This window comes from Legionella hackeliae, from assembly GCF_000953655.1.
GTDB classification, from domain to species: Bacteria; Pseudomonadota; Gammaproteobacteria; order Legionellales; family Legionellaceae; genus Tatlockia; species Tatlockia hackeliae.
In genome coordinates this window covers 372672-430342 of sequence record NZ_LN681225.1, presented here as the reverse complement: position 1 = coordinate 430342, position 57671 = coordinate 372672, and the positions used below count along the sequence as shown (strand labels likewise).

Sequence of the window (57671 nt, the reverse complement as noted above, 5' to 3'; positions counted from 1 at the left end):
AATTTTTATTGACTATGAGTAAACACATCATTGAAATTGATGGCATTGTTGTCGAAATTTTAAGAAAACCTATCAAAAATCTACATTTGCGAGTCTATCCGCCCGATGGACAAGTTAAAGTGAGTGCCCCGATAAGATTTCGCCTTGATGAAATCCATCATGAATTAAAAACAAAAATGAATTGGATTCGTCAGCAACGACAACGTTTCCAAGCACGTCCCCATCAACCACAACCCACTTATCAAACAGGTGAGCAATTATCTTTCTTGGGAGAAATTTACACCTTAGTCAATATTGCACACAACGCTCGCCCCAAGATTCTTGTGGAAAATAATTTCATCCACTGTTATATCGAAGCAAATGCAACATTTGAAGACAAAGAAAAACTCATCCAGACCTGGCACAGGCAACAAATGAAAGTCTTACTCCCCAATTTAATTCGTAAATGGGAACCTGTTCTTGGTGTTACGGTAAATGATTGGGGTATAAAAACAATGAAAACCCGTTGGGGTTCGTGTAATATTCGCGCAAAGCGTATCTGGTTAAATTTACGTTTGATGATAAAACCTTTGGCGTGTCTTGAGTACGTGCTTGTTCATGAATTGGTTCATCTGTTAGAAACGAATCACAGCAAACGCTTTTACGCGTTAATGGATAAATTTTTACCGGATTGGCGACAACGACAAACATTATTGGAACAACATTAGTGAGTTATAAGTTTTTATGTCAATGAGCAATAGCCCTGTAAAATGCATTAATACAATCGAAGATAATATCTATCAATTTGGATTTCATATTATTGATGATTTCTTAGAGCCTTCTCATTTTCAGAGATTACGAGCCATGGCAGAGTCTTTTTATGAGGCAGGCCAATTCAGAAATGCAAAAGTAGGCCGTTTGCAAAGTGCTGTACGAAATGATTCCATAAGAACAGATGAAATCTGTTGGCTCGAGGAGAATCAAACAAATCCAGCAGTCGCCGCATACCTTGCGAAAATTAATGAGATTAAACTTACACTTAATCGCATGCTCTTTTTAGGTCTTGCGGATTTTGAGACGCATTTTGCCATTTATCAACCAGGCACATTTTACAAAAAGCATGTTGATCAGTTTAGCACCACTCAAGATAGACGTATCTCTTGTGTGTATTATTTGAATGATCATTGGGAATCAGCATTTTCCGGAGAGTTAATGCTTTATGATAAGCATGATAACCGTCTTGCAAATATTCTACCTTTTGGCAATCGTTTCGTCTGTTTTAGCAGCGACTTACCTCATGAAGTTTGTGAAACAAAAAAAATACGCTACAGTCTCACTGGCTGGATAAAAACTAGAGGCACACGTTAAAGCCTTAGGATATTAAGGAAGATCAATATCCTTACTACTTGTCCCAAAATGTGTTTCCATAAACTCATCTAACTTTGATGCAACCTTGCTTGAAGTAATCTGAAAGGATTTGCCAAACAACGAATGCTTCTTCCCTAGAGTAGTTCCTTCCTGATATTTATTGGAGGTTCGTATTACTTCTTCTATCGCTAGTTTTAATGAAGCCATGCCATCCTCAATATCCATCTTTCCCGCAATTAATTGATCTTGAATTCTTACGATTTCATTTCTTAAATCGCTTATAGCCCCAGTTTTCTCTACGTGCGCAAAACCTTTAAATTTTTTTAGTTTTTTATGGGGGGCACCCTCTTGAGACAGCTCACCAGTAAGAAATGATGTCCACTTTGAAGGGAAAGCTTTATATAGAGCCTCAACAATTTGGGTAAATTCTGCCACATTGTCGGCAATCCTTGATGAATTAAGTCGACCTTCTTTAACGTTTGGTACCACCTGTGTCGGCATTTCTTTGCTTTTGTATTTAATATTAGGAGATGATGGTGTTCTTTCTAGCGTAGGTTTTTTGGCAACTCCGGGCCCAGATACCAGTTCACTCTCAAAAAAATTCAATCTTTTCCATGTTCTTACCGGTTTGACATCGGGTGTAAACTCGCTCTCTTGTTCCCGCTCTCTCTTGCGAAGAGGGTCAGCTTTTTGAGCTTGTTTGATTGTTACCTGGACCTTTCTAATCTCCTCAGCCTCTTGATACCAGTTTTTTCTTAGCTGAGTTTCTTGCTCTTGACTTAGATTATTTTGTTCTTTAACAGGTTTAGCTCCAACAACAGTACCAATAATACTGTATTCTGTTTCACCTAAAAAATTAGCAATAGGATGCACCAAATCATCTCTCCGAAAGACCCCTTTCATCACAGTACCTTTTTCTTCTGCAAATGCAGCTGCTACTTTATAAAATGGAGTCCAGGAGATATAAGAGCTATCAGTACCCCCGTCCACGTGTACCTCAACACCTTTTGTCGTGTCTAAGGGTTTCTTAGAGCCAATAACTGCATTTTTAGGATCTGTTTGTTCTGCATAAGGCCCACTATGTGGCTTAATGCCGCGATAAAGGACAATGACATCATTTTCATCCTCTGAATGATCTGCACGTATAATACGATTGCCCGTTTCTACGAAGTTGCCAAGGTTACTTTCACTTTTGGAGCGCTTATGTCTAGCCATATCTACACCCACTTACAAAAGTTTAACTCAAGTGAAAATCACTTGAGTCTTTATTTTAGTGTAGATTAGTTTTTAATATTTCCACTAAGACTAATTTTAATGCTAATGGATTATTAAATAGATCCTGTCAAATTGCCCAATTTATCGGTTAATTTCACATTCTCAGAATAATCAACAGGACAATCAATCAAAACGAGTTCATTGCTTGCTAGTGATGATTGCAGTGTCGGTAACAAATCTTCAGCTGAGGTTATGGTATGAGCCTTAATCCCAAAACTTTCTGCATATTTTACAAAGTCAGGATTGGTAAAGGTGACGTGTGCTGAATGTCCAAACTCCAGATCCTGCTTCCATTGAATAAGTCCATACGCATCATCGCGCCAAATTAAAATGACAAAAGGAATTTTTTCACGCTTGGCGGTTTCAATTTCTTGAGAGTTCATCAAAAACGAACCATCTCCCATCACAGCCACTACTTTTCTATCCGGATGGACCAGTTTTGCCGCCATAGCTCCAGGCAAGGTGAAGCCCATTGTGGCTAAACTGTTTGAGATAATACAGGTATTTGGTTGATAACAAGGATAAAGACGTGCCATCCACATTTTCAATGCTCCCGTATCACAAAGAGCAATATCAGACTCGCCCATCGCCTTGCGCAAATCGGCTATAATTCGCTGGGGTTTTAGTGGAAATGAGTTATCGTGTTCATGCTCAGTGATTTCCTGCTGCAACATAGCCCGTAGGGAATGTGTTTCCTTCGCACTGTAATCCTGCGGTTTAATTTCTTTTGCCAAAACATCCAAAGCAGCGGTGATGCTTCCCTCAATACCTACGGCCAATGAATAATGACTATCGACCTCTGCAACAATACCATGAATGTGGACAATTTTTTTATCCCCTGCAGGATTCCAGGATTTAGGTGAATATTCCACCAAATCATAGCCAACAGTGATGACCACATCAGCCTCATCGAAGCCGAAGTTACTGTAATCATGCCTCATAAATCCAATCGTACCAATTGCTAAAGGATTATCGGCAGGAACAACACCCTTGGCCATAAATGTTGTCGCCACGGGAATTTTGGTACGCTCGACAAAACGTGTTAATGCCTCTTCGGCGTGATGACGATAAACACCAGCACCAGCAAGAATAATGGCCTTTTTCGCCTCGTTGATAACAATAGCTGCTTTTTTAATTTGGTCCAAATTAGGCATGGTTTGCTTAGGCCATTGTGGCTTTAAGGGCAAACTGAATGTACTTTGTTTGGCAACATCTTCTGGAAGAATTAATGCCACAGCCCCACTTCGTTCTGACTGAGCTAACTTGAATGCTTTACGCACTAATTCAGGTGCCACCGAAGGCAAGGAAATCATTGCATTCCATTTTGTCACGGGTGCAAACAGCTTATTCAAATCTATAATCTGATGCGATTCCTTATTTAAACGATCCAAAGACGCTTGTGCCGCAATCGCGACTAGCGGAGAGCTATCTAAATTAGCATCGGCGGTGCCTAACAAAAGATTAATTGCTCCAGGACCTAGAGTGGCCAGGCAAACTCCTGGCTTTCCCGTTAATCGTCCATAAATATCCGCCATAAAAGAAGCTGCCTGTTCATGACGAGTTAAAATGAAACGAATTTTTTTTGAACTGGAAAGCGCTTCAACAAAATCGATATTCTCCTCACCCGGCAAGCCAAAAATATATTCAACGCCTTCCTCTTCTAAACATTTCACAATAAGTTCAGCGACCTTAGTCGTATTTTGCGTTTTCATATTGTCATTCCTTGTGATGGCATCACCTTGATGCTTTAATAGCCCTTTTTAAAATTTTAGATGCTGTGCCCACTTTTACAACTCAACAATTGTTTTTTCAACTATCTAATTGCCCAAACCCGACCAACTTAACCAAACATTTGATCGACTTGTTGAACTTTAATTCCAATTGCTGTTAAATGAACTAAGGAGTACTAATAGGAGCGCACGGATGGCGATCAGTGAGACATTCCTTAGGTTATTTAAAACACTCACGGAGCAATACCAAGTCAATTGAACGGGTAGCTATATGAAATGGGGAAAGGATACCCATTATGAAGTAGTCCGAGACACGCTTTCCGTGTTGTATCTAGTTATCCTCCATAATCAAGAAGCCTTTAACGATCGCAGTATTATTAATTACCTCGTTCCCACAGCATTAATTTTAATCGCGTCTGATTCAACATTTACTACCTGTATTTCCACATTGCTCATTAATTATGAAAAAAGCATACAACCTACTAGTAACCTACAGATTCCCAGTCTGCATATTCAAATTGAGCCTGAAAAAAATAAACCGCTTAGCCTGATGCGTGAATTACAAAACGTCTTGGAATTGTTGCAAACAACTCATGAAAAACAAACAAAGGTATTAACCACCGTTAATAAAGAATTGCATATAGAAATTGAGCGCTTGCAACAAGAAAACGTACAACTTAAAAAGCAACTTAACGATCAAACTGAGCTGCAAAAACAAGTTGAACAACTGAAAAAAGCACAATCCTTACTCTCTGAATTAACTGTATTAACCTCAACAATGAATACAATCACACCACGTCAAGAAGTGCCCGTTTCAAAATTGGAAATTGAAAAACCCACTATCACTCCACCACCTATTTCTGCCCCCCCCACCACGCCCATCGTCGATAAAACGCAAGAAAAAACTCAATTACCCCCTCCTCTCCCATCTGTACAATCCAGAGAAAAACCTAAATCAGATCAATTACTAAGCTCACCTAATTTCTTCTCCGAACTACAAGCAGAAATTGCAAAAAGAGCTAAGACAACCAAAAAAGAACAAGGCACATCTGAAAAAAAAAATTTAGCCATACCGAGTCGCCAGCAGTAAATTGGGTTTATGACCCTAAAGTATTAGCTCGTGTTAAATTAATTAGACAGAGTACTGCGCCAGATGAGGAAGAAAATGATAAGAATGAAGATTATTTATGGCAGTGATTTCTCGTGTATAATCTAGATTTTTCTGCAAATAAACCTTATGCACGCCCTGGAAATCAAGCAATTACGAAAAACTTATACCAATGGTGTCGAAGCCCTTAAGGGTATTGATTTGACTGTAGAAAATGGTGATTTCTTTGCTCTGCTAGGAGCAAATGGTGCAGGAAAATCAACCACTATAGGTTTAATTACTACTCTACTGACAAAAACATCGGGCAGTATTCGTATTCAAGGTTATGATCTTGATACACAACGAGAAGCAGCTAAATCTTGTTTAGGATTAGTACCACAAGAGTTTAACTTAAATATCTTTGAAACCTGCGAACAAATTCTCATAAACCAGGCGGGATTTTATGGGATTAGCCGACAACTGGCAATTCCTCGAACAGAGTCACTTTTACAGCAATTAGGTCTATGGGAAAAGCGCCATTCTATTGTGCGTCATTTATCTGGAGGCATGAAACGTCGTTTAATGATTGCGCGCGCGTTGATTCATCAACCTAAAGTTTTGATTCTCGATGAGCCCACAGCTGGAGTTGACATAGAAATTCGTCGTAGCATGTGGGATTTTTTAACTCGTACCAACGAAGAAGGTACAACCATTGTTTTAACAACGCATTACCTTGAGGAAGCCGAACAACTTTGCAAACATATTGCCATCATTGATCAAGGGCAAATTATTGAAAACACTTCAATGAAAACCTTGCTAAAATCCCTTAATCATCAGACTTTTATTTTTAATACCCTAAAACCCATTCAAGAGCTTCCACAGATGGAACCTTTTGTTGTCACCTTAATAGACAACAATACTTTTGAGTTGCGAGTTGATAATCGATGGTCACTCAATGATGTTTTTGCTGAACTCACCAAGCACGGTCTTGGTATTCAAAGTATGCGTAACAAAACGAACCGTTTGGAAGAACTTTTTCTGGATCTTATTAACCATGGCCATTAAAAAACAATCTATTGCCCTTTATACCCTCGTAAGACGCGAGTTGATAAGGATGTTTCGCATTGCCAGTCAGGTATTTTTGCCTCCTGTAATTACTACAGCCCTCTATTTTTTAATTTTTGGCAGTTTGATTGGTGAGCGCATAGGCCCCATACAAGGGGTTAGCTACCCCCAGTTTATTGCGCCTGGACTCATTATGATGTCTGTCATTACCAATGCTTATAGTAACGTTTCTACTTCATTGTTTAGCGTGCGTTTTCAAAAAAGTATTGAGGAAATGCTGGTTAGTCCCATGCATGATAGTCTCTTATTGCTGGGTTATGTCTTAGGTGGCGTCTTAAGAGGTTTGATTGTAGCTATTCTTGTTTTTATTGTGTCTTGTTTTTTCTTAACCATAGATTTCACTAACCTTCTGTTGAGTATCGTTGTTGTATTATTAGTGTCCGCTTTATTCTCTCTAGCAGGTTTTACTAACGCTATGGTTGCTCGTAATTTTGACGACGTAATGATTATTCCGACTTTCGTTCTTGCTCCCTTGACTTATTTGGGAGGCGTCTTTTACGCGACAGACATGCTATCACCCTTCTGGCGCGCTGTTTCACATCTTAATCCCATTCTTTATATGGTCAATGCACTTCGCTACGCAATGATTGGACAGCAAGAAGTAAATATCTTGACCGCTATGATCATTATTTGCATAATGGTTGTTCTGCTGACTGCATTAAATATGGTTTTATTAAAAAAAGGAGTCGGCTTACGTGATTAGTGGTTGAGGTTGTTATGATTTCTGAGTTGCTCGATATTTATAGTATTAAACTACAGCGTTATTTCCAGCAAGAAGAAGATGAAGCAACGAGGGTTTATATAAAAAATCTACTTAAAGAACTGAAAACAACTACCTCAATTTCTGCTCTTTCCGAGACTCTGGCTACTTTTTTGAAAAGTGACCATGTTACAAATTCACAACTTGCTAAAGATATTAAGGACTGGATAAATTATTTGGACGAGTTGCAAACTTTGGAAATATCGGTCTTAGAAAAATTACCCAAGTTGAATTTTGTAGGCAATACTCAACCATTAAAAAACATATTGCAGCAAATTGTTTCCCGGGAAGATTATCTATTTCACTGCCGAGCTAAAAGTTTATTGGTTTATCTAAGCAATAATGCGTTGCAAGCAACCCTGAATTATCTCGCTGATTTATCCCCTAATGACTCCGCTGCCACCTCCATTGCTGCTATGGGGGCATTTAAACAAGCAAATTTTTTTAGTAAGGAGCATGCAGATTGCGTGCAACTCCTTACTAAAAACTCAGTCAATTTTATCGAACAGAATAAAGAGCAAACCCTGGCTAATGATATATTGCAAACTGCTTTATTCATTTACCAGGATATAAATCGCGAAGCAAAATTACAACAAACGTCGCATGATGCTGAACCATCTCGCGGTTGCATTATGATTTAATATTAAAATTGTAATTTCTCTCACCTATGGTATTGTTGCATAGGTATTCAGAACATAGCTCAGGGAGTTCTACGATGACTAAATTTATTCCTCTTTTTTTACTATTGGTTAGTCAGCTTAGCTTTGCTGAGACTTGCGAAACCAAACGTGAATTAATCATTGAAAATAACGAAACCAAAGTTTGGAAAACTACCATTTGTCCACAGCAACAACTACCTTTTCATACCCACGATTTTGCAAGAATTGTCATCCCTGAGGAGGCAGGCAGCTTAAAAGTGACTTATGCATCAGGCCGAGAAACAGTGATTAATTTCGAAAAACAAATTCCTGTTTTTTTAAGCAAAGCCCAAGGACAGGAATCACATCAAGATTTAAATACCGGTACACTCCCTTTACATGTGACCGTCATTGAGCTACGAAATAAAAATTAATAATCAACGGCCTTTTGCATCCGTACCGCGTAAAGTCATCACTGTGCTGGTTGCTTGCGCCACTAATTTCCCATCGCTACGTAGCAAGTCACAGTGATATCGACTAACTGTTTTTTCTAAATTAATAGGTTTGGCAATGGCCAAAAGTTTCTCTTTCCAAATCGGGCGAAAAAAACTGTTTTGCAAATCGAGTGTCGTGAAACTTTCGTTGGCATCCAATGTAGTTGCATGCGCAGTACCAATGGATACATCGGCGATGTCACAAACAACTCCACCGTGAATAGTCACCATTGGATTTGCATGAAGTGCAGGATCTGCATACAATTCAATCGTTGCCTGACCTAACTCCACTGCAATTAATTTAAAACCTAACTTTTTTGCAATGGGAGGTGGGTAATCAAATCTTGACCCCGCAGGCGCTTTGCCTTGCTCCACTATCTGTTGCAACTCGGCAAGATTTTTTGTCATCAATTCTTTCCTTAAACGCAAATCGCTTTGTTTATCTTCTCGCATTTGTGTTATTTTGTCTTTGGTGGCGAGTAATCATTGTTGAAATAAATCACATTAATTATAATTTGCCTATTTTCAAACAAAGATTAATGTGAATATTGCAACGAACATTTCGGCCATTTATGTTGTAAAACCAGCGTTTCTCAATGAATTCCGTGAAGAGATCGGTGAAATTTCAGAGATAATAGAAGACTTGGTTTTTTCACCCCATAAAAATCCCAACGTATGCTTTGCTCAAGATATTTGGTTAGAGCCTCAGCTTGTAAAATTCCAATCCATTTCAGAGGCAGTAAGAATTCTGCGACAGGCAGGAAAATTCTGGTACCTTCATCCAATTTCACAGATAAGGCGCTCACGACTAATTGAAGAGCAATTGCGCAAATGCCCTCCACTTGAGCGCCATTTTCCAATCACTGAAATTCCTCCAATAGGCTGTTTTAGTCTTTTGGATCAACACACTCTTGTTTATAGCGCTAAACGTTTGAAACAATGGCCACAGGGGAAATGTTTTTTTATTGAAGACAAAGTGAATCCACCAAACCGCGCCTATTTAAAACTCTGGGAAGCTCTAACGCTTCTTCAGAAATATCCTCAACCGGGTGAGGCAGCTTTGGATTTAGGCGCCTCCCCTGGTGGTTGGACATATGTGATGCAATCGTTAGGAGCGAAGGTTACCGCAGTGGATAAAGCCCCTTTACATGCGCATATTGCCAAGCTTCCTGGAGTTAGTTTTTTACAACAAAGTGCCTTTGCCCTCGAGCCTCTTCATTTAGAAACAACCTATGACTGGGTCTTATCCGATGTTGCCTGTTATCCAGAACGCGCGTTTAGCCTTATTAATAAATGGATAGAGTCTCGTAAAGCAAAACAACTTATTTTTACGATTAAGTTGCAGGGCAAAAAGGATTTAGAATCGATAGAACCATTTCAAGCAATACCTGACGCTTATATAACTAACTTATTCTATAACAAACATGAGGCGACTTTTTTCTATCCAGCCCCCTCTTTTTTACCACGCTAAGGACTGCATATGGCGACTATAAAAACCAGTTTAAGTGACCAGGAAAAGCAATGGTTAATCGCCCAGCGCGTAACAAGACTTACCGATAATCAGGAGGTATTAATCTATCCAATGGGGGCAGAAAGCTATCTATCAACGGTATTACGCAAACCCTCTAAGGGACACTATGCGCTTAAAACCGATATTGAAGGCAAAAATATTTTGGTCATTCCAGGTTATGGCAACAGTTGTTTTTTGTTGGCAGAGGCTGGAGCGAATTCGGTGATTGTCTATGATAAAGACCCTGTTACTATTGCCTGGATGAAGGCGTTTAAAAAATACTATCATTATCGAGAGTTCAATGCAGAGGGCAAACCTTACCCGTCGATTGGCGAGTTAATGGCAGCACTTACCTGCTGGTACCCTCCTCTTTTACGCTTACCCATCAGACGCCGAAGTAATCTAATATCTTGGGTAATTTATCCCAAACAACTGCGTCGCTCTTACCTTTTTTACATGTTGAAACTTGTTCAACAAGCGATGAATACAACAACCCAAGATGATTTTGAATGCGAGAAAAATATTCAATTCTTTACAGGAGAAATTGAACATCTTACTACTTCTGCGGAAAAATTATTCTTTGACACTGCTTTCGTGCCCTATCTTTTGGGTGTTCGCAATGGGCTCGAAAAGAAAAAAGACGTTGTGCAATTTATGCAGCAGTTATTTAAGCTAGTTCCCAAAGGCCATATTTTAGTTAGCCCTTCAAGAGATATCAAAGAATTTTACTTCATTGGAAAGCGTTATTTTGTGACCACCGGCTATGAAACTATTCATGCGATCCCTGAGCTATATCCCCATGCTATTGCTGAAGAGGATTGGTTTCGAAATCAAGGCCTTACCGTTTTTAGTGCCAATAAAACTTAATTTGAAGACGTTATCTTCTCTGACTCGCATCAATTCAGTAATATAAAGTCATCGCCTATGCATGTATCGGAATTTCTTTATGATTATCTCTTCAGCATTTGATTATCGAGCCGCAGCCAAACGCAAACTTCCACGATTTTTATTTGATTATATTGATGGAGGCGCCTATGCGGAGCAAACATTACAAGCTAATTCAGCCGATCTCTCTCAAGTGATTCTAAAACAGCGTGTTTTAAAAAATGTGGCCGATTTAAGTCTTGAAACTGAATTATTTGGACAAAAACAAGCGATGCCCATCATTCTTGGCCCCGTTGGTATTACAGGAATGTATGCGCGTCGCGGAGAAGTTCAAACTGCTAAAGCAGCAGCGAACAAGCAGATTCCGTTTACCCTCTCCACCGTCTCTGTATGCTCTTTAGAAGAAGTCGCTCGACAAAGCCCTCAACCTATCTGGTTTCAACTTTATGTGCTCAAAGATCGCGGTTTCATGAAAAATGTTTTGGAAAGAGCACAAGATGTTGGCATAAAAAATCTTGTATTTACTGTGGATATGCCCATGTCCGGCGCACGATATCGTGATAAACATTCAGGGATGTCAGGTTCTTTTGTCATACCTAAACGTCTTCTCCAAGCCATGACAAAACCTTCATGGGCTTTAAAAGTAGGCCTTGCAGGACGGCCTCATACCCTTGGAAATATTTCAAAATATTTCAATAGAACAGTAGGCCTGGAAAATTATGTCGAATGGCTGAAGCAAAATTTCGATCCTTCCGTCAGTTGGGCAGATTTGGAATGGATACGTAATTTTTGGCAAGGCAAGATAATCGTTAAAGGAATACTCGATCCAGAGGATGCTAAAGAGGCGGTTAAATTCGGTGCCGATGGCATTGTGGTTTCTAATCATGGTGGACGACAATTAGATGGAGTATTGTCAACTGTCAAAGCCCTGCCAGAAATAGTCGAAGCGGTTGGAAGTAAAACCACTGTTGTTGTCGATTCAGGAATACGCTCTGGTCTTGATGTGGTACGCATGTTAGCTCTGGGAGCCAACGCAGTAATGCTCGGACGCGCGTGGGTTTATGCTTTGGCAGCAGCGGGTCAAGCAGGTGTAGAAAATCTACTAACTATTTTTGCAGAGGAAATGCGCATTGCCCTGGCTTTAACAGGAGTCACCTCAATGTCACAAATTAATCGGTCTAATCTTGTTGAGAGCTTTATACACAAGTAATTAGCTCCAACCGAAAGCCTTTTTTCGTTTGGGAAATAAAAAATAACTTATTTGCATTTAATTTGGATTAAAAAGTATCATTATTTATTAAAATTAGCAATAATGCCTTAAATAATTTCAAAGTATTTAAAAAGAGGCTATCAATGAAACTATTTGACTCCATCTTACTATTGCATATTTATGACTATCAAAAACCTGTTGGAGCCACTTGTCCTCTCGAGTTGCTAAAAAAAGGGGCTAATCCATTATTATTATCAACCTGTATGCGGCATTTCTATCTCTTTTCATCAGAGCAGCTTGGTGAGAATAAATCACTCCCCGAAGTAATAATGAATACCATACATACTCCTACTGCCCATCAAAAAATCCCTCTTTGTGAATTATTTCGCGGAAGAAAAGCGTATGAAATACTGCTTTTTTGGAGCATCGCTGGTTTAAATCCTAAGAAACCTTTTGATGATGAACGTATTCTTGGAGATTTACGCAAAATATGCACTGGCTATGAAAAGACACCCTCCCCAATTAAGCAAGAAGCCTGGAGGTATAATAAAAAAATTATGTTAGGTTTACTTACCGATGCCAAACATTTGTTAGAGCTGACCAAACAATTGAGCGGAATCCCTCTTCAAGATAGAAAATCACTTTTAATAACGGCTTGCACAAATTGCGCGTGGGCTCGCGATAATGGATTTATGCCTTTCCTATCATTTAGCGACTATGACATTTTTCTCGATCGCAACAAAATGATTGCTCATTTGACCGAACTACTGGAGGGTAGAAAAGAAAAAGCCCATGAAAAATTGCGTGAGCTTGCGGAGGAACAAGTCGTTCTAAGTTTCCTTTTCTCCCAGGATCCAGTTAAACTAGCTCTAGAAAAAGATCTAGCTCTCATTGCCGAATTAAAAGCAATTCTTGAAGAAGAATCTCTGCTTGCACAATCCATTTCAGCATTGGGTATTTAAGGGTGCGATTTTTAATAAATCGATTAATATGCATTCCTTACTTTAAAGCATTAAATATCAGACATGTTATGAAGAGATTAACTAACAAAGTGATTTTGATTACAGGTGGAGCTTCAGGCATCGGAGAAGCTGCTTGCCATCTTCTCGCCCAGGAAAATGCAGATGTGGCTTACGCCATTGCCTACCTTGCCTCTGATGAATCACGCTTTATGACAGCGAGTGAACTTGTTATTGATGGTGGTTTATCTGGAGGACAACTTATAGCCAGCATTTAACTAATTCATCCCTGTTGAGGAATTAATCATGCATTCGAGCGAAAGCTTATCCTTAGATAATCCTTTCTGGCAATTCTCTTTAAAAGTTTATCAGCAAACATCCGTTAAAGAATGTTGTTTGCTGCTACAAAATAGCCAAGGCGCTAATGTGAATTTATTGCTATTTTGCTGCTGGTTGTCTTTCTTTGTAGACCCCATTAGTCATGAAGAGTTTAAACAAGCGTGTGACTCAATTGGTGTATGGCATCAACAAATCACAACAACGCTTCGCCAGGCTCGGCAACATGCCAAAACATTCAGTAATAATGTCTGGGTTAGGAGTTTCTATAATCAACTATTAACTCAGGAAATTAATTCAGAGGCTTATCAGCAAGACATGCTCTATTCGCATTTTTCGAATCGACCGTTAGTCTTTAAAAAAGACGAGACGCTTGCCTTACGGTATCTTTCCTGGCTTTTTGAAGATATGGGGGTTGTGGTTGATAAAAAGCTTAATTTGCAACTCAAAAATTTTATTGACCTTATTCTTAATACTTTTACTAGTTACTAAGGCATTTTCAAATAAGGGAAATCTTCCTGTATCAACTGTAATACATTCTCCACATAGGGTGGACTTTTGATAATTAGCACCACGGTATCATCACCAGCGATAGTCCCTAAAACTCCTGATGTATTTTCTTGTTGCAGCGAAAAGGAGACATATTTTTTATCGATAAATGACGCAAGGCTGCTCGCGCTGCCGGGATGCGTGTGTAGAACGATAAGGCCAAAATCCGAAACTTGCAGATTCAGTATTAAAGGCAAGGTAGGGCTGTTGAAATCAACCACCCGATAGATACCTGCCACTTTTGCTATTTTCAATTTTTTTAATCGACGGGATAAGGTGGCTTGCGGAATATCGTAGCCTCTTTCTTTAAGACTATTTTGCAAGTCGATTTGCTCAGGAATTTCCTGGCTATGCACAATACTCAAAATATGCCCGTCAAGCGCATTATCATACGACATGCTTACTCCAAAAATGAATCCAGAATCAATTTTAAGAAATTATATGCATTAGTTGTTGACATAACAAGGTTAATTTCTATATAGTCGAAAAATGCATAAATTTTGGATACAAAATCAATGAAACCCTTATTATCGCTCCTGACAATCCTTTTTTGTTTAACTATTATCGCTTGTGGCAATGACAAACCACGTCATTCCATTCATTTTGCCGTATCCGCTGAATATCCACCTTTTGAATACCAAGAGCATGGGAAGCTTAAAGGATTTGATATTGATTTGGCGAAACTTATTGCAAAGCATCTTGGAAAAAACGTTGTTTTTGACAATATGCAATTTAGTACAATTCTCCCCGCACTATCTTCAGGCCAAGTCGATGCGGCTATTTCTACCATTACGATTACTCCAGAGCGTCAGCAAAATTTTGATTTCACTGCTCCCTATTATTTTGAAACGATGGCGACTGTTTTTAGGAAAGATAATCCAATACAGTCCCAAGATGCTTTAAGGGGAAAAATAATCGCCTGTCAACTTGGCAGTACCATGGAAATTTGGCTAAAGAAGCATTTTCCTCATTCCTTCATTGTTGCAATGGATAATAATAATCAAGCAATAGAAGCACTGAAATCAGGCCATACCGATGTAGTATTAATGGATGGCCCCCAGGGCGCTATCTTTAGTCAAAAAAATCCATCTCTAAGCTATACCATTATTGCAAAATCTGAGGATGGCTATGGGATTGCTCTGCCCAAAAACTCTTTACTCAAAGCCAAAATCAACCGCATCCTAAATGCCCTTAAGGCCAATGGCGATATTGAAAAACTTCAGAAGAAATGGTTAGAGGGTGCAAAATGAACGAATTATCTAGCATGGCTCTTTTGATTGCCCAAGGCATCATTCTTACTCTTGAACTGTTGGCTGGTGGTCTTATTATCGGCCTTATCATTGGAGTAGCATTCGCAATATTGCGTCATCAGCACTTTGCAAAACCATTGATTAATCGCTTTATTTCCTTAACGCGAGGCACGCCGTTAATTCTACAACTAAGTTTTGTCTACTTCGCGCTCCCCGCCTTACTTGGTTTTCGAGCCAATGTTGTTGTCGCAGGCATGTTAACCTTTGGCCTTAATAGTTCGGCTTATATTGCAGAAATTTTACGCTCGGGAATTGAGAGTATTCCCAAAGGACAGTTTGAAGCCGCGAAAACCTTACAAATTCCCAATTTTTATTTGTGGAAAGACATCATTTTACCGCAAGTGATTAAAATTATTTGGCCCGCATTAATTAACGAAATGATAGCCCTTCTTAAAGAAACCGCCTTGATCTCTACCATTGGTGGCATGGATTTAATGCGACAAGCCCAGTCGATTGCGGCAGAGCAATTTACCTATTTTCTACCGCTTTGTATTGCAGGAGGTTATTACTACGGTCTCGTATTATTGATTGAATACTTCGGTAAAAAATTCGAACAGGAGGCAGTATATGCTTCATCTTAAAAATATCTACAAAACATTTGGTTCGTTAGTTATTTTGCAAAACATTAATCTGAGTATCGAGTCCTCGGAAGTGATTGGTCTAGCCGGCCCCTCAGGAAGTGGTAAATCAACATTATTAAGATGCATTCAAAAACTGGATAGTCTTGATGCAGGAAATATTGATTTTAAAGGAATTAGTGGTTTTATGTTTCAAGATTTTCAACTTTTTCCACACATGACGGTCTTAGAAAATTTAATTTATGCACCTTCAATAAACGATAAAACCCAATCACATGAACTTCGGGCACAACATTTATTAAATCACTTAGGAATCAGTGCCAAAGCGACTTCATTTCCACATCAATTATCGGGTGGACAGAAACAACGTGTCGCTTTAGCACGGTGTTTGATGATTAAGCCCTCCCTTTTACTCTGTGATGAACCCACCTCTGGGCTTGATCCTGCTGCAATTGATGAAGTCATTTCATTATTAAATTCAATCAAAACGCTAGGCGTTACAATGATCATTGCTTCTCACGACTTAGATTTCCTGGCTAAAATGAGTGATCGTCTACTCATTTTAAAACAAGGACAACTTGTCGCGGATGTAAAACCTAAGACACTTACTAATCCTGCACAAGCATTAAAACATTATTATCAGGAGGCTTCTTAATTATGACGACTGCAACCACCAAAATTGTCCTGGCTTACTCTGGCGGTCTAGACACGTCCGTGATGATTCCCTGGCTTAAAGAAAATTATCAACAGGCAGAAATCATTGCTTTGATTTGTGACGTGGGGCAACAAGAAGACCTGGAAGCAATTAAGAAAAAGGCCATCGCTAGCGGTGCGTCCAAGGCGTATCTTGTCAATGTACAGGAAGAATTTGTTACTCAATATTTATGGAAATTAGTTAAAGCTGGTGCTCTCTACGAAAATCAATACGTACTAGGTACAATTTCCAGACCACTTATTGCGCAAAAATTAGTAGAAATTGCACTCAAGGAAAATGCAAACGCCGTAGCCCATGGAGCAACTGGAAAAGGCAATGATCAGGTTCGCTTTGAATACACCATCAAAGCCTTGGCTCCTCAGCTTAAAATCATAGCGCCTTGGCGAATTTGGAGTATTAAATCTCGACAAGAAGCCATTGAATATGCGCAAGAACATGGCATAGAGGTACCCGTGACCCCTAAAGCGCCTTATTCACGGGATCACAATCTTTGGTATATTTCGCATGAAGGTGGTGTTCTGGAAGACCCTGGCCAGAGTCGCCCGGATGATTTGTTGTTAATGACAACTCCCATAGAAAAAACCCCCAATATCGCCGAAGAAATTAGTGTTTTCTTCGAAAAAGGAATTCCGACAGCCCTCAATGGAGTGAACTTACCCCCGGTTGAGTTACTCAAGGCACTCAATGAAAAAGCCGGGATTCATGGCATTGGTGTCTGTGATATTGTTGAAAATCGTTTGGTGGGTATGAAAATACGAGGAATCTATGAAGCTCCTGGCGCTGCTGTGCTTTATAAAGCGCATCAAATGCTGGAAAGTTTATGTCTAGATCGTCATTTACTACAACTTAAACAAGCACTGCAACATCACTATGCCAATTTAGTTTATGAAGGTCGTTGGTTTTCGCAGACAAAGGAAGCACTTGATGCGTTTATCGATATCACGCAAAAATATCTGACAGGAAGAGTTCAATTAAAATTATATAAAGGTAACTTAATTCCTTGGGGCATGAGTTCTCCATTTAGCCTGCACGATCCTGCCCTGGCTACTTTTGAAGCGGATACCGTGTATAACCAAAAAGATGCGGAGGGATTTATTAATTTATTTTCATTATCCGCTAAAGTGTATGGCATGGTTCATCATGGAGATAAGCATGACTAATAAAACCTGGGGTGGGCGATTTAAAAAACCTTTGTCTCCAGATGTTATGGAGTTTAATGCCTCTCTTCGCTTTGATTATATTCTTTACCCCTACGATATTGCAGGGAGTAAGGTCCATGCCCAGATGTTAGCACGACAAGGTTTACTCAGTCAGGAGGAAGTACAAGCCATTGAACATGGGCTCAGTGAAATTGAATTGGAACTTCAGCAAGGCAAACATGTTCTTGATGAAACTTGCGAAGACATTCACATGTTTATCGAACAATTGCTCATCGCAAAAATTGGCGAAACGGGAAAAAAATTACATACGGGCAGAAGCCGTAACGATCAGGTAGCACTCGATCTTAGACTTTATGCACGCAATGCCGGAGATGAGGTCAGTACATTATTGCAGAAATTGACGTGCTGCTTGCAAGAGCTTGCTCATAAACATGAACACGATAAGATGCCTGGCTACACCCATTTGCAACAAGCTCAACCTATTCATTTAAGCTGGTTTTTTAATGCCTACTTTAACATGTTTCAACGTGATATCAGTCGCCTGGACGATTGGTACGAACGTATGAATTTTTCTCCCTTAGGTGCTGGAGCCTTGGCAGGAAGCACGCTTCCTCTTGACAGACATTGGGTAGCAAAAACACTTCACTTCAAAGGGATTGTTGAAAATACCTTGGATGCAGTAAGCGACAGAGATTTTGTGATTGAGTTTTGCAGTGTCGCTTCCATCATCATGATGCATTTATCGCGCTTGTGTGAAGATCTAATTTTATGGGCAACCCAGGAGTTTAATTTTTTAACGCTCGATGATGCCTATGCGACTGGTTCATCTCTCATGCCCAATAAAAAAAATCCTGATGTCTTAGAGCTTATTCGTGGCAAAACAGGACGAATATTTGGTCATCTCATGGGGATTTTAACAGTGATGAAGGCCTTACCCTTAGCCTATAACAAAGATATGCAGGAAGATAAGGAGACCCTTTTTGATTCTGTTAATACATTAATCGCTTGTTTGCAATTAATGACACCATTTCTCAACAGCATTCGTTTCAATACAGAATTAATGAATGAAAAAGCAAAGGCTGGTTATTTAGATGCCACTTATGTTTTGGAATCTCTAGTGCTTCAAGGAAAACCGTTCAGAGAAGCTCACCATCAAGTGGGTCAATGGATCAGTGAAGCAATGGAGAAAAACTGCTCACTTAGCGAGTTGCTAAAATTTAAGCAACCTCGTGATTAATAGTTGATCCGGTGAAGGTCCCATGAAGTTGTTGCATCAGTACAAACAGAGCGAAGTTTTTTAACAGAGTATGGCTTGAGATTACTGCCCTTCTACTGGATTATCCTTCCTAAGTGCGTTAATTTAAAAGTATTTTGTTATCGAATAGAGATTGGAATGATAATCGCTTATCTAGATGATCAAATTATACAGGCCCATGAAATTACCAAAGAAAATATCGCCTTGGTCGATCGAGCGATATGGTTAGATTTGGTGTCTCCAACCCATGAAGAAGAGCAAATTGTTGAAGATAAGCTGGGATTGAACATTCCAACACGAGAAGAGATGCTGGAAATTGAACTTTCCAGTCGACTTTATAAAAATAAAGATGCTCTTTTTATGACGGCCAATATGATTGCTCAATCCGAATCCAATCCGAAACACGAAGCTGTGAGTTTTGTGCTTACTAAAGAAAAATTAATCACCATTCGTTATATCGACCCTTTGGCTTTTAAATTATTTGTTATGCAATTGCATAAACTTGATCTAAATCGGAGTAATCCAGCGCTCTTACTGATAACGTTGCTAGAAGCAACCGTAGACAGACTAGCTGATATTCTGGAGTCGGTAGGACACAATCTGGAAAAATTATCCAAAGTTATTTTTCATTCTCCAGCCAATCCCCCTGCGGGAGAAAAAACGGATTACCAACAAATTATTCAAAAGGTAGGTATTCATGCTGATTTAAACACTAATACCCGGGAATGCCTTCTTACCTTTAACCGTTTGATTGCTTTTTTTAGCCAATCCGCAGGCACACAAATTGATGCAGAGGGACAAACCAGACTGACGACTCTGAGTAAAGACATTAATTCATTGAGTGATCATGCGAGCTTTATTTCCAGTAAAATAAATTTTCTTTTGGATGCAACCCTAGGGTTAATTAACATTGAGCAAAACGCGATTATTAAAATCTTCTCAGTGGCCGCGGTAATATTTTTACCCCCCACGTTAATCGCCAGTATCTATGGAATGAACTTTAAATGGATGCCAGAACTTGATTTAAGATGGGGATATTGGGTCATTTTAGCTATCATGCTGCTTTCTGCCTTGCTGCCTTACAAATTCTTTAAGTATAAAAAATGGCTCTAATTCTGTAATTGCACGTTAGAACAAGGATGATTAAATGAAGTTACTGCCTATTTTGTTGGCTATTTTTCTCATAGGCTTAACCGCGTGTGAAAAAATAGCTCTTATGACGACCCCACAGAAAAAACCGATGCCTTCAAACACTGAACTTACTCGTAACGCCGAACACTATTTCTGGCAGACTCTCCATCATGGAAACTACCAAGACATTGAGAAAGCAGATTTCCTATTGATGGCAGCTTATTTACAAAATCCCAATGATCCTACTCTTGCAGCCCATATAGGGTTTCTTCACATTTGGAAAATTACAGAAAGACAGCGTCTCCCAAATAAATCCCCACTGATGACCAATGAAATTATTTTGGCAAAAAAATATTTTTCAGATGCATTACAGCTTCAACCTCATATGCCAATATACGAAGGCTTTTTAGGTGATAGCGAATTAATTGGGGGAAAAATTTTTCACGATCCCCAAGAAGAGGTTCGTGGCTATTTCAGGTTAAAACGAGCCATCAATAACTGGCCTGAGTTTAATTATTTTACTGCAGGTTATCCTATGAGTAGTTTGTCATATGAGGATAAGCACTTTAAAGAAGGCCTGGAATGGCAATGGAAAACACTCGATCTCTGTGCAGGTGAAAAAATTAACCGTCACTCCCCTGGTTTCGCAAAATATATGTCGCAAGAAACTACTGCAGGAAAAAAACGCGCCTGCTGGAACTCAATCATAGCACCTCATAATTTTGAAGGTTTCTTCTTAAACATGGGCGACATGCTCGTAAAATCAGGGGACTGGCAAACCGGAATTGCTATTTATCAAAATGCCAAACTTAGCAAAAGCTATTCATTGTGGCCCTACAAGCATTTATTAGAACAAAGAATTGTCTATGCCAAAGACAATGTAGTTAATTTCAGAAAAGAATTAACAACTCCGGATAAAGCGATTTTGTTTAATTCTGGTTATGGATGCGTTGCTTGTCACCAACATAAATAGTAGTAGATGCTGAAAATTATCCTCATCTACTACTCAACTAATTATCTACTTTGAATCATGGAGGGCACAACTCCGTTGTCATTTTCCAAAGCGTTAATTTTCTCGCGCAAAGAGGAGGGTAAACCGCGTTTAGAGGTTGGATCTGAGCCTAAAAATGGTGCTACCTGAGGACTGGTAAAAAAAGCAATTTGATAACGTTGCTGTAACTCCTGTCGGGTTGATTGTGTTTCAGGAGCAATCACCAACATTTTTCCATTCGCAAATTTAACCGAGGATGGTTTTTGGGGTTCTGAAGTCAGTGCACTCACCAAATCCCATAAACTACTGATGGGTTTACCATTGGCTTGAATTATTCGATGACTTTCACAGGCAAGACCACGATTTAGGGCAAAATTTTCATAGCCATCGGTTTCCTCCGATGCCAGAATACTTTGTAAAACCACAATCTCGTGCAATTCTTTACTTGTTGAAAGCTCAGAAAACTCCTTAAACATAGAGGGCACATTGGAATTATCAATGATTGTGCGTTGTCCTGTTGCATAACTCTGTTTAAACGTATCCATTAATGTTTGAGTGCAGCGTACAAAAACAAAGCCACCATTTTTCCCAGAGGGTTGAATGTGGTATTTAAGTGCTTTATCGTCTTTAGCACCTAAAATACTTCGGCCCAGTTGTTCATTTAATTTAATCGTCACCGTTTTAGTTTCCAACACCCCATTTTCATTCTTTCTTTGAATGCAAAACTCCATATTGTCCAGATATTTTTTTCGCTGTAACAAATAAAGAAAAGAGATAGGATGTTCTAATTCTTTGACCTTTACATTACCATCTGCTTGAATAGGGTGGTTATCGATTGCAAGAATAATGTCCCCTTCTTGAAGCCTATTTGAAGCACTTGAACTTTTAGGAACATTAGTCACGTAAATACCAGTTAGCTCTTCGTCTAATGCCATAGACTTCATTCCTAATTGCATTCTTAGGGAAGGGTTTTTTAAAGATTGCCACTCAAATGAAACTTGGGGCACAGTCACATAGTCAATCCATTGTTTGGCACGTAATTTTCCAAACTTTTTATAGTTTTCTATTACCTGTATCACTGTACAGGCAGGAATAAAATAACCGACATTACTTAACGAGCTATTACCTTGACTAACAATACCAATACACTGTTCTTTTCCGGTGGCAAGCGCCCGAGTGATAGGCCCACCACTATTTCCAGGATTAATGGGAGCACTCGTCTGGACTGTAATACCGGGAAGACGTGAGTATGCAATCTGCGATATTTCTATGCGTGAAATGTGACCTTTCGTAAAGGAAAGACCTTTTCCTCCCGAAGGATAACCGTAGGCATTCACTTCAGTTGAAGCCGATTGGAATTCGGTGTTCACGTCCAGAGGTTCAACTTTCTTTAATATTGAATTCTCTGCTTCAGTGGAGGTAGCTTTCAAGATGGCGACATCCATAATGGGGTCGACCCAAACCGCTTTTACCGGGAGTTCCGTGGAACCTTGATTGAATTTAACTTTCAAATAAGTTGTATTGGCTACAGCATGCGCATTAGTAATTAAATAAACTTTTCCTTCATATTTTATAATAGTAACAGTGGCGCTCGATTTAGAAGGCTGTCCTACAGACCATGCATTGATGTAGTTGACAGTTTGCTTGTCCGCTTCAAGCCTTAGCGTTGAATTCGTTAACATAAAGAACCCTATTAATAATGACTGACGGGCCATTATTAATAAAATAACTCTTATGTCAATTTAATATGCAATACAGTAGCTTACTTTACAAATATAATAAATTTGTTGCATAAATTAGTCTCTGGTGAACTAGCACTATTCTTTACGTTTCAAATCATCTAATATTTAAGCAAAATTTTTTAATAGGGATATTTATGTTTACTTTAATTTTATGTTTGTTTATTGCATGTCTTTTTCCATATCTTTCAAGAATTCCAGTAATGATAGCGATGAATAAACAACCCGCAGGTTATGATAATAATCTCCCCCGCGCGCAGCAGGCGGCTCTTACAGGATTTGGAGCACGTGCAGTCGCAGCGCATCAGAATAGTTTTGAGTCATTGATAATTTTTTCTGCTGCCATTCTAACTGCGCTATCGACAAATAATGCAACACAAACCATACAGGCTCTTGCAATTTTCCATTTAATTTGCCGGGTGGTTTATCATATTTTTTATTTATGCAATTGGGCGACTCTTCGCAGTACCATTTGGACATTAGGTGTTGTTGCTTCATTAGCAATCATCTGGTTATGTCTACCCTGGTAATAGTAAGGTTACTGGGTTTTTGCTTTTCGTTTAAAACCTAAAGCACGCAAACGTTCATCCAAACTAGGATGCGTTGAAAATGCATTATGCAATGATTTAATAGGATCAATGCTTGAGGGGTCAAACAAATAGGAAGCTTGGCGTACTTCTTCATGGGGTGTTTGGCCATACTCTTGCGTATACTGCTCAGCATTTTGTCGATGATCGTCACTAATTTTCAGTAAAGCTCTCGCCATAGGTTCGTTATCACGCATCAATTCTACAGCTCCTGCATCTGCCATATATTCACGTGTTCGACTTAAAAAGAGCGCGAGCACAACCGTTATGAGCGGCAACAAATAACGCAATAACATAATCACCATGAATAAACGACTATCTGCATTTCGTCTATCTCTCCGATAGAGCATGGAATAAAACATGATATCAATGATAATAAGCAAAAGATTACTTAATACTGCGACAGCTAATGTTAATTTAATGTCATGATGACGAATATGACTTAACTCATGCGACATCACTGCTTGCATTTCAGCCCGATTCAACTTCTCCATTAATCCACGCGTAATCGCTACCATTGCCGATTTTTCGCTATAGCCGCTAGCAAATGCATTCATGTAATTTGCTTCAATTAAATACACCCGCGGCATGAATTTCAATCCGGCTGCGACTTTCATTTCCTCAACCACATTGTATAACTGCTTTTCTTCAAGACTTTGTGCAGTTCCAGGAGTAATCAGCCGATAATCTGTGCCAAGCAACATAATACGATCATACAATGTATAGGTAATGAATAAAGAAAGGACCGCAACTCCCAACATTATCAATGTCGCATAAGGGATTACTTTCAATGTAATTAAAGCCAGATAACAATCTAGAAGTGTAGTTTGTGGATGTAAAGAGTCCAGAATCAGGGTATCAGCCAATAGGCCGACACCAATATAGACAGCAAAAAAAATCGCAATAACCATTCGTGTCTTACGTTCATTGCGCTTTAATTGCTCTCGCCAATCTCCGGCTGAAGCATGATAATCAATTAGTGACATAATTAGACTCAGAATTTAACGGTATAATCTTCATGCGCTTTAATTTGCTCTTGTGGTAATGACCAATACTCGAACTCTTTATCTAATTTGCTTGGAAATAAACTTACAACCAAGGACTCAAAAAATGATTTTTTCTTAGCGTAATAGCGCTCAATACTATCATTATACGCTTGTTTGGCATAGGAAAGCTTGTTTTCTGTATTCACAATTTCTTCTTGTAACTGCAATGCATTCGTATTCGCTTTCAAATCTGGATATTGTTCGAAAACAACGTTCAGACCTGACGCAATTTGTGAGATACCATTTTCTGCAGCAATCCTTGCCTTTTCATCACCTGAAGCTTTCGCAGCCTGCGCCTGATTACGTAAAGCCACCACATCTTTTAGAGTGGTTTGCTCATAATCCATGTATTTTTTTACTGTTTCAATCAATGACTCAAAAACTTTAAAACGACGGTCCAATTGAATATCGATTTGTCGTTTATTGTTATTAATTGCCTCAATCATCCCAATTAAGGTATTAAAAATACCAATCGACCAGAAAAATAAAAGCACTACGATGATTAAAATGGCAATGAGAAAGGTACCCATTTTTTATTCCCTGTGGTTAATCTTCTCCTAATTTATAGCTCTAAAATAGAGGAAAAAGCAAACGGTTATCAGAAAAAACAATTTGCTTTTAAGAGACGACAAATGATCAAATGACTTTCTGAAGCGTTGGCCATAAGTGGTAAAAGTGATGAACAGGTCCATGGCCTAATCCTAAGGTTTCATCTTTTGCGGCAACAATGGCCTGTGAAACATATTGCTTGGCTAATTGACACGCTTCTTTAAGTTCTAATCCTAATGCTAAGCCTGATGCGATCGCTGCCGACAAAGTGCAGCCAGTACCATGAGTATTTTTAGAGCTAATCCTTACACCAGGGAACCATTGAGCATTCCCTCCACCTTCTTGTAAATAATCATTTGAATGGTTTTCTCCTAAATGGCCGCCTTTTAACAACACATTTTTTGCACCTAGCTCTAATAGTCTTTTCGAAACAATCGACATGTCTTTTGTATTAGATATTGTTATTCCTAACAAGGATTCTGCTTCAGGAATATTGGGAGTAATCAAAGTAGCTAGAGGAATTAACTTTTCTTTTAACGTGTCTATTGCTGTGGGAAGCAACAATGGATCACCACTTTTAGCAACAAGAACAGGATCAAGAATAATGGGAATAGTTTGCGCATGCTCTTGTAGAAATGTAGCAACTACTTCGATAATTTCTGAGTTAAACAACATCCCTATTTTAATACAGTCAGGTCTTATATCCGAAAAAATTGCATCCAACTGATCATGTATTGCCGCTACAGGAATTTCATAGCAGGCCTTTACACCACAAGTATTTTGTATTGGCAATGCAGTTAAGACCGTCATACCGTAGCAACCTAACGCTGAGAAAGTTTTAAGGTCGGCTTGGATGCCAGCCCCACCTGAACCATCGAATCCTGCAATAGATAATGCTTTATGCTTCATTGACATCGACAAATAAAGAAAAGAAGTAGTTTACCAAGTTTTTAAAAATTTTCGATGTGAGCTAAGTAATGATTGACTGGGATAAACACGTCAATCATTACTGGAGTCATATATTATTGATCTGGATTAACTGGATTGGGTTCTGGAACTTCAGCAGGTATATCTGGAGTAGAATCGATACTCTTTGCCACTGGTGTTGACACATGGTGATAATAAAAAAAGGCCATAATTGCCACAAGGATAACAATAACCATTGTAGCAATACCAATATTCTTATTTGTCATAACTTAACTCCCTCTTTCCAATGGCTTTAAAATTTCACCATCGGTCCTTGTTATACCTTTTTAGTATAGCCAGAAATAGTTTATTGAGAAAATTTTTAGGGTAAAAACTGCAGGTTATTCCACACGAAGATTAAGGAATTGCCAAGGATCAGCTAAATCCAGGTTCTCCTTAAATAATTTTTCCCTGTTTCTAAGCGGATTCCAATCGGTATAATAACCTTTCACTTTACCAAGATAAGGCCTGGCTATTTCCAAAATAAATTGATAATCAAGTTCCTCTGGTTCAACGACACCTTTTTGTGGATTTTTTATTGCCCAAATTAATCCTGCTAAAACACCAGAAGCGACTTGCAAACTAGTGGCATTATTATGAGGAACCAATTGACGAGCCTCATGAATGGACAATTGCGATCCATACCAATATGCACCTCGAGTATGGCCCATTAACAATACCCCAAGTTCATCAATACCTTCCAAAATCTCGGAAAAAATGAGTCGCTTTTCTTCTTGTTCACACCATTCACTCCCTTGAAGTTCTAGTAACGACAAGATAGCATCAGGACAAGGCAGATACGCATAGTGAACGGTAGGACGATACAGATCGTCTTTGTTAGTTAAAGTTAAATAACTACCAATAGAAATAGCTTCAGCATGGGTAATTAAATAACCGTGATAAGATCCAAGACCAGGAGTCCAGGAACGCACTCTTGTACTTGCCCCAGGACGATTGAGATAAATAGCACTTTTGCTGCCAAACTCATGGTGATGAGCATCCTTTGGCCAATGACGTTCATGGCTACCCCAGCTAAGCTCAGCAGGTTGACTTCCTTCGGCAATAAAGCCATGCGCTGACCAAGTATTTACAAACTCATTGGCTAATTTAGGCCTTGGGGTAATTTGTGTATCGTGTTCAGCAATATGAATGACCTTTATACCCAGTGTCTTAGCTAATAAAGCCCATTCTTCTGCCGTGGATGGATGAGGCATAAGTAATTGTTCATCGTTCGCTAAATTCCACAAGGCTTGCTTTACAAAATGGGAAACCAAGCCTGGATTAGCACCATGAGTGATTACCGCCGTGGGTGCTTGATGTTTTTTTAGTTTTAAAACCTCTGTTCGCAGCGCATAATTTGAACGCGAAGAGGGGGACAGTGTTTTATCAACATAACCACCTTTCCAAGGCTCTGTACTGGCATCAAGATAAAGAATACCTTTGTCCTGACAAAGTTTTATCAGTGAAACGCTAGAAACATCCACAGATAAATTCAATAAAAAATCACCCTCTGACAAAATATTCATTAAAAAAGGCAGATAATTTTCCGGAGTAAGCGCCATAATCTCCAAAAAAAGACCAAATTCTTTGGCAACCTGTGCACCTTGTTCATCCTTGGTAATAATAATGATTTGCGAGGGAGTAAGTTTTAAATGACGAAATAACAGCGGTAAAATAGCCTGGCCGATGCTACCAAAACCTATGATTACAAGTTTATTCGATAAGGCTATGTATTTATTCTCATAATCTTCCATGTTTTCCCCATAGCAAAACCATAACCCAGGCGACTTTTTTCTTATCCTTTAAGCGTAGAAGAGATTCTAAGGGAAAACAAAAATACTTTACTCTGAATGATTTGCAGCCAAAAGCAATCCTTTGAATAAAGGCCAATCGGGGGCGTGTAAGCTGTCCACAAAACGCGCCTTATAAGAGCCTGGTTCTTTTGTTTTGGTGTAAGCTAATTGACCACATAAACCAAAATAGGCAGTTGCCATTAGCGCCGCTTTATAGAAATCATTCTGCAAGGCTGCAAAAGCAGCAATCACCGCAGTCAATGTACAACCCATCCCAGTAATAAGTGGCATTAACGGTGATCCAAACGGTAAATAACTTGCTTGTGTGCCGTCTGTAATGTAATCAACAGGGCCACTAACAATAACTATTTTATTTCCTTGTGCAAGTTGATTGGCTATATCCGTGGCTGTGCTGACATTGTCGACTGTTTCGACTCCTTTGGTATGACTATGTTCTCCTCCAAGAGCAAGTATCTCACTGGCATTACCACGAATTACATTGACATAAGGCAGTAACATTCTGGCAGTATCTGTCCTCAGTTGACTCGCCCCAGCGCCTACAGGATCAAAAATTATTGGTTTTTTTCGTGCGGCCGCTGCTTCAACAGCTTTTTGAATTCTTGCACAAAAGGCGGGATGAAGGGTTCCTAAATTAATATTCACTGCATCACTAATGTTCACTAATTCTTCAATTTCTTCTTCCGCTTCAGACATTAATGGCGCAGCCCCTAAAGCCAGTAAGCTATTCGCCATAAAATCCATGGTAACAACATTGGTTAAGCATAAGACAAGTGGTTTTTCTTGGCGTAAATTGACTACTGATAACTCTAATTCATTCATTAACGCCAGCATATTCTCTTCCTTCTATTAAATAACGGAGTTTTCGGGCCATCACCGCAGGTTCCTCTGCATCATGAAGAGCTTCAATAACAGCAATGCCTTTTGCACCAGCGGAGAGTACTTCAATGACATTCAATTGATGAATACCCCCAATAGCAACTATGGGATGTAAAGAACATCGGGCCAATTCCCTCACACCATCAATCCCCCAAAGTCGTCGAAGATTATGCTTATGCTTGCTCGCAAAAACAGCACTCGCTGCAATATAGTTTAGCTCGTAATTGTTCGCTCGTACCAACTCCTCTTCACTTTCAATCGACAAACCCAGCAACTTATTTGCACCTAAAACTTGTCTGGCTTGCACAGGCGAGCCATCAGTTTGACCTAAATGCACCCCTTCAGCATCTATTTCCAGGGCGAGCTTAATATTGTCATTAATAATCAGAGGAATTTGATAGGACTTTAGAAGTGCATGGAGTTCGGAGGCAAAGGGCAATAACTCTTGGAAAGACGCCTTCTTTTCACGAAGTTGCACACTGGTTATACCGGCACCTGAGGCAACGCACTGTTCGATAAAACGTAAATAGGCTGGCAATGAAATCTGTTGTCGATGAGTGATCAACATGAATTTATAAAAAGGGTCTCGCATAATATCCTTGACTAAAAAATAGTGAAAGGAATGGAGACAGCATAGCGGAGCTGCTATATAAATAGTCTGGTCTCACACTCCCTCCGCAGGTTTTAACCAGAGCAGGTTATAAGGGTTTTTCTCAGCCTTGCATCACTGCAAAGCACCCCCGGTGAAGGCACGTACTCTAGAGTAAGCGATACTCATTGTCAACGGCAAAGACGGCCCATCGCTCATCGCACATAACTTTATTGATCCGTGGTGTATTGAAAAAAATGGTTTAGAAACAGGACGCTTATGCATCATGAGCAACAAACCTTCCACTGATACCAAAATGTCAAATGGAAAGCCTATTCAGGAAGGCGTGCGCGTAAAGCTGCCTGAAGGCATCACTTGGGATATGCTGGCCAAAATGACGCCAGATGAGATTAAAGAAAAAGGGGTATATCCTCAAGGATTTTTGCCGTTACCTCATCCGAATCATCCTGAAGGAGGCATGCTTTTTCCCAAATTCGCAATTGATGAAATTAATAAACAGGAAAATCGCGATTTAACTCGTTTTGATTTGGATTTTGATTTGCCTGATCATTTCTTACCCCCTTTCCCAGCACCTATTTTCCTGACAACGCGACCTGATTTAGGCGATGTATCGCAAGGAAAATTGGTCACCATTAATAACTATTTTGAGCTTTTTAACGGAATACTAAATCCTAAGCAATTAGAAGGTTTAAGGTTATTAGTGACACCGTTCCCACAACAACAGTTTAATCAAACAGACGATCGTCGTACTAAAATTCCAAGCCGTGGCGTTGCTTGTTTTGATTGCCATGCGAATGGTCATACCAACGCATCCACGCACCTTGTCGGTGATATTCGCCCTCAAGAAGTACGGCACCGTCTCGATACACCAAGCCTAAGAGGCGTTAATATCCAGCGCTTATTTGGTTCACAACGGGCACTCAAAAGCGTCGAAGATTTTACCGAATTTGAACAACGCGCCGCTTATTTTGATGGAGATCCCGTCATAGCAACGAAAAAGGGTGTGAACATTCTTGAACGCGGTAGCCAAATTCATTTTATGGCGGAATTCCAGGAGTTATTAGATTTCCCACCAGCACCTAAATTAGCCATTGATGGCCATTTGGACCCAACGAAAGCGACAGAAGCAGAGCTACGTGGAGAGGCCTTATTTTTTGGCAAAGCCAAATGTGCGACTTGCCACACGCCTCCTTATTACACCGATAATACCATGCATAACCTAAAAACTGAGCGTTTCTTGAAGCCTGTGATGGTAAATAAAATGAAGGCTATTGGCGATGGTTCAATCAAAACCTTTCCCTTGCGCGGAATCAAAGACTCACCACCGTATCTTCACAATGGTCGTTTGTTGACCTTAGCTGATACAGTGGAGTTCTTTAATCTCATCCTGGAGTTGAAATTAACACAACAGGAAAAAGAAGATTTAACAACCTTTATGAAAGCACTGTAAGGTTAATTCCCAGTATTAAAGAGTGGTTATTGTTTACAAAACCACTCTTTTTTTTCAATTAAGAGAATTGCTTGCTTCACTGCGTTCGCAATGACGAGGACTTGTATCGCGACCGGACTTAGAATGATTATGAACTGGTTTTTGGCAGCACTGCGAAGCAATCCAATACAAGGGCGCCCTACCCTCGCTTACTTAACAAGGGTTTTAAAAACTGTCCGGTATATGATTCTTTACAGCCAGCAACCTCTTCCGGGGTTCCACTGGCAATAATTTGACCGCCTTTGCTCCCCCCCTCGGGACCAAGATCAATAATCCAGTCGGCTGTTTTTATCACATCTAAATTATGCTCAATGATAATAATTGTATTACCCTGTTCCCTTAAGCGATTAAGAACACTCAGCAATTGTTTGGTATCGTGAAAATGTAATCCAGTTGTCGGCTCATCAAGAATATAGAGGGTATTGCCAGTATCTCTTTTAGATAGCTCACGCGCTAACTTAATACGTTGGGCCTCTCCCCCGGAAAGTGTTGTTGCACTTTGCCCCAATCGGATATAGGAAAGTCCAACATCAATTAATGTTTGGCATTTTCTGGCAACGACTGGAATTGCATCAAAAAAGGTTCGCGCATCTTCAACAGTCATATCCAGCACTTCGTGAATGTTTTTGCCCTTATATTGAATTTCCAGCGTTTCGCGATTATAGCGTTTTCCTTTACAAACATCACAAGCAACATAAATATCGGGCAAGAAATGCATTTCCACTTTAATTAAGCCATCTCCTTGACATGCTTCACAGCGTCCGCCACGCACATTAAAACTAAAACGCCCGGGCTGATAGCCGCGTGCTCGAGACTCAGGTGTTCCTGAAAACAATTCGCGAATAGGTGTAAATAAGCCCGTGTAGGTCGCAGGATTAGAGCGTGGCGTGCGACCAATTGGACTTTGGTCGATATCAATGACTTTGTCACAAAGTTCCAGTCCTTTAATTTCTTTAACAGAACCTGGAGTTAGAAGACTAGCACGGTTCAATTTATTCGCAGCAATAGGATAAAGTGTGTCATTGATTAAACTTGACTTGCCAGAACCAGAAACGCCAGTAACGCAGGTAATAACGCCTAAAGGAATATTGACATTCACGTTCTTTAAATTGTTGCACTGCACTCCTCTTAGCTGCAGCATTTTTTCTTTATTATGAGCAATACGACGTTCAGGCACTGGAATTGATTGAAAGCCCGCAAGGTATTGACCGGTAAGCGATTGCTTATTTTTCATAATTTCGGCAGGCGTTCCTTGGGCGACAATTTGGCCTCCATGAACACCGGCACCAGGCCCTATATCCAACACAAAATCAGCAGCACGTATGGCATCTTCATCATGTTCAACAACAATGACAGTGTTACCCAGGTTGCGCAAATGTAAGAGCGTTTTTAATAGACGCTCATTATCACGTTGATGCAATCCAATTGATGGCTCATCGAGAATATACATTACTCCTACCAAGCCAGATCCAATTTGGCTAGCTAAACGAATTCTTTGAGCTTCACCACCCGATAACGTTTCGGCACTACGAGCGAGGGATAAGTAATCCAATCCTACATTTACCAAAAAACCCAAACGTTCAACAATTTCTTTATTGATTTTGGAGGCAATTTCGCCACGATAACCTGTTAGCTGCAAGCCCCGGAAAAACTCAAAAGCTTCCTCAATAGGATAAGCCGTAATTTCTGGCAAATTTTTATCATCAACAAAAACATGTCGAGCCTCTTCGCGCAAACGCGCTCCAGCACAGGTCTCACAAGGACGAGAGGAAAGATATTTCGCCAATTCTTCACGTACCATAGACGAGTCTGATTCACGATAACGGCGCTGCATATTCGGAATTACTCCCTCAAAGCTATGTCTTTTCGACATAAAACCGCCATGAGGTCGCTGATAATGAAAATCAATCAATTCTTTACTGCCATAAAGAATAGTAGTTTGGATTGACTCAGGCAGATCACAGAAGGGAGTTTCGACATCAAAATTAAAATGGCGTGCTAATGACTCCAGCATTGGATAATAGTAAGTCGTTTTTTTATCCCAACCACGAATAGCTCCCTCGGCTAAACTGGCAGAAGGTTCATGAACTACCCTTTCTGGGTCAAAAAATTGATTAACACCTAAACCATCGCAAGTAGGGCAAGCCCCCATCGGATTATTAAATGAAAACAACCGGGGTTCCAACTCACTTAAGCTGTAACCACATTCAGAACAAGCAAATTTTGATGAGAATACTATCTCATTAAATTCTTTGTCGACTGCCGAGACTATTGCTAATCCTTCTGCCAAATTCAAAGCATTTTCAAAGGATTCACTTAAGCGTTGCGCGAGGTCGGAACGAACCTTAAAGCGGTCAACAACCACTTCTATAGTATGTTTTTGTCTCAAACTTAATTTTGGTGGTTCATCCAGCTCATAGATTTCACCATCAATCCGGGCGCGCACATAACCCTGGGCCTGTAATTGTTGCAGGAGCTGTACATGTTCCCCTTTACGCTCACGAACAACAGGAGCAAGAATCATCGCTTTGGCACCTTCCGGCAGCGCTAAAACCTGATCCACCATTTGACTGATCGTTTGAGCATGCAAACTCACACCGTGTGTAGGGCAACGAGGCTCACCTACACGAGCAAATAAAAGCCGCAAGTAATCATAAATCTCTGTAATAGTACCTACGGTTGAACGCGGATTATGCGAAGTTGCTTTTTGTTCGATAGAAATTGCTGGCGATAATCCCTCAATGGAATCAACCTCTGGCTTTTCCATCATGGATAAAAATTGACGCGCGTACGCAGACAAGGACTCGACATAACGACGTTGTCCTTCTGCATATAAAGTATCGAACGCTAACGACGACTTACCTGAGCCAGACAGACCAGTAATTACTGTTAACTGATTGCGAGGAATTTCAACATCGATATTTTTTAGATTGTGAGTTTTCGCTCCGCGAATACTAATGTAATGCATGTAAAATTTGATTCAAAAAAAAACAAGTATAGCTCTGCTATACTTTTTAAACAAATAATTTTGTGACTGAGCTGTAAGGAGTATAGTCATAATGCATGATAAGGACTATCATGAAATTTGAACGATTAATAATGCCCTTACTTTTCATTTGTTTTTTTACGCCATCTATTCATTATGCAAATGATAATGATCTTGATGTCACTGCATGGTCTCAACAAACTTTACTAGCCACATTATCTATCAATTATAACGAAACTGACACTGACTTTGCTGATTTACGCAAGCGTTATACATTAAATGCCTGGTCAGCTTTACATAATTTTTTTAGCCAACAAATTACAGAGGTAAAAAAGAAACAACTGACTATACATCCTTACCCCTTAACTAAACCCAGCATAACAGAGCAAGGTGTGTTTTCCGGAATTTATTATTGGCGAGTGAATCAATCGTTTATGATTCCGGAGTTACATTCTCAACTGGATTTTTCAGTCATTATTATTAAGGGAAATAACCCTCCTTTTATGGTGCAAAGTGTTAATATTGTGAGACATTAAATTTTGTCCCACAATTTAAGTTAACCAATTACTATTTTCGCTATATCCTCACTCTCATGGTCGTAAAGAACAGAAGTAACTCCTTCATAAACAGTCACTACAGTTTTTCCCATTGGATTGCGAGGATCTATAATTGCATTTTTAATTAAATCGTCCCCTCGCTCGCTAAAATCAAACGACCACTTAGAACCCAATTTAACCAGATTGGAAACAATAAAAAATGTTGGAATATCTTCACTGTAATTTTGAGGGCATATTTTTTGATCCTCTATCACATATCTTAATAAAGCCAGCTTAATTCGCTCATCAACTTGCGAAGGGGTGTATTTTGTAGATTGGAAACACCAAGCACTAGGCAGATATTTCACTTTAACTTTCATGAGAGCCTCTTAATAAGCAAAAAGAGCAAATAGTAATCACAATGTATCACAAAGTAAACCTTAGCGGGTAGATTTTAAGAAAAACTCACCTAATTCACTGATTTCTATAGAAATTTGTAGTTGAAATTTTTTCATTGACTCCTCAAAGTAAATATTAAGCAGTTCCATTAGTTGATGCGCTGTGCTTTGTAATGTTTCATCGCTACGACCGGCCATTACTTTAATGTCAAGATGGATAAAAGCATGTTTAGAGTCTCCATCTGCAATGTAAAAAATATCACTGCAAAGTGCTCGGCTTTTGCAACTTGCCAGGTTTGCAGGAAGAGAAGTCGCCAAAATTGCATGACATTCTGAAAAAAAACTCAACAGCTTATCTTTTTCAATGATATTAGAACTGTATTCCAACGTTAGATGGGGCATATCCTTCATCTCCTATTCTTAAGATTTTGTAAAATCAGCTTAAAAACCTTGGTTGACTTTATTAAAATGGTATACTCTTTGCCATGATTTTTTAACGGAAACACAGCATGCAAGCAATACTTAAATTTTTCGTCAGTTTCTTTCTTATAGTCGTAGTTGCATGCGCACATGCTGATAATAATTTGAAAGAATTTGAACAAGAATTTAGTGACTCGGTTATTACGACTAAAATCACAGCAAAATTTACAAAAAATCGCAATTTAAATCCATTGAAAATTTATGTATCTACTCATGATGGCGTCGTCTCTTTGCGCGGACATGTTAAAGATCGTCAAGCGTTCGTTGATGCTCTAAGACTCGCTAAAATGACAAAGGGAGTCAAAGAAGTCGATACCGATGAGTTGGTTATTAAGCAAGTAAATACAGCATTTACCGATGCTTATATTACTACCAAAGTTGAGGCCGCCGTGTTAAAGGCAAAAGTGTTTGATGACGAATCCATCCCCTTAGTTGGCATCAATGCAACGACTACCAATGGCACAGTAACCCTATCAGGCAGCTTGAAACAAGAAAAAGCCATTAGCGCGATTATAAAGCGAGTTACTGCTGTGCGGGGCGTTAAAAAGATTATTTCAAGACTAGAAATTGACAAGGAAGCTTCATGAAACCATTCACCCGGTTTAAACTTTTTCTTTGGACTTTTGGACGTTTTCAAATTCCTTTGATTGGTTATTTGGGACCTAAGCTAATCAAATTGAATGATCAAGCAATTGTTGTTAAAATACCGCTAACCCGTCGCAGTAAAAATCACTTAAAGTCCATGTATTTTGGTGCGCTGGCTGTTGGAGCCGATCTTGCCGGGGGCATGCACAGTTTTTATCATGCCAAACAAGCCAGATTAAATGTCTCTGTTGTCTTTAAGTCTTTCAAAGCCCAATTCCTGCGTCGTCCTGAAAAGGATGTGTATTTCGTCTGCAATCAGGGGGACATTGTAAAAGCGATGATTGAAGAATCCAAAGTAAAACAAGAACGTATTAATAAGCCTATAGAAATTAAAGCATTAATTAACTACCCTGATAACCCAGAAGAAGTCGCAACATTTATTTTGGAATTATCGATTAAGGTTATTTAAGCACAATTAGACTAAATTCAACTATACTTATGCAAAAAATAGGTATTGGGGAAAATTATGTTTTCTCTGAAATATATCGTCTTCTGCACCCTATTAGCTCTACCATTTCATAATGCATTGGCCGATGATTATATCAACGCCGTTTCCATAATCATGAAACAATGTTATGAAAAACATAAGAGAATTGATAATGATTTTGCAAGATGCATTATGATCGGAGAGGAAAAAGTTCCAAACCATCTGAATTATGAAATTATGCTGAATGCTGAATCAGAAACCTCCGATGAGCTTCTTCTCCAGATCTATAATTCATCCAAACACTTAACCTGTCTTGTTACTGTAGGCAATTCACTTGAAATTAAAGTCTGCAAGGAAGAGTAGACATACTGGTAACTTTTGTATCTTATTTGCAATTATTATTAATTTATCAATACAATGAAATTCTGATGACCACCAAGCCCCATAATGAATTTAGCCTATTGGCAACGTGCTGCATTTCTATTTCTTTTGGCCAGCTATGGATTGCTTTTCTATTTTATTTTGACGTTTCAACAAGGCATTGATTTCGCCTCGTTTTATTCGGCATCGCAAATGTTAGCGATGGGGGACAATCCTTATCAAACATTAGTTGCCACCTATCTACCTGTCGTAAAAAAATTAGCATGCAACTTAAATCCACCTATTGTGCTTATATTGTTTAATCCTTTGGTCCAATTAAACTACCATACGGCACTTGTAATCTGGTGGTTAGTATCGTTAATTTTATCATTAGTCTCAGCCCGACTTGTATTTAAGCTTGTCTTTTCCCCTGATTTTTATCAACAAAATTGGCCTAATCTCTATCTTCTTTACTTGGCATTTTTTGGCATTTTAATGGATAGAGCCATCGCGCAATTAGGTGCTCTATTATTATTTTGTATTCTCTTTGGCTATCATTTTTATGTAAAAAAAAATGACTGTCTAGCAGGGATTTTGTGGGGCTTTATTATTGCGCTAAAATTTTTTCCAGCAATGCTATTTTTTTATGTTTTACTGCAAAAGCGCTATAAGACATTTTTGATAATGTCCACTGTCACATTGTTACTCTGTATTCTTCCTATATTGCTATACGGAATGACCATCTACCAACAATATTTTTCCATGATGTCTCAGATCCGCTGGTATGGTGATAATTGGAATGCTTCTATTTACGGCTATTTTTTTCGTATTTTCATTGATACTAATAACAAAACTCAGAGTCATATATTCGTAAACACACTCTATGGATTATCATTTATTGTTCTGCTTTTGTGGTATTTGAAAACCGCTATAAAAATGCAAGCAAACGCAATGGATAAACATTTTTTCGCACTTAGTTTAGCCATGATGTTGCTGCTCAGCCCGTTTGGTTGGTTATATTATTTTTCGTTACTTATTTTCCCACTTTGTCTTACTTGGGAAACTCTTTTCTTGCATGGTTACAACTTTAAACACAACATTTTATGGCTTTTAAGTTTGTTTTTACTTAATTTTCCCATCGATTACCTTTCCAGCAAAAAAATGACTGAACTAACCAATAAATTTTTCATTTATTCTTTTTATTTTTATGGTTTGCTCCTTCTTATTTTTCTATTAAGCCATCAACGAACACAAATTACACGCTCACGCCATGCGCTTACAAACTCACGATATGTTCCTGTTATTGCTATCATTTTTATCTTTGGTTTTTTAGTTCCCGTTCTGAGTTTTCTAGAGAGACTTTTTGATTTACCTTTCTTAAGAATAAGTGATTGAACATAATTTTTTGACATTTTTTCTTTCAGAAAGAACGATTGACAAATCCCCATTCGAGGTCTAACGTTAAACGCATAATGGATGATACTTTATTTTATATATAACCAAGTATGATTGACCTGACGATACACACACAACCTGATGATGAAACCTGTGGCCCTACCAGTTTACACGCAATTTATCGTTACTATGGTTTGAATCTTGATTTACCGGATGTTATAAAAAATGTTGAACGCTCTCTTTCAGGCGGAACTTTAGCTCCAATGCTGGGAAAACACGCCCTATTACATGGATTTAAGGTTACTCTTTACATTAATAATCTCAATATTTTTGATCCAACGTGGTTTGATTTCGAGCAAGGGATCGCTTGCCAGAGTGTATTAAAAATAAAATTACTTGCACAAATGCGGCACAAAAGAACAAAAGGCATTTTGCAAGCTAGCCAAGCTTATCTTGATTATCTTGAGCTCGGTGGTGAGGTACGTTTTCGAACCTTGAGTGTACAATTATTAAAGGACTATTTTGCTCAAAACATTCCCATTTTAACCGGATTAAGTGCTACTTATCTATATCGCAGCTCTCGCGAGCGCTATATTAATAGTGAAGCGATTTATGATGATATACGCGGAACCCCGTGTGGGCATTTTGTTGTTTTATGTGGTTATGATGACAAGAAACGTCTGGTTGTTGTCGCTGATCCGCATAGGGAAAATCCAATTTCCCAGGATAATTACTATAAAGTAAGTAGTAATCGTTTAATTAATGCAATCATGGTTGGCGTTCTAACCTACGATGCTAACTTAATAATAATTCAACCTAAAGAGTGATAAATGGAAACATTAATCGTTACGGACGATCCTTCGGGGTGGGAATTTTTAAGCCCACTTGCTGCTATTGTCCAAGCTTCAGATTATTTATCCGATGAAAATTATTATCAAAGTAAATCCATCCGTGTCATTAACCTATGTCAATCTTATAATCATCAAACCATAGGTTACTACGTTTCTTTACTTGCCCATGCACGTGATCATAAAGCTATACCTTCCGTGCATAGTATTCAAGACGCACTGAATGCTGAATTATCTAAATTTATTTCTCAAGATGTCGATGAAGAAATTCAACACAGTTTAAATGAAATCAAAGGAGATGAGTTTGTTTTAAGTTTGTATTTTGGCCAAAATATGGCTAAATGCCATGCCAATCTTGCCAAAAAACTTCACGGTCTTTTTCCTTTGCCTTTGATACGTTTCATCCTGGAAAAGAAGAAGCAATGGCGGATTAAAACATTGCAGGTTTTATCCTTAACCGATATTCCCGAACATCATAAAGAATTTATGCAGCAATCGGCAGAAAACTACCTTTCTAAAAAACGCTTTCATCAATGGCGTAAAAAGCAACGCTTCCATGACCTAGCCATTTTGATTGACCCTGTCGAACCAAATGCGCCTTCTAATAAAAAGGCCCTGGATATTTTCGCGACGACTGGCGAAGCGATGGGGCTAAATGTTGATTTTATTGAAAAAAGCGATACCAAATCCCTTGCTGAATATGACGCGTTGTTTATTCGCGCAACGACCTCTGTTAATCATTACACCTATCGAATGGCAAGACGTGCTTCGCAAGAGAACTTAGTAGTTATTGATGACCCACAATCCATTATTAAATGCAGCAATAAAGTTTATCTCGCTGAACTGATGCGTAGTCATCAAATCTTAACACCAGAGACTATTTTCATTAGTAAATTTGATAAAGAAATTCCCCAAATCGAATTTCCTTGTGTCCTGAAAAGACCTGATAGTGCCTTTTCGCATGGGGTCGTTAAACTTGATGATAATAAAGCGTTGCAAAAATCATTGACCCAGTTTTTCAAAATTTCTGATTTGGTTTTAGTGCAACCTTTTATTCCCACAGAATATGATTGGCGTATTGGTATTTTAGACAATAAACCCATTTTTGCTTGCCGTTACTACATGGCCAAAAATCATTGGCAAATTTACAATTGGGACGCCATTAAAGAAAAACGTGAAGGCGCAACAGAAACGATTCCGCTTCATGAGGTCCCTGAAGCCATCATTAAAACCGCATTAAAGTGTACCCGCCTAATTGGCGATGGCTTGTATGGTGTTGATATAAAAAGTCAGGGTGATAAACATTATATTATCGAAGTGAACGACAATCCTAATATTGACTTCGGGATTGAAGATAAAATTTTAGGTGAATCACTCTATCAACATGTTATGAGTGTATTTTTGCAACGCATTCGCAGGAAACATGGATATGTCTGATTACCCTATTTTTTCTGTGTTGGGTATTGAAATTGAGTATATGCTTGTTGATACCCAACATTTAAATGTGCAACCTCAAAGTGACCTGATTCTTAAGGCCTTAGCCAATGAATTAGTTAATGAAGTCTCTTTAGGGGACATCGCCGTCAGTAACGAATTAGTTCTCCATGTGCTTGAGCTAAAAAATGATGGGCCGAAACCACCTGACGCTCCTATTGCGCAGCAATTTCAACAAGCCATTGAAAAATTACACCCGTTGCTGGCTGCTAATAATTTACAGTTACTGCCCACAGGTGCTCATCCCTGGATGGATCCGCTAAAAGAAACTAAACGCTGGCCACATGGCAACCGCGACATTTATCATCAATTTGATGCCATTTTTAATTGCCAGGGGCATGGATGGGCGAATTTGCAAAGCATGCATGTGAATTTACCTTTTGCCAATGATGAAGAATTTAATCAATTACACAACGCGATTCGTTTGATCCTGCCTTTATTACCGGCTTTGGCCGCAAGTACGCCATTTTTGGACGGCAAAAAAACAGGTTTAAACGACTCTCGTCTCTATTATTACGGCAAAAACCAGCAAGGCATTCCCTCAATTAGCGGAAGCATCATCCCTGAATTTATTAGTAGTGAAGAGCAATATCGTCAAGAAATTCTAGCTCCTATGTATCAAGCTATCAGTCCACACGATCCTAAAAAGATTTTGCAATATGAATGGCTGAACTCAAGAGCAGCCATTCCCAAGTTTGACTACAAAGCCATTGAGATTCGTATCTTGGATTCGCAAGAATGTGTACAAGCAGATATTGCAATAGCTCTTGCTATCCGTTCAATTTTAAAACATTGGCAAACCAACTCCTTCTATTATCTAGACAAGCCCTGTGAAACCCGACGCCTAAAAGCAGTTTATGATGAGACCATTAAGAGTGGTTTTGCCGTACAGGTTGAAGATTCAGAATTAAGTCGACAATGGCAATTACCGAATCGGACGATGACTATGCGTGATGTTTGGTCGCACTTAATTGAGAAAGTCAGTGGTGAACTGGATTATTCAACACAACGGGCTTTGGAATTTATTTTAAGCCAAGGCAATCTAAGCGAGCGTCTTTTAAACGCCTGTGGGAATAACATTAATCACCCCACCCTGATGCATGTTTACCGTCAGCTTTCGCATTGTTTAATGACTAACCAATTGTTTAATCCAGCATGAAGCCTTGTGTACTTGTTTTAAGTTGTGAACATGCAGTAAACAGTGTTCCGATAACTTATCAAAAATACTTCAATGGACATGAGGCTTTATTAAACACTCACCGTGGAATCGATTTCGGAGCTCTCGGTGTTGCGAATTATTTTAAACAGTCTTTTAATTGTGATTTGGTACAAGCCAACGCGACAAGATTGCTGATTGATTGTAATCGCCGTTTGTCCAACCCTGCTTGTTTTTCAGAGATTACCGCAGGATTATCCCAGCTAGAAAAACAGGCTATCATTGAAGAGTACTATACCCCTTTTCGTGAAAACGTCATTAACATCATTAGTAACTACATTAATCTAGGTTATCAAGTCTGGCATTTCTCGATTCATAGTTTTACGCCTGTCATGAATGATTTAGCGCGTAATGCGGATATTGGCTTTCTCTATGATCCTAAACGCATCAAGGAAAAAGCGCTGGCAAAAGCATGGAAATTAGCCCTTAAAACTCAGTCTGGGAGATTGCGGGTGCGACTTAACTATCCTTATCGTGGCATCACCGACGGCTTTACGAGTTTCTTGCGCACTCAATTTGACGAAGAAACCTATCTGGGATTGGAGGTTGAAAATAATCAGGCTCTAATGACTAACAGTCAGTCAGTAACGCAAGTTGCAGAAGCCTTAGCCTCAGCATTACACTCTATTCTTCCTTAGCGTTTTTTCTTAACACCCAAAGCAGACATTATAGAACGCGTAAGATCCCGAAAAATTTGTCGTATTATCTGACGAAACAACGTATTTTTTGTAATTTGCTCAACCATAGACGGATCTTCTTTTGTCTTTTTCATTTTTGCGTCTGTCGTTGAGGAGTCTTTCGCTTGTGTATGGATTGCAGCCTCGGCCAATAAAATTTCTTTTGCTGAACTTCGCTCTTGACGCTTTTCGTATTTTGGCAGCAGTGTCGAGGTTGCAACAGCTTGGGCTAACTCGTTGGGACTCAATACACCCATGCGCGATTCTGGCGCCCTCACCATACACTCAATTAATGGAGTAGGTTGCCCTTTTGCATCCAAGGCGCTTACCAACGCTTCACCGATTGCTAAAGCAGTTAATAATTGTTCCGTCTCATAATAATTGGATGGCGGAAAATTCTGCGCAACCAATTTCATCGCTTTACGATCTTTTGCTGTAAATGCACGAAGTGCATGCTGAACTTTTAATCCTAACTGACTTAAAATTGAGTCAGGAACATCGTTAGGTGTTTGGGTACAAAAGATTAATCCGATACCTTTCGAACGAATTAATTTGACCATTGTATCCAATAAATTCAGTAATGCTTTGCTGGCGTTACTAAAAATTAAATGCGCTTCGTCAATAAACAATACTAATTTGGGTTTAGGAGGATCTCCTAATTCAGGCATCAAACGATAAACATCCGACAATAATTTAAGCATGAAGGTCGAAAATAATTTAGGTTTATCCTGCATATCACCAAGACGTAAAATAGAAACGATACCCATGCCCTCTGCATTGGTTCGCACTAAATCCAACACGTTAAAAGCAGGTTCCCCAAAAAATTGACTCCCACCTTGGGCTTCAAGTTCAATAATTTTACGAACAATAGTGCCTACAGAGGCGGTTGGAACTCCGCCGAACTGGCTTTCAATTTCAGCTTTGCCGGCATCCGTTTGTACAAATTGTAATAGAGCTTTGATATCGGCCAAGTCTATTAAGGGTAAACTTTTAATTTTTGCATATTCAAAAAGTACAGTAATAACACCTTCTTGCGTCTCATTGACATCCAACATGCGTGAAAAAAGAAGCGGACCGAAATCAGTCACCGTTGAGCGCAAGGGAACACCGTCGTGCGCGTCACTCAATGTCAGCATTTCTACCGGAAAAGCACGTGGGGTATAGGTCAAATTTAATGACTGACTTCGAGCAATTAAGGCATCTGTAGCGTCACCCGGTACGGCTAATCCGGAAACATCGCCTTTAATATCCATGACTAAACTAGGCACCCCCGCTAAAGAGAGTTGCTCACTTAAGACCTGCATGGTTTTGGTTTTACCACTACCAGTGGCTCCGGCGATGAGACCATGACGGTTGAAGGCTTTTAGAACCAGGTTTACTGGAGCGTCAGGAAGTAAATGATCATTGAGTAAAATACCACCTAACTGTATGACAGGTAGATCGGTAGCTTGATAAGCGGTAATTAAATCTTCATACATGAAAAAGTAACATCCATGTTAGGGAGGATAAACTGATTATAGTGAATGAATCTTTGATTTTACATCGTTATTGCTAAATTTCTCGATTATTTCTGCTTTGTTGTAATGCTTTCCTGTTTGAGTTAATCCATCCCAGGTCGAATCTTTAATCTTCGTTAACTCATCCAGTAAGAACGAGGAGAATGAATGGATATGATAATTGGTTCTTTCATCGCATAAAAACTCGTTGATTTCGCGGGTAATAAACTCTAATTTCTCATCATCACTCTTCGGTTCTGTACTACATTCAACTACCTTTGCACTTAACGCTGCGGCACGGTTTTGACCGGTAGTGGTATGTCTAAACCAAGTAAAAAACCCGTTGTCAGCACGCGTATATGTTCCAGGTTTTTTATTATACCAATCAGAATAATTTTGTTGTGACTGAGTAACTGCTTGAACAATTGCTTCTACTTTTTGTTGCGAGGTGAGCTCTTCAGCGTTAGTATTTGCCGGCGCAAAATCGCCTACAGAAGAAGCTCTATTGTTGTCAATATTATGCAAAGAACGATTTATTGCATCCTGAAGATTGGCACTTTCAATCTGTGCCCGCTCTTCTTCCGTCAACTCTTCAACTTCAGACGACATTTCTCTTTGTTCCGCTTGATCCAATGAAGCATAAATTGCTGCAATAAATTCAACGTCACTCTCATCAGGATTATTGGTATCCCTTTCTATTACATAATCCTCGTCAGTAACTACAGGCACATACTCTATGTCTGCTTCATTCACTGTGTTTACTGAAGGGACAGGAAATGCCAATGTGCTAAAATCAATATCAACTTTAAATTGCTCAGCGAGGTAGTTACCCTCTTCTTTTAGTAGCAGTAAAAAATAGTCACGTTTTATTTGTGCAAACAGTTTGATATTTTTTAGTGCGGGATAGAGTACCGTAAAGGCTTCTTGAAAATGTGTCCATGCAGCAAGCTGTAGCCATTGATTGCTATCGCTCGGAGCTTCTGCTGACTCTTTAAGAGCAACAAGGTATTCTCGAGCAGTTTGAGTCCCGTCCACCAATGGAACAGCGAGTGATTTTACTTGATCGATAAGTTCATTATGAATATCAACCAAATCCTTTGGATCTACAGTGATTTGTTGGTTTTTAAACAACTGAGCCAAAAATTCTGGATATTTCTCGGCAACTGTTTTCTCAATTATTGACCAATTAGCTCCATGTTTTTTCTTCCACTCCAACCATTGTTGTTGATGTTCCACTTGTTCAGCTTCTTTTTTTGCAACTGCTTCTAGCTGTTGTTCTGAGGTTAAGGGCAATTCATGAAAAGGTGTTAGCGAAATGTCTTCCTTCTTATAGTTTGGGAAAGGATTGCTACTTTTAATGGGATTGTGGAAACTCCACTCTGGCTTTTCGGGAGTGAGACTATCTATATATACATAAGTATAGGTAATACCACCTTGTACATAGGATTGATGGTTATTAATTCTTCCTTCTGTACGATATAAAATGTTATTTTCCAAGTAATAAGTCACAGGAGCAATGTCTTTTTCACCATCACTGTAATAAACAGTCCAAGGACCTTTAGCCCCTTCTAATTGATGCCATTCAGTCGCTTTAGTCGGTGTTTCTTTGACAGCTACATCGACTTTAATGTGGTTACCTTCTATTGAAAATCTAATCCAGCCCTCTAATTGCTGGCACCAAAGCGGACCTATTGTTTTCATATTAAGCTACATCACGAATAATTTAGTAGCAACTATAGCATGTGAAACTTAAGAACAGCTTAAGGCCTATTCTGGCACTCAGGACAGAGGCCATAGATATTTAGAGCATGGTCTGTCATCTTGAAATTTGCTTGTTTGGCAATTAATTGTTGTCGTTGTTCAATAATCTCATCAATAAACTCTTCGACTTTGCCACATTTCACACAAACAAGATGGTCATGATGTGTACCTTGACTTAGTTCAAAGACAGAGTGTCCACCTTCAAAATTATGGCGATTGACCAAACCGGCTGCCTCAAACTGCGTTAACACCCGATAAACTGTTGCCAGCCCTACATCCTCCCCCATTTCCAAGAGCGCTTTATACACCCCTTCAGCACTCAAATGATGGTCGCGTGACTGCTCCAAAATTTGCAGAACTTTTAAACGGGGCATTGTTATCTTTAATCCAGCATCTTTTAGCTGTTGGCTCTCTTCCACCCGACACTCCTCTGTGGCTATTAAACACCTTTTATCCAGGTGTCTTTCTATGGCTGACATGATATTATGGCCAAATTTTTCAGAACAGGCAAAAAAATGCGAATTAAAACTATTCTCATCATTCTTACTACCGCGTTGTCCCTTGCATTAAGCGGCTGTATTTCTTACGACTATGCCAGACGTATTGTGCAGCAAGGAAATTTATTACCACAGTCTAAAATTGAACGTCTGAAATTAGGCATGAGCAAAAATGACGTCGCAATTTTGATGGGTACGAGTCTTTTAAGTCCTACATTCAACAATGAGCGTTGGGACTATGCTTACACATGGCGTAGAGGGGCTGGTCCTTTAATTATTAAACATTTAAGTCTGTATTTCTCTAATGATAGACTGGCAAGAATAGAACACAAACCTTAATTGATTTGTTATTCACCCATAATCTGTCATTCCCTAGCAAAAAGGAATGATAGATTATTCGTGCGAAAAAACCAGCTTCATCAGAACCAGGAAAGACAATAAACTATTTATCTTTTGTCTTTGCCCGTTGTCGTCTTTTTTCCTTCGGGTCAAATGAAAGAGACCTATATATTTCAATGCGATCGCCGGGCTTTAAGACAGTATCCAAAGGTTTTTGCTTGGAAAAAATCCCAACTGGACTATTTTTTATTTCTGGATGTGTAACCAACAAATTAGACTCTTTCAATGCGTCACTAATCGTTGAGCCTGATTTTAAGTCCAATTTGAGATGAATAATTGAGCCACTCTCAGGGATGTAAATAATTTCAACCTTTACCATAAACAGACTCAGCGCGGTCACAAAATGCATCAACCATTTTGTCGGTGACCTGTTCAAACACAGGGCCTAAAATCATTGAAAACATCCAGCCTGCGAACTCAAACTCCAAATCAAAGGAAATTTGACATCCCTCAGGAACTTCATCAAAACGCCAAAATCCTTCCAAGTGCTTAAATGGACCATCTACTAAACGAATCTCTATCATCTTATTTGCTTGCAGGCGATTACGTGTAGTAAAGGATTTACTCATTCCAGCCGCAACAATGACTAATGTTGCCTGAATTTCATCTTCATCTCGATGATGCACCAAACTTTGCGAGCAATAAGGTAAAAACTGAGAGTACTCCTCGACATTATTAACCAACCCATACATTTGTTCACAAGAAAAAGGAACTACGCGCATCTTTTTCACAATAGTCATGCGGCACTCCTTTTGATTAATTCACCGAGCCATAGCGAGAGGTCTTTGACTTCCTCCATACAAATGGAGTGTTCCATGGGATACTCATGCCAGCTTAAATTTCTATAGCTATGTGCTGAAAGCCAATCGATAGTTAGTTTGCTCCAGGCAGGCAATACAATGGTGTCGTAAGCACCATAGCCCAAAAACATAGGGGTATTTGATGCAAGAGACGGTTTGCATTCAGAAGCCAAAGGCAAATAGGAAGATAGGGCAATAACACCACCTAAAGGACGTGTCATTTGTAAGGCTGTATGGAGGGCCATAGCACCACCTTGAGAAAAGCCGGCGAGAAAAATTTTATCAGAGGTCATGCCTTGTTCGATCTGAGTTTGAACGGCTTTAAGAATCTGTTCCTCAGAAATTAAAATGCCTTCTTTATCCTCTTTTCTGGTAAATCCAAGATCAAAAATATCATACCACGCCCGCATGGATATACCGTTATTAATCGTCACTGGCCGTATTGGTGCATCAAGAAAAATATGTCGAATTGGAATATCGCTTAGCATTAATTGGCCAGCCAGCCCTGACATATCAGAAGCATCAGCCCCCAAGCCATGCATCCAAATTACACAAGCAATAGCCTGTTCATTTGGTTCTTTAATGTAACTATTTAGCACCATATCTCCAGCGGGAAAAAACTCAAATTATCACTAAAGCCTTGAAGTATAGCAAGGTTAAATCTTTGCTTTATTCATTCTCCCATAGAAGTAGAATAAATATTTGCAGAAAATAACAATTAATGTTCTTTTTAAAGCATAATGGCTATGTTATTATCAACAAGATCAGTCCTTATTTTTTGTGTATTCATGTTTGTACAAATTCAGGCGTTTCTTTCAATGCTGGCCAAGCAACCAGCTAATTACGAGTTAGATGCAGCAGAATGGTTTGATATCACAGAATGGTATTCACAATCAGATGACGATACTAAAAATTACCTCGTTCAAGGATTAGCCCTACATTCACAAATCAATAAAGTGCTTATACATACTCATTTGGCCTTAAATTCATCCTATGTTGACGTATTTAATCAACTGCAAAGGGAAGCTCTGAGCACTGCAAAGGCCAAATTCATTCAGCGTACAAAAAAAAATCTGCCCCAAATTGATGAGTTGGAGTTAAATGATATTCAATGGCTAGAATTGTTACGTCGATTTTCTCGAAACAACTCAAGTCGTTTAACCACATCTTTTCTCATTCATCATTTATCGGAAATTCATCCAACATTTGTTAAAAGCATTACAAAACAGCAAAAAGAAACAGCGCATCCACGCCAAGCCAAGCCGACTCGAGATCATAGCCATCTTCAGCCTAAGGCCAAACGTCGAAAATATGACGGTAAAGCAGATATTTCTTCAAATTGTTTGATCTTGGAAGACGATAGTAGAAACCAAGACTTGCATGTACCCCTGGCAAAACAAGGAGTGAGAGTTACTTCATTAAAGCGCGGAACCCCGGAAAAGCATTATAGCGATGTTCGACGTACCCCTGGTGGACGTAAAATAGGGCTCTTTTGGACGCATAAAACAAAAGGACGTCGCCTCGATTTTTTTAAACCGCTAACACCGTCACCCAAGAAAGTTGCTCTCACGCAAACTGCTCAGGACGTGAATAGAAAAATCCCTCAATTACGTTTGTTTTGTAATGATGAACCCATCTATTTTAAGGCCACTTTAGAAAAACTTGAGCAGAGAGAACCCACTCGTCGCTTTGGGCAAAATCAATTAACTGGAGTAAGTTGCCAATCTCTATTTGCCGCCTACAATCCAACGATTATTATTGAACGTTGCAGCAAATATCATTGGTCTCATCTGATTGCTCACTATTTTGGCGGTGATCAAAGCATAACTAACCTTGTCCCAACGACATCCGCTGCAAATTACAACATCTTGGACGTAATTGAGCACTTTATTGCCAAAAAATTGATTGATGACAAAGTAGCAGAAGTTAATATTTGCGTTGAACCTATTTATGATGATAACCCCCATATTCCAAGTAATCTTAAGTTTTCCCTAACATGGGTAGAGAACGATAAAACTCATGAGGAAATCATCAGGATCAGTCCCCGTTCCCAGGAGCGATTTACAAGGGCTACACTTCAAAGTATTCACTTTATTAGAGAGCAATTCAAAAATTTAGTGATTAAAGAAAGCACGGCAGATATTGTCCTCGAAGAATCGTCAGGATTAACTTTGTAAAACTTTAATAGCGGTTTCCTAGCGAATTCCTTATACTTGGTTATTTGTAATAGCATAATTGCGATATGCGTTTAATCATATTAATTTGTATCACTGTCTTGACTTTATCAGCTTGCGGGCAAAAAGGACCTCTCTATTTACCAAAGCCTGCGCAGCAACAAAGCCAAACACCATAACGAAGTGAGTTGGAAAATGACTATCCGATTTACCAAGATGCATGGATTAGGCAATGACTTCATCGTTGTAGATGCCGTACGCCAAACTATAGATTTTTCACCAACAACCATTGCCGAACTTGCCAGACGCGATACGGGTATTGGCTTTGATCAATGTTTGATTGTTGAACCTGGCACCGATAGTACAACCGATTTTTTTTATCGCATTTTTAATGCCGACGGCCAAGAGGTTGGTCAATGCGGAAATGGAGCACGATGTCTTGCGCGCTTTCTTCTCCATCAGGGCTTAACCACGAAAAAATTAATTTCTGTTGCAACTTGCACCACCAAGATGCAGTTAATGATCAATGACGATGACACAGTCACTGTGGATATGGGGACTCCTAAATTAAATCCTGCAGATATTCCATTAAGTTTTGAAAATCGTGCTGCTATTTATGATCTGCCACTGCAAAACGGCACCTTGCATTCTGTCCATGCGATTAATGTAGGGAACCCTCACGCGGTGAGTATTGTTAATGATGTTGACAATACTGATGTAGAAAAGCTTGGTAAAGCGATTAGTGAACATAGGCTATTCCCCCAACAAACGAACGCCGGATTTATGCAAATAATCAATAATAATCAGCTGCGACTACGTGTTTATGAACGCGGCTGTGGTGAGACACGAGCTTGTGGTAGTGGAGCAGTTGCTGCCGCTGCAGTAGGCAGACTCTATCATCATCTGGCATCTACAATCCATGTACATTTACCAGGTGGAGAATTAATAGTCGAGTGGCCCGATATTAATGGTTCTATTTATCTAAGGGGACCTGCCAGCTTTGTCTATGAAGGGGTACTGATGCCATGAGAATTGTAATTCTGGGGGCAGGACAAGTAGGTGGAACCCTGGCTCGAAATTTGGCTCGAGAAGACAATGATATTACTCTTGTTGACCTCAATGAAGAACGTCTGCGTGAACTTCAACATCGGCTGGATATTCGTACCGTACATGGTTCTGCGGCACACCCTAATATTTTGATTGAGGCAGGTATTGAGCAGGCTGACATGATCATTGCCGTGACAAATAGCGATGAAATTAACATGATGGGGTGCCAAATTGCTTATAGCTTATTTCGTACTCCTACAAAAATAGCACGCATTCGCTCCCACGATTATTATGAGTATCCGCAATTATTTTGCAATGATCACGTGCCTGTTGATGTATGTATTAGTCCTGAAAAACTTGTTACAGAACATATTGAAAATTTAATTAACTATCCTGGCGTTACACAAATTCTTGAGTTTGCTGAGGGTCAAGCCTTATTAGCCACGATAAAGCCTCAACCTGGTGGAATTATGGTGGGCAAAACCATCCAGCAACTCTATGAGCATCTTCATCCGATTGAAGCCAGGGTTGTAGCGATTTTCCGCGATAAAGTAGCCATTGAACCGGAGCAAAACTGTGTAGTTGGGGTTGGTGATGATGTGCTTTTTATTGCCTCTCCCTCAGCAATTCAACAAGTTTTGATTGCTCTTGGTCGTTATACTCATCCCAACCGACGAATTATGATTGCCGGAGGGGGACACATCGGTTCAAAACTCGCACAAACCTTGGAAGGTAATTACCGTATTAAAGTAATCGATCGTAATTTGTCACGCGCCAGTGAACTTGCATCGCAACTCCACAAAGGAACCGTGTTACAAGGGGATATTGCCGATCGTGATTTATTATTGAATGAAAACATTGAATTTACTGATGTCTTTTGTGCTGTGACGAATGATGATGAAGCCAATATTATGTCTTGTCTGCAAGCTAAGCGATTAGGCGCTCGTCATGCTATTGCACTTGTCAATCGCAATGCCTATGTGGAATTAATTGAAGATAGCAATATTGATCATGCGATTTCCCCGCAATTAATTACTATCGGCAGCATTCTGACTAAACTTCGTCGCGGGAATATGGTGAAAGTCCATCGTTTACAGAATGATGAGGCAGAGGCTATTGAATTAATTACACATGGTGATAATTTGACCTCTCAAGTTGTGGGACGCTCACTTTCGCAAATTGAACTTCCTCCAAGCAGCTTTATTGCCGCGGTCATGCGCGAAGAGAAGTTAATTATGCCCTCACCAGAACTTGTAATGCAATCAGGAGACCATGTAATATTGCTGCTATTAAAAAGACGATATGTTCGACAAATTGAATCGCTCTTCCAAGTTAGCTTGACATTTATGAGCTAAACCATGCAAATCAAAACTATTCTTCGTCTCTTAGGTCTGCTTTTAATGATGTTTAGTGTGAGTATGCTTACTCCACTTATTATTAACTTTATCTTTCATGAGCAATTTTGGTTGCCTTTTGTCGCAGCATTTGCCTGTACATTTACTACAGGTGCTTTCTTGTGGTTAAGCTTTAGAAAACAACACCATGAGCTTAAAATTCGAGATGGTTTTCTCATTGTAGTGCTTTTTTGGTTTGTTCTTTGCCTCTATGCATCCTTACCTTTTATCTTTGCTATTAAGCACCATAACCACAGTATAACGGATGCTTTTTTTGAATCCGTTTCAGGGTTTACCACTACAGGGGCCAGTATCATAAGGCATATAGAAGGACTCCCCCACGCCGTATTATTTTATCGACAGCAGCTGCAATTTTTAGGCGGAATGGGAATTGTTGTGTTAGCGGTAGCTATTTTGCCCATGTTGGGTGTTGGGGGTATGCAGTTATTCAGAGCAGAAACGCCAGGTCCTATGAAAGACAGTAAATTAACACCACGGATTGCTCAGACCGCAAAAGCATTGTGGTCTTTGTATTTACTTTTAACCTTATTCTGCTGGCTTAGTTATTGGGTAGCAGGGATGGATTGGTTTGATGCATTAGGGGAAAGTTTTGCCACCGTTTCTACCGGCGGATTTTCTATGCACGATACGAGTTTTGCCTTTTATCAAAGTGACACGATTGAATTAATTGCATGCTTTTTTATGTTACTAGGAGCAACTAATTTTGCCCTGCATTTTTTAGCGTTAAAGAAAAGAACCCTTTTTCCCTATTGGCATGATGAAGAGCTTCGCTTTTATCTTCTTTTTCTCTTTGGTGCCAGCATACTTATTAGTATTAGCTTAGTGTTTTATGGTTTTTTTGACGCCAATCCCCATGCACTAATAAAAAGTTTGTTTAATGTGATTTCTCTGGCAACAACAACCGGTTTTATGTCAGCCCCCTTTAGTACGTGGCCGACTTATGTCCCTGTGTTTCTTATGATATTGGCGCTTGTAGGGGGCTGTGCGGCATCAACGAGTGGGGGTGTTAAAGTTATTCGTGCTCTTTTAATTTATAAACAGAGCAAGCGAGAAATTGTTCGTCTATTGCATCCCCATGCATTAATACCAATAAAATTTGGCAAACATAGCTTACCCGAACCCATTTTAGAATCTATGTGGGGTTTTCTTTCCGTATTTATTGCGCTCTTTTTGAGTTTAATGATTCTATTTATGGCGTTTGGAAACGACTTTATAACTTCCTTCTCTGCAATTACTGCATCTCTTGCTAATGCAGGTGCTGGCCTTGGAACTATCAGTGAGAACTTTGCAGATCTTAATCAACCCAGTAAATGGTTGTTAATTTTTTCAATGCTTGCTGGTCGCCTGGAAATATTTTCTCTGCTTATTCTATTTTCACCTCATTTTTGGCAAAAATAACGCAGATATTGAAATTTTTTTTCAAATCGTTATGCTGATTGTAACCAACGGATTGGGAAATCTTGATGTGCTTAAACTCTTGGGAGATTAAGGCTATCAAGATCTAACAGGAGTTTGTTATGAGTAATAGTCTTGTGACAGCCTTTCTCACACAGATCGATCTGGTGACAGCACGAAAATTGTTTGCTGAAACTCCTGCTGATTTAACCACGCTGAATTTGATTATTGATAAACTGATTGAGCAGCAAGCTATAGATAAGCTATCTATACTGCTAACTATTCTCAATGAAAATGAACTCGTCGAAAACAGTCTTGAATTAAAAGTCAAAATTAATTTGCACTTATTAATTGAGGCCCTTAACAATTCGAATACTACGAATATCGTTCAATTACTCCAAACATTAAAATCCCTTGTCCCCATTAATAATCAAATCCTTTGGCAAACTATTCTTTCAAGCCTTATCCACTGGATTGAAAATCATCAGCAGCAGGATGATATTTTACTTTTATTACACCATCTTCCACCCCTCCAGCGTGAGCGTTTATACAGCCGACTACTTGAAACAGCTGATGGCAAACCCTTCTGGTTATCTCCTTTGGTAACCTACATTGTGTTTAATCGCCCTTCCAGTGCTTTGAATAAGGAGTTAAATAATCACCTTAGTAAATTGGCAAGCTATGTACTGTTATCCCCTGTTGAACACAACAGTATGAATAATTTAACATTGACGCTTAGTACCGAGCAGCTTGTTAATATCCTTTTTCAACTACGCGCCATTGCAGCAACCTATGCCTCTGATTCTAGAGAAAAGCAACACCATCGTTTTACCGAGCGTCGGCAAATATACCTATCCAAGTATGATGCTCTTGCCACAGCTTTAACTGTAAGAGCAACTCATTCTCAAGCAGAATATGGGCAATTAATTTATAACAACACTGAGCTTGCTAATATTTTGATGATCAAGCGACTGAAAGGACAATTAGCTCCTAATCGTCAAAAAGAGTTAGTCATCGAACTACTTACCCAAAGCACTCAATATGACCGACAAGATCCATTACTAAAGACAGTAGCAACCAACGCCTTCCTGACTGTATTTAGTCAATTATGTCCCAATGAACTAAGTGATTATTTTAAAAAATACTATTCTCAATATGCTAATAAAAACTTGGTTGAAATTATCCGTTTTCTTGATCTTTTCCTTGATAGAGTCCATGACAAAGCCACTATATTAAAGTGTATTAATGACATTGATGATGAAGACAAAATCATCACCATAAACTTTATTACCACGAGTAAATCGCAAAATCGAGACTTGACAGAGGATTGCCTGGAGCGACTCGATGAAAAACAATTGATTAATCTTTGTGGCCACATAGTTGCACTGCGACAAATTATTCAAAATGAACATGAATTACTTTCGGCTACTTACTATCGTGTTTTAGCTAAAAAAATTAGTCAATCGACTATGTCGATGCAGCACCTTTTAGCGTTAGCCAAAAATGTTAGTTTACTTTCCGATACAGTTATTAATGAGTCTATCACCCATTTATCACATCACTTTAAAAGCAATAGTATGTTACGTTATCAGTGGCTAACGGCTTTATTTCTAGCGGGCATTAATAAAGCAACACTTTTACAACCTACCTATGACTTATTGAAACTGCTAAAAATGCCTGAGCAATTAGCTTTACTCCGCGATTTCTCCAGTGAAGAGCTGCTGGCGTTATATCAGCATATGTTGCGTTGCAATGCGGCAAAAGAAGAGTTTAATTGCTTGGCTGAATTGCTCAAAGAAACCTCTCGGCAACCCTTATTGTTGTATCTACTTTTAAATGCACCCTTACGCGCGGATTTCCTTGATAATTTAATGCCCTTTATCGATGATAAAAATTTAATTACACTGATTGATCAATTCATTGACAAGATAGAAGAAAACAAAGACTGCAAAGTCACATTCGATGAAATTCTGAAGCATTTCTGCCAGCGCTTACAAACGACAACCGATGCACGCTCGCCATTACATCATTGGGTCGATGGATGCCAGCAATCACCCAAAATAGCGTTTTATTTACTCAACAATCCTACTTGCTTTTATCTTTTAGCGTCTCGCTCATCAATATTCCAAGATTTTACACCCACTGTTTTACAAGGATACCTCGTAAGTGATGCTGCAGCTGATTTGAAATTAAGAGCCAATCGTGTTTTAAACCTTACCCCATTAACTAAAGACAGTGCCGAAAATGTTGCCCTTCATTTATTAAGTCAATTTCAAACTACTCCTAAAAAGTTACAAACCCTTTTTAGTAATCTGGAAGCTGCACAACAGAGCCTGGATAGTGAAGGGAGAAAAAGTTATTGTTTGTTAAAAGAGGCCTGCTGGCATTTATTGAATCCCAAAGCGTCCTCTTACGAGGATAAACGCTGTGTTGCATTCCTCACAACACAGCTAGGTTTACCGCATTGTTTCGATCCTCTTTTGGTGCGGCTTGCTGTCAATATTAGTCAAGGCGAGGATGCTCACCTTAGTGCACAATACTTAGTACAAATTGAAGCAACTGCTCTCGAGCACATAGCCCCTGAGTCACTGGCGCTTATTTTGACCAAATCAATACAGGAAAAGAACTTAACTAATTGGCAAAAAGTAATCACTTATTTAAACAGCAGAGACATTGATCAAAACTTATACCTGGTAAAAAATTTAATTCTACATATCAAAAACAGTACTAATCCATTTTTGACAGCTCAAGCCATGCAATTTATTACACGCCTGGATAACTTCGAAAAACTCCTTCCTCAATTCAATCAAGATGAACTGCAATGGTTTTTTAGCGAATGTAATAATCCAGCCTACGTTGGAAAATTGACTCACTGGTTTCAATTACTAGTCAATGAAGCATCCTTTGAGAAATTAAACTATAGCTCCTTGCTTGTCTTGCTACCATTAAGTCAGCCTATTCTTGAATCCATTTACAAGCATGAGGCTTTGAAACCACATTTGCAGACTCTTTTTTTGCAATTGGCTAGTCTCAATGCCAAACCTGTACATTTTATAATGCTCTTTAATGAATTATCTAAAGATACCAGTCAACAAAAACGGGAGTTCATTACAAAAACACAACTGTTAACTCATGCTGAGTCAATAGAGCCTAGTGCTTTATTTGTGATCAATATGCTGCTACTCACATTAGACTATTTAAACCCAGACACTTTAGAGGATATCCATTTAGTGTTGCAGCACTTACAACTGATTACCAAGCTTAGTAAACTTCAGGAAAAAGCAGAGTACAGCAATCTTTCACATGAGTTTCAACAACTAATACTAAATACCTTCTCCTACCTTATTGAACAAAATAGTCGTTGGCCCAGTCGATTATTAGTCAGCCAGGAATTTGCTCAAATTGCATTGGTTTGGATAAATAAAGTAGATACAAAAACCATCGAACGTCACCCTTTTACAAAAATCCTCTTACAACATGCACACCTAAAATTTCATGAAACTCTGACTCAAGAAACTCGCTTTCAAGAGTTTATTAAGCAACTTTTAGCCCATCCTCCAGAAACAATGAATGAGGATCAATTTGCATTCCTTTTTGAAAAACTATCCGCCGAAAATCAAAAAGCACTCGCTTATAATTTGTTACAACAGCCTACATTAGGGGATGTTCAATGGTCTTCTTTGATGATACTGGCACAGGCCTTGCCAGCCACAACACTTTATTCTATCTATGCTCAAAGCAAAACACGATTTGTTTTTGTCGATTTACTAGCTCGCCATCATTCAGGATTGACCCTTCTCAGCAACTCGCAAAAAAATACACTGATTGCTGATATTACGTCCGGAAAACAGATACTACGCATTTTAGACAGTTATAGCTCTGGTAAAACAAAAATAAGTTTTGTTGAGGCTATTTTTAATTACCTTGAGACTCAAAGCATCCCACTTACTACCTGGCTTGAGTCCATGAATGTTGATAGTCAAACACTTGCAGCATTTGCCAATTACACGACCAACGAAAAGAATAAACAAAAACTGGGTGCGATAATTAAGGAAAATCATTATTACGAGCGCAGAATTAATGAGTTTTTGCAAAATCCTGCTATGGACTTGCCCTTAGAACCGGGAGGATTATTATTTTCTTTATTTACGCAAACGGCACTTAATCCCTGGAAGGGTTGGTTATGTCAGTTTAAATTATTACCCAAACTCCCCACTGACGTTTTAAGAGAGGTTGTACAGAATCATTTTGAATTATTCGAACAACTTAACCAACTGATCTTTTTTCTTGAACCGCTCAATTTATGTCAAGAAGTTGCTCCCCAAATGTTGCAGAGTGCGCGTTGGTTTCAATCATTACCTTTATTAACGGGCGTCTTAAAGAGTATCTCTCTGTGTCGCTCTAATAATTCAGAGTTTAGAGATGTCGTCTCTCCCACTGCATTGTATCAGCAAATTGTTTTACCGCTTTTTCAAGAGTCTTATTCGTCTTTAGAGATCCCCTT

At 39.1% G+C, this 57671-nt stretch carries 59 protein-coding genes and 1 riboswitch (1 of these 60 only partly in view); of the genes, 38 read left to right on the top strand and 21 right to left on the bottom strand.

Going from position 1 to position 57671, the window contains the following annotated elements:
* Window positions 1-14: 14 nt before the first annotated feature.
* Together LHA_RS02055 and LHA_RS02050 are read left to right on the top strand one after the other, a co-directional pair.
* Window positions 15-707, top strand: coding sequence for a M48 family metallopeptidase (locus tag LHA_RS02055; RefSeq protein ID WP_045105068.1), 693 nt, complete (start codon window positions 15-17; stop codon window positions 705-707).
* A gap of 22 nt (window positions 708-729) precedes the next feature.
* Complete coding sequence (locus LHA_RS02050; protein ID WP_045105067.1) at window positions 730-1347, top strand: 2OG-Fe(II) oxygenase; 618 nt, start codon at window positions 730-732, stop codon at window positions 1345-1347.
* 12 nt (window positions 1348-1359) lie between these two features.
* On the opposite strand, the gene LHA_RS02045 is transcribed toward LHA_RS02050, so the two are convergent.
* Window positions 1360-2562 carry a hypothetical protein gene (locus tag LHA_RS02045; RefSeq protein WP_045105066.1) on the bottom strand — a complete coding sequence of 401 codons (1203 nt, stop codon included), beginning with the start codon at window positions 2560-2562 and terminating at the stop codon, window positions 1360-1362.
* 113 nt (window positions 2563-2675) lie between these two features.
* Window positions 2676-4334, bottom strand: a complete 1659-nt coding sequence (locus tag LHA_RS02040; RefSeq protein WP_045105065.1) for an acetolactate synthase large subunit — start codon at window positions 4332-4334, stop codon at window positions 2676-2678.
* Between the two features lie 289 nt (window positions 4335-4623).
* On the opposite strand from LHA_RS02040, the gene LHA_RS02035 reads away from it, so the two are divergent.
* The 5 genes from LHA_RS02035 (at window position 4624) to LHA_RS02015 (ending at window position 8396) form a co-directional block, all read left to right on the top strand.
* Complete coding sequence (locus tag LHA_RS02035; protein WP_045105064.1) at window positions 4624-5442, top strand: hypothetical protein; 819 nt, start codon at window positions 4624-4626, stop codon at window positions 5440-5442.
* A gap of 147 nt (window positions 5443-5589) precedes the next feature.
* Complete coding sequence (locus LHA_RS02030) at window positions 5590-6504, top strand: ABC transporter ATP-binding protein (RefSeq protein WP_045105063.1); 915 nt, start codon at window positions 5590-5592, stop codon at window positions 6502-6504.
* A complete protein-coding gene (locus LHA_RS02025) occupies window positions 6494-7267 on the top strand; it encodes an ABC transporter permease (protein WP_045105062.1) in 774 nt (257 codons plus the stop codon). The genes LHA_RS02030 and LHA_RS02025 overlap by 11 nt, the downstream gene beginning before the upstream one ends.
* A gap of 14 nt (window positions 7268-7281) precedes the next feature.
* Window positions 7282-7965 (top strand): hypothetical protein, encoded by a 684-nt coding sequence (locus LHA_RS02020; protein ID WP_156413534.1) that lies wholly within the window; start codon window positions 7282-7284, stop codon window positions 7963-7965.
* A 74-nt stretch (window positions 7966-8039) separates the two neighbouring features.
* Window positions 8040-8396, top strand: a complete 357-nt coding sequence (locus tag LHA_RS02015) for a hypothetical protein (RefSeq protein WP_045105060.1) — start codon at window positions 8040-8042, stop codon at window positions 8394-8396.
* A 3-nt stretch (window positions 8397-8399) separates the two neighbouring features.
* On the opposite strand, the gene LHA_RS02010 is transcribed toward LHA_RS02015, so the two are convergent.
* Entirely contained in the window at window positions 8400-8864 is a 465-nt protein-coding gene (locus tag LHA_RS02010; RefSeq protein ID WP_052673553.1) for a PaaI family thioesterase, read from the bottom strand.
* Between the two features lie 133 nt (window positions 8865-8997).
* Between LHA_RS02010 and LHA_RS02005 the strand changes: the two genes are divergently transcribed.
* The 6 genes from LHA_RS02005 to LHA_RS01980 all read left to right on the top strand — a co-directional run bounded on the left by LHA_RS02005 (window position 8998) and on the right by LHA_RS01980 (window position 13848).
* Complete coding sequence (locus LHA_RS02005; protein WP_052673552.1) at window positions 8998-9927, top strand: SAM-dependent methyltransferase; 930 nt, start codon at window positions 8998-9000, stop codon at window positions 9925-9927.
* Window positions 9928-9936: 9 nt separating this feature from the next.
* On the top strand, window positions 9937-10833 hold the full coding sequence (locus LHA_RS02000; RefSeq protein WP_045105059.1) for a hypothetical protein: 897 nt from the start codon (window positions 9937-9939) through the stop codon (window positions 10831-10833).
* Window positions 10834-10912: 79 nt separating this feature from the next.
* On the top strand, window positions 10913-12061 hold the full coding sequence (gene lldD / locus LHA_RS01995; RefSeq protein WP_045105058.1) for an FMN-dependent L-lactate dehydrogenase LldD: 1149 nt from the start codon (window positions 10913-10915) through the stop codon (window positions 12059-12061).
* Window positions 12062-12204: 143 nt separating this feature from the next.
* Window positions 12205-13023, top strand: a complete 819-nt coding sequence (locus LHA_RS01990; RefSeq protein WP_045105057.1) for a hypothetical protein — start codon at window positions 12205-12207, stop codon at window positions 13021-13023.
* Window positions 13024-13091: 68 nt separating this feature from the next.
* Window positions 13092-13298: an SDR family oxidoreductase gene (locus LHA_RS17130; protein ID WP_197541148.1), complete on the top strand. Its 207-nt coding sequence runs from the start codon at window positions 13092-13094 to the stop codon at window positions 13296-13298.
* Between the two features lie 28 nt (window positions 13299-13326).
* Entirely contained in the window at window positions 13327-13848 is a 522-nt protein-coding gene (locus tag LHA_RS01980) for a TIGR02444 family protein (RefSeq protein WP_045105055.1), read from the top strand.
* On the opposite strand, the gene LHA_RS01975 is transcribed toward LHA_RS01980, so the two are convergent.
* The gene (locus LHA_RS01975) at window positions 13845-14303 is read right to left on the bottom strand and encodes an arginine repressor (RefSeq protein ID WP_045105054.1); all 459 of its coding nucleotides are present in this window, start codon (window positions 14301-14303) and stop codon (window positions 13845-13847) included. The genes LHA_RS01980 and LHA_RS01975 overlap by 4 nt on opposite strands.
* A 117-nt stretch (window positions 14304-14420) precedes the next feature.
* Between LHA_RS01975 and LHA_RS01970 the strand changes: the two genes are divergently transcribed.
* From LHA_RS01970 to LHA_RS01940, 7 genes are all read left to right on the top strand, one after another.
* A complete protein-coding gene (locus tag LHA_RS01970) occupies window positions 14421-15155 on the top strand; it encodes a substrate-binding periplasmic protein (RefSeq protein WP_045105053.1) in 735 nt (244 codons plus the stop codon).
* Window positions 15152-15796, top strand: coding sequence for an amino acid ABC transporter permease (locus tag LHA_RS01965; protein ID WP_045105052.1), 645 nt, complete (start codon window positions 15152-15154; stop codon window positions 15794-15796). The genes LHA_RS01970 and LHA_RS01965 overlap by 4 nt, the downstream gene beginning before the upstream one ends.
* A complete protein-coding gene (locus LHA_RS01960; RefSeq protein ID WP_045105051.1) occupies window positions 15783-16448 on the top strand; it encodes an amino acid ABC transporter ATP-binding protein in 666 nt (221 codons plus the stop codon). The genes LHA_RS01965 and LHA_RS01960 overlap by 14 nt, the downstream gene beginning before the upstream one ends.
* A gap of 2 nt (window positions 16449-16450) precedes the next feature.
* A complete protein-coding gene (locus tag LHA_RS01955) occupies window positions 16451-17668 on the top strand; it encodes an argininosuccinate synthase (RefSeq protein WP_045105050.1) in 1218 nt (405 codons plus the stop codon).
* Window positions 17661-18905, top strand: coding sequence for an argininosuccinate lyase (gene argH, locus LHA_RS01950; RefSeq protein WP_045105049.1), 1245 nt, complete (start codon window positions 17661-17663; stop codon window positions 18903-18905). Before LHA_RS01955 ends, argH begins: the two co-directional genes overlap by 8 nt.
* Before the next feature lie 156 nt (window positions 18906-19061).
* Complete coding sequence (gene corA, locus LHA_RS01945; RefSeq protein ID WP_045105048.1) at window positions 19062-20036, top strand: magnesium/cobalt transporter CorA; 975 nt, start codon at window positions 19062-19064, stop codon at window positions 20034-20036.
* A 34-nt stretch (window positions 20037-20070) separates the two neighbouring features.
* Window positions 20071-21027 carry a hypothetical protein gene (locus LHA_RS01940; protein WP_045105047.1) on the top strand — a complete coding sequence of 319 codons (957 nt, stop codon included), beginning with the start codon at window positions 20071-20073 and terminating at the stop codon, window positions 21025-21027.
* Window positions 21028-21068: 41 nt separating this feature from the next.
* On the opposite strand, the gene LHA_RS01935 is transcribed toward LHA_RS01940, so the two are convergent.
* Entirely contained in the window at window positions 21069-22727 is a 1659-nt protein-coding gene (locus tag LHA_RS01935) for a S1C family serine protease (RefSeq protein ID WP_045105046.1), read from the bottom strand.
* A 194-nt stretch (window positions 22728-22921) separates the two neighbouring features.
* On the opposite strand from LHA_RS01935, the gene LHA_RS01930 reads away from it, so the two are divergent.
* Entirely contained in the window at window positions 22922-23314 is a 393-nt protein-coding gene (locus tag LHA_RS01930; protein ID WP_045105045.1) for an MAPEG family protein, read from the top strand.
* A gap of 8 nt (window positions 23315-23322) precedes the next feature.
* Here the strand turns inward: LHA_RS01930 and htpX are convergent, their stop codons facing one another.
* The 7 genes from htpX to thiE form a co-directional block, all read right to left on the bottom strand.
* On the bottom strand, window positions 23323-24357 hold the full coding sequence (gene htpX, locus LHA_RS01925; protein WP_045105044.1) for a zinc metalloprotease HtpX: 1035 nt from the start codon (window positions 24355-24357) through the stop codon (window positions 23323-23325).
* A gap of 8 nt (window positions 24358-24365) precedes the next feature.
* Window positions 24366-24947: a LemA family protein gene (locus tag LHA_RS01920; protein WP_045105043.1), complete on the bottom strand. Its 582-nt coding sequence runs from the start codon at window positions 24945-24947 to the stop codon at window positions 24366-24368.
* A gap of 106 nt (window positions 24948-25053) precedes the next feature.
* Window positions 25054-25875, bottom strand: a complete 822-nt coding sequence (gene thiD, locus LHA_RS01915) for a bifunctional hydroxymethylpyrimidine kinase/phosphomethylpyrimidine kinase (protein ID WP_045105042.1) — start codon at window positions 25873-25875, stop codon at window positions 25054-25056.
* 113 nt (window positions 25876-25988) lie between these two features.
* On the bottom strand, window positions 25989-26159 hold the full coding sequence (locus LHA_RS16875; protein ID WP_156413535.1) for a hypothetical protein: 171 nt from the start codon (window positions 26157-26159) through the stop codon (window positions 25989-25991).
* Between the two features lie 114 nt (window positions 26160-26273).
* Window positions 26274-27686 carry a homospermidine synthase gene (locus LHA_RS01910; RefSeq protein WP_045105041.1) on the bottom strand — a complete coding sequence of 471 codons (1413 nt, stop codon included), beginning with the start codon at window positions 27684-27686 and terminating at the stop codon, window positions 26274-26276.
* 87 nt (window positions 27687-27773) lie between these two features.
* Window positions 27774-28577, bottom strand: a complete 804-nt coding sequence (thiM, locus tag LHA_RS01905; RefSeq protein WP_045105040.1) for a hydroxyethylthiazole kinase — start codon at window positions 28575-28577, stop codon at window positions 27774-27776.
* The gene (thiE, locus tag LHA_RS01900) at window positions 28558-29214 is read right to left on the bottom strand and encodes a thiamine phosphate synthase (RefSeq protein ID WP_045105039.1); all 657 of its coding nucleotides are present in this window, start codon (window positions 29212-29214) and stop codon (window positions 28558-28560) included. The genes thiM and thiE overlap by 20 nt, the downstream gene beginning before the upstream one ends.
* 60 nt (window positions 29215-29274) lie before the next feature.
* A riboswitch (TPP riboswitch) is annotated at window positions 29275-29374 on the bottom strand.
* 123 nt (window positions 29375-29497) lie between these two features.
* Between thiE and LHA_RS01895 the strand changes: the two genes are divergently transcribed.
* Entirely contained in the window at window positions 29498-30682 is a 1185-nt protein-coding gene (locus tag LHA_RS01895) for a hypothetical protein (protein ID WP_045105038.1), read from the top strand.
* 178 nt (window positions 30683-30860) lie between these two features.
* On the opposite strand, the gene uvrA is transcribed toward LHA_RS01895, so the two are convergent.
* The gene (gene uvrA, locus LHA_RS01890; RefSeq protein WP_045105037.1) at window positions 30861-33689 is read right to left on the bottom strand and encodes an excinuclease ABC subunit UvrA; all 2829 of its coding nucleotides are present in this window, start codon (window positions 33687-33689) and stop codon (window positions 30861-30863) included.
* Between the two features lie 110 nt (window positions 33690-33799).
* Between uvrA and LHA_RS01885 the strand changes: the two genes are divergently transcribed.
* Complete coding sequence (locus LHA_RS01885) at window positions 33800-34243, top strand: DotI/IcmL family type IV secretion protein (protein ID WP_045105036.1); 444 nt, start codon at window positions 33800-33802, stop codon at window positions 34241-34243.
* Between the two features lie 20 nt (window positions 34244-34263).
* On the opposite strand, the gene LHA_RS01880 is transcribed toward LHA_RS01885, so the two are convergent.
* Window positions 34264-34623, bottom strand: a complete 360-nt coding sequence (locus LHA_RS01880; protein WP_045105035.1) for a hypothetical protein — start codon at window positions 34621-34623, stop codon at window positions 34264-34266.
* Between the two features lie 60 nt (window positions 34624-34683).
* A complete protein-coding gene (locus tag LHA_RS01875; RefSeq protein WP_045105034.1) occupies window positions 34684-35043 on the bottom strand; it encodes a 5-carboxymethyl-2-hydroxymuconate Delta-isomerase in 360 nt (119 codons plus the stop codon).
* Window positions 35044-35150: 107 nt separating this feature from the next.
* Between LHA_RS01875 and LHA_RS01870 the strand changes: the two genes are divergently transcribed.
* The 8 genes from LHA_RS01870 (at window position 35151) to LHA_RS01835 (ending at window position 42144) form a co-directional block, all read left to right on the top strand.
* A complete protein-coding gene (locus tag LHA_RS01870) occupies window positions 35151-35708 on the top strand; it encodes a BON domain-containing protein (protein ID WP_045105033.1) in 558 nt (185 codons plus the stop codon).
* Entirely contained in the window at window positions 35705-36175 is a 471-nt protein-coding gene (locus tag LHA_RS01865; protein ID WP_045105032.1) for a PaaI family thioesterase, read from the top strand. Before LHA_RS01870 ends, LHA_RS01865 begins: the two co-directional genes overlap by 4 nt.
* A 57-nt stretch (window positions 36176-36232) precedes the next feature.
* On the top strand, window positions 36233-36556 hold the full coding sequence (locus LHA_RS01860; RefSeq protein ID WP_045105031.1) for a hypothetical protein: 324 nt from the start codon (window positions 36233-36235) through the stop codon (window positions 36554-36556).
* Between the two features lie 84 nt (window positions 36557-36640).
* Window positions 36641-37948 (top strand): glycosyltransferase family 87 protein, encoded by a 1308-nt coding sequence (locus LHA_RS01855; RefSeq protein WP_045105030.1) that lies wholly within the window; start codon window positions 36641-36643, stop codon window positions 37946-37948.
* Window positions 37949-38058: 110 nt separating this feature from the next.
* On the top strand, window positions 38059-38775 hold the full coding sequence (locus tag LHA_RS01850) for a C39 family peptidase (RefSeq protein ID WP_045105029.1): 717 nt from the start codon (window positions 38059-38061) through the stop codon (window positions 38773-38775).
* 3 nt (window positions 38776-38778) lie between these two features.
* Complete coding sequence (locus LHA_RS01845) at window positions 38779-40233, top strand: RimK family protein (protein WP_045105028.1); 1455 nt, start codon at window positions 38779-38781, stop codon at window positions 40231-40233.
* On the top strand, window positions 40226-41449 hold the full coding sequence (locus tag LHA_RS01840; protein ID WP_045105027.1) for a glutamate-cysteine ligase family protein: 1224 nt from the start codon (window positions 40226-40228) through the stop codon (window positions 41447-41449). The genes LHA_RS01845 and LHA_RS01840 overlap by 8 nt, the downstream gene beginning before the upstream one ends.
* Window positions 41446-42144 (top strand): N-formylglutamate amidohydrolase, encoded by a 699-nt coding sequence (locus LHA_RS01835; protein WP_045105026.1) that lies wholly within the window; start codon window positions 41446-41448, stop codon window positions 42142-42144. Before LHA_RS01840 ends, LHA_RS01835 begins: the two co-directional genes overlap by 4 nt.
* Here the strand turns inward: LHA_RS01835 and LHA_RS01830 are convergent.
* The 3 genes from LHA_RS01830 to fur are packed head-to-tail and all read right to left on the bottom strand — an operon-like array spanning window position 42141 to window position 45859.
* A complete protein-coding gene (locus tag LHA_RS01830) occupies window positions 42141-43661 on the bottom strand; it encodes a helicase HerA-like domain-containing protein (RefSeq protein WP_045105025.1) in 1521 nt (506 codons plus the stop codon). The two genes, LHA_RS01835 and LHA_RS01830, sit on opposite strands and share 4 nt — an antisense overlap.
* Before the next feature lie 36 nt (window positions 43662-43697).
* Window positions 43698-45380: a hypothetical protein gene (locus LHA_RS01825; RefSeq protein ID WP_045105024.1), complete on the bottom strand. Its 1683-nt coding sequence runs from the start codon at window positions 45378-45380 to the stop codon at window positions 43698-43700.
* 59 nt (window positions 45381-45439) lie between these two features.
* Entirely contained in the window at window positions 45440-45859 is a 420-nt protein-coding gene (fur, locus tag LHA_RS01820; RefSeq protein ID WP_045105023.1) for a ferric iron uptake transcriptional regulator, read from the bottom strand.
* A 66-nt stretch (window positions 45860-45925) separates the two neighbouring features.
* Here fur and LHA_RS01815 point away from each other — a divergent pair, with 66 nt between their 5' ends.
* A complete protein-coding gene (locus tag LHA_RS01815; RefSeq protein WP_045105022.1) occupies window positions 45926-46276 on the top strand; it encodes an outer membrane protein assembly factor BamE in 351 nt (116 codons plus the stop codon).
* A 103-nt stretch (window positions 46277-46379) separates the two neighbouring features.
* On the opposite strand, the gene LHA_RS01810 is transcribed toward LHA_RS01815, so the two are convergent.
* The 3 genes from LHA_RS01810 to LHA_RS01800 are packed head-to-tail and all read right to left on the bottom strand — an operon-like array spanning window position 46380 to window position 47738.
* A complete protein-coding gene (locus LHA_RS01810; protein ID WP_045105021.1) occupies window positions 46380-46655 on the bottom strand; it encodes an RnfH family protein in 276 nt (91 codons plus the stop codon).
* Entirely contained in the window at window positions 46642-47076 is a 435-nt protein-coding gene (locus LHA_RS01805; protein WP_045105020.1) for a type II toxin-antitoxin system RatA family toxin, read from the bottom strand. Before LHA_RS01805 ends, LHA_RS01810 begins: the two co-directional genes overlap by 14 nt.
* On the bottom strand, window positions 47073-47738 hold the full coding sequence (locus LHA_RS01800) for an alpha/beta hydrolase (protein ID WP_082060256.1): 666 nt from the start codon (window positions 47736-47738) through the stop codon (window positions 47073-47075). The genes LHA_RS01805 and LHA_RS01800 overlap by 4 nt, the downstream gene beginning before the upstream one ends.
* A 186-nt stretch (window positions 47739-47924) precedes the next feature.
* On the opposite strand from LHA_RS01800, the gene LHA_RS01795 reads away from it, so the two are divergent.
* From LHA_RS01795 to LHA_RS01775, 6 genes are all read left to right on the top strand, one after another.
* On the top strand, window positions 47925-49313 hold the full coding sequence (locus LHA_RS01795) for a DNA/RNA non-specific endonuclease (protein WP_158644238.1): 1389 nt from the start codon (window positions 47925-47927) through the stop codon (window positions 49311-49313).
* Between the two features lie 65 nt (window positions 49314-49378).
* A complete protein-coding gene (gene lptM / locus LHA_RS16440; protein WP_082060254.1) occupies window positions 49379-49489 on the top strand; it encodes an LPS translocon maturation chaperone LptM in 111 nt (36 codons plus the stop codon).
* A gap of 16 nt (window positions 49490-49505) precedes the next feature.
* Window positions 49506-50339, top strand: a complete 834-nt coding sequence (gene dapF, locus LHA_RS01790) for a diaminopimelate epimerase (RefSeq protein WP_045105018.1) — start codon at window positions 49506-49508, stop codon at window positions 50337-50339.
* Window positions 50336-51712, top strand: a complete 1377-nt coding sequence (gene trkA, locus LHA_RS01785) for a Trk system potassium transporter TrkA (RefSeq protein WP_045105017.1) — start codon at window positions 50336-50338, stop codon at window positions 51710-51712. The genes dapF and trkA overlap by 4 nt, the downstream gene beginning before the upstream one ends.
* Before the next feature lie 3 nt (window positions 51713-51715).
* Window positions 51716-53170, top strand: a complete 1455-nt coding sequence (locus tag LHA_RS01780) for a TrkH family potassium uptake protein (RefSeq protein WP_045105016.1) — start codon at window positions 51716-51718, stop codon at window positions 53168-53170.
* Window positions 53171-53289: 119 nt separating this feature from the next.
* On the top strand, window positions 53290-57671 hold the 5' portion of the coding sequence (locus tag LHA_RS01775) for a hypothetical protein (RefSeq protein ID WP_045105015.1). The gene runs 4195 nt beyond the window's last position; 4382 of the gene's 8577 nt are visible here — the first part of the coding sequence; the start codon lies at window positions 53290-53292; its stop codon lies off the right edge, out of view.

Bases quoted from the DNA above. Each gene is read 5' to 3' on its own strand.
- LHA_RS02040 (WP_045105065.1), bottom strand. From the start codon at position 4,334: ATGAAAACGCAAAATACGACTAAGGTCGCTGAACTTATTGTGAAATGT.
- LHA_RS02020 (WP_156413534.1), top strand. From the start codon at position 7,282: ATGATTTCTGAGTTGCTCGATATTTATAGTATTAAACTACAGCGTTAT.
- LHA_RS01930 (WP_045105045.1), top strand. From the start codon at position 22,922: ATGTTTACTTTAATTTTATGTTTGTTTATTGCATGTCTTTTTCCATAT.
- LHA_RS01895 (WP_045105038.1), top strand. From the start codon at position 29,498: ATGAGCAACAAACCTTCCACTGATACCAAAATGTCAAATGGAAAGCCT.
- LHA_RS01800 (WP_082060256.1), bottom strand. From the start codon at position 47,738: ATGGTGCTAAATAGTTACATTAAAGAACCAAATGAACAGGCTATTGCT.
- LHA_RS02030 (WP_045105063.1), top strand. From the start codon at position 5,590: ATGCACGCCCTGGAAATCAAGCAATTACGAAAAACTTATACCAATGGT.
- LHA_RS16875 (WP_156413535.1), bottom strand. From the start codon at position 26,159: ATGACAAATAAGAATATTGGTATTGCTACAATGGTTATTGTTATCCTT.
- corA (WP_045105048.1), top strand. From the start codon at position 19,062: ATGATAATCGCTTATCTAGATGATCAAATTATACAGGCCCATGAAATT.
- LHA_RS02050 (WP_045105067.1), top strand. From the start codon at position 730: ATGAGCAATAGCCCTGTAAAATGCATTAATACAATCGAAGATAATATC.
- LHA_RS01825 (WP_045105024.1), bottom strand. From the start codon at position 45,380: ATGAAAACAATAGGTCCGCTTTGGTGCCAGCAATTAGAGGGCTGGATT.
- LHA_RS01835 (WP_045105026.1), top strand. From the start codon at position 41,446: ATGAAGCCTTGTGTACTTGTTTTAAGTTGTGAACATGCAGTAAACAGT.
- LHA_RS02015 (WP_045105060.1), top strand. From the start codon at position 8,040: ATGACTAAATTTATTCCTCTTTTTTTACTATTGGTTAGTCAGCTTAGC.
- LHA_RS02035 (WP_045105064.1), top strand. From the start codon at position 4,624: ATGAAATGGGGAAAGGATACCCATTATGAAGTAGTCCGAGACACGCTT.
- LHA_RS01810 (WP_045105021.1), bottom strand. From the start codon at position 46,655: ATGGTAAAGGTTGAAATTATTTACATCCCTGAGAGTGGCTCAATTATT.
- LHA_RS01980 (WP_045105055.1), top strand. From the start codon at position 13,327: ATGCATTCGAGCGAAAGCTTATCCTTAGATAATCCTTTCTGGCAATTC.
- LHA_RS01935 (WP_045105046.1), bottom strand. From the start codon at position 22,727: ATGTTAACGAATTCAACGCTAAGGCTTGAAGCGGACAAGCAAACTGTC.
- LHA_RS02010 (WP_052673553.1), bottom strand. From the start codon at position 8,864: ATGACAAAAAATCTTGCCGAGTTGCAACAGATAGTGGAGCAAGGCAAA.
- LHA_RS01870 (WP_045105033.1), top strand. From the start codon at position 35,151: ATGCAAGCAATACTTAAATTTTTCGTCAGTTTCTTTCTTATAGTCGTA.
- LHA_RS02025 (WP_045105062.1), top strand. From the start codon at position 6,494: ATGGCCATTAAAAAACAATCTATTGCCCTTTATACCCTCGTAAGACGC.
- LHA_RS01875 (WP_045105034.1), bottom strand. From the start codon at position 35,043: ATGCCCCATCTAACGTTGGAATACAGTTCTAATATCATTGAAAAAGAT.
- LHA_RS01960 (WP_045105051.1), top strand. From the start codon at position 15,783: ATGCTTCATCTTAAAAATATCTACAAAACATTTGGTTCGTTAGTTATT.
- LHA_RS01830 (WP_045105025.1), bottom strand. From the start codon at position 43,661: ATGTATGAAGATTTAATTACCGCTTATCAAGCTACCGATCTACCTGTC.
- thiD (WP_045105042.1), bottom strand. From the start codon at position 25,875: ATGAAGCATAAAGCATTATCTATTGCAGGATTCGATGGTTCAGGTGGG.
- LHA_RS01965 (WP_045105052.1), top strand. From the start codon at position 15,152: ATGAACGAATTATCTAGCATGGCTCTTTTGATTGCCCAAGGCATCATT.
- LHA_RS01860 (WP_045105031.1), top strand. From the start codon at position 36,233: ATGTTTTCTCTGAAATATATCGTCTTCTGCACCCTATTAGCTCTACCA.
- LHA_RS01990 (WP_045105057.1), top strand. From the start codon at position 12,205: ATGAAACTATTTGACTCCATCTTACTATTGCATATTTATGACTATCAA.
- uvrA (WP_045105037.1), bottom strand. From the start codon at position 33,689: ATGCATTACATTAGTATTCGCGGAGCGAAAACTCACAATCTAAAAAAT.
- LHA_RS01795 (WP_158644238.1), top strand. From the start codon at position 47,925: ATGTTTGTACAAATTCAGGCGTTTCTTTCAATGCTGGCCAAGCAACCA.
- LHA_RS01970 (WP_045105053.1), top strand. From the start codon at position 14,421: ATGAAACCCTTATTATCGCTCCTGACAATCCTTTTTTGTTTAACTATT.
- LHA_RS17130 (WP_197541148.1), top strand. From the start codon at position 13,092: ATGAAGAGATTAACTAACAAAGTGATTTTGATTACAGGTGGAGCTTCA.
- LHA_RS02055 (WP_045105068.1), top strand. From the start codon at position 15: ATGAGTAAACACATCATTGAAATTGATGGCATTGTTGTCGAAATTTTA.
- argH (WP_045105049.1), top strand. From the start codon at position 17,661: ATGACTAATAAAACCTGGGGTGGGCGATTTAAAAAACCTTTGTCTCCA.
- LHA_RS01910 (WP_045105041.1), bottom strand. From the start codon at position 27,686: ATGGAAGATTATGAGAATAAATACATAGCCTTATCGAATAAACTTGTA.
- dapF (WP_045105018.1), top strand. From the start codon at position 49,506: ATGACTATCCGATTTACCAAGATGCATGGATTAGGCAATGACTTCATC.
- LHA_RS01975 (WP_045105054.1), bottom strand. From the start codon at position 14,303: ATGTCGTATGATAATGCGCTTGACGGGCATATTTTGAGTATTGTGCAT.
- LHA_RS01955 (WP_045105050.1), top strand. From the start codon at position 16,451: ATGACGACTGCAACCACCAAAATTGTCCTGGCTTACTCTGGCGGTCTA.
- thiM (WP_045105040.1), bottom strand. From the start codon at position 28,577: ATGCTGGCGTTAATGAATGAATTAGAGTTATCAGTAGTCAATTTACGC.
- LHA_RS01880 (WP_045105035.1), bottom strand. From the start codon at position 34,623: ATGAAAGTTAAAGTGAAATATCTGCCTAGTGCTTGGTGTTTCCAATCT.
- LHA_RS01805 (WP_045105020.1), bottom strand. From the start codon at position 47,076: ATGACTATTGTGAAAAAGATGCGCGTAGTTCCTTTTTCTTGTGAACAA.
- LHA_RS01865 (WP_045105032.1), top strand. From the start codon at position 35,705: ATGAAACCATTCACCCGGTTTAAACTTTTTCTTTGGACTTTTGGACGT.
- LHA_RS02000 (WP_045105059.1), top strand. From the start codon at position 9,937: ATGGCGACTATAAAAACCAGTTTAAGTGACCAGGAAAAGCAATGGTTA.
- htpX (WP_045105044.1), bottom strand. From the start codon at position 24,357: ATGTCACTAATTGATTATCATGCTTCAGCCGGAGATTGGCGAGAGCAA.
- LHA_RS01815 (WP_045105022.1), top strand. From the start codon at position 45,926: ATGGCCAAATTTTTCAGAACAGGCAAAAAAATGCGAATTAAAACTATT.
- LHA_RS01780 (WP_045105016.1), top strand. From the start codon at position 51,716: ATGCAAATCAAAACTATTCTTCGTCTCTTAGGTCTGCTTTTAATGATG.
- LHA_RS01845 (WP_045105028.1), top strand. From the start codon at position 38,779: ATGGAAACATTAATCGTTACGGACGATCCTTCGGGGTGGGAATTTTTA.
- lptM (WP_082060254.1), top strand. From the start codon at position 49,379: ATGCGTTTAATCATATTAATTTGTATCACTGTCTTGACTTTATCAGCT.
- LHA_RS01920 (WP_045105043.1), bottom strand. From the start codon at position 24,947: ATGGGTACCTTTCTCATTGCCATTTTAATCATCGTAGTGCTTTTATTT.
- thiE (WP_045105039.1), bottom strand. From the start codon at position 29,214: ATGCGAGACCCTTTTTATAAATTCATGTTGATCACTCATCGACAACAG.
- lldD (WP_045105058.1), top strand. From the start codon at position 10,913: ATGATTATCTCTTCAGCATTTGATTATCGAGCCGCAGCCAAACGCAAA.
- LHA_RS01940 (WP_045105047.1), top strand. From the start codon at position 20,071: ATGAAGTTACTGCCTATTTTGTTGGCTATTTTTCTCATAGGCTTAACC.
- LHA_RS01885 (WP_045105036.1), top strand. From the start codon at position 33,800: ATGAAATTTGAACGATTAATAATGCCCTTACTTTTCATTTGTTTTTTT.
- LHA_RS01840 (WP_045105027.1), top strand. From the start codon at position 40,226: ATGTCTGATTACCCTATTTTTTCTGTGTTGGGTATTGAAATTGAGTAT.
- LHA_RS01850 (WP_045105029.1), top strand. From the start codon at position 38,059: ATGATTGACCTGACGATACACACACAACCTGATGATGAAACCTGTGGC.
- trkA (WP_045105017.1), top strand. From the start codon at position 50,336: ATGAGAATTGTAATTCTGGGGGCAGGACAAGTAGGTGGAACCCTGGCT.
- LHA_RS02045 (WP_045105066.1), bottom strand. From the start codon at position 2,562: ATGGCTAGACATAAGCGCTCCAAAAGTGAAAGTAACCTTGGCAACTTC.
- LHA_RS01855 (WP_045105030.1), top strand. From the start codon at position 36,641: ATGAATTTAGCCTATTGGCAACGTGCTGCATTTCTATTTCTTTTGGCC.